A 55,681-nucleotide genomic window follows, 5' to 3' on the forward strand; every position below is an offset into this window, starting at 1 on the left:
CGCTACGCGATCAACCCGGTCAACGGGGAGCGCATCCCGGTCTGGGCGGCCGACTACGTACTGGCCGACTACGGCCACGGCGCGATCATGGCGGTGCCCGCACACGACCAGCGCGACCTGGACTTCGCCCGCAAGTTCAACCTGCCGGTCCGTGTTGTCGTGGACACGGGCGAGCCCGACCCCGCTGAGACGGGGATCGCCACCCCCGGGGAGGGCACGCTCATCAACTCCGGTCCGCTGAACGGCCTCAGCAAGAGCGAAGCGATCCCCCGCATCATCGAGATCCTCACCGAACGCGGCACCGGCAAGGCCGCCGTCAACTACCGGCTGCGCGACTGGCTGGTGTCCCGCCAGCGGTTCTGGGGCACTCCCATTCCGATCATCCACTGCCCGGAGTGCGGCGAAGTTCCGGTCCCCGACGAAGAACTGCCGGTGCGCCTGCCCGACCTGCGCGGGGCTGCCCTAGCCCCCAAGGGGGTCTCCCCGCTGGCCGCCGCCACCGACTGGGTCAACGTGTCCTGCCCCCGCTGCGGCGGGCCCGCCAAACGGGACACGGACACGATGGACACCTTCGTCGACTCCTCCTGGTACTTCTTGCGCTACTGCTCGCCCAACCTGGACACCGCGCCGTTCGACCAGGAGAAAGTCGCCAAGTGGGGACCGATCGACCAGTACGTCGGCGGTGTCGAGCACGCGATCCTGCACCTGCTCTACAGCAGGTTCTTCACCAAGGTCCTCTACGACATGGGCATGGTGCCGTTCACCGAGCCCTTCGTCCGGCTGCTCAACCAGGGCCAGGTCATCAACCAGGGCAAGGCCATGTCCAAGTCGCTGGGCAACGGTGTGGACCTGGGGCAGGAGATCGACCGCTACGGGGTTGACGCCGTCCGGCTGACCATGGTGTTTGCCGGGCCGCCGGAGGAAGACATCGACTGGGCAGACGTGTCCCCGGGGGCATCGGTGAAGTTCCTCAACCGTGCCTACCGGGTGATGGCGGAGGCCGCAGCCGCCTCTGCACCGGGGGTGGACCCGGCCACCGGCGACCTGGCGCTGCGGCGGATGACCCACCAGACCCTGGCGAAGGTTACCGAGGCCGTGGAAGCCCAGCGGTTCAACGTCGCCATCGCGCGGATCATGGAACTCGTCACCGCTGCTCGCCGGGCGATCGACTCGGGCCCTGGCGCCGCCGACCCCGCGGTGCGTGAAGCCGCTGAGGTGATTGCGATCACCTTGGGGCTGTTCGCTCCCTACGTCGCCGAGGAAGGCTGGGAGATGCTCGGCCACACCGGATCGGTGTCGGTGGGCACCTGGCGGGAGCCCGACCCTGCGCTCCTGGTCCAGGAGAGCGTGACGTGCGTGGTCCAGGTGGCCAGCAAGGTCCGCGACAAGCTGCAGGTCTCCCCGGACATTTCCGCGGAAGAGCTGGAGCGGCTGGCCCTCGCCTCGGAGAAGGTCCAGAATCACATCGCCGGACGTGAGATCCGCAGGATCGTGGTCCGTGAGCCCAAACTGGTCAACATCGTGGTCGCCTAAACGCCGACCACTGCTGAGGTACCGCAACCGGGCCGCCGCCCGCAGCCGGACCGTGGGCGGGCGCGGAAGAGGAGAACACGACGATGGACGAGGCGAGGCGGCGCACAGTGGTGCGCGGGGCCGCGGTGGTGGGCGGCGCTGCCGTGGTGAGCGCCGCGGCCATCACCGGCGGCCTGCTGTGGGCGAAGCACGGTCCCGCAGTGGAGGCCGCTCCCACGGACGCGTACCCGCAGCCGCCCGCCTGCACGTCAGTGCCGAGTGCGACCGTGGAAGGCGCGGTCCCCGCAGCAGTGCTCGAAGCGGAGACCGTTGGGCCGCTCCCGCTCTCCGCCGGCCGGTCGTGCGTGTGGTCCTCACTGGACGCTTCCGGTGAGGACCCGCGGATGCTCATCGTCTCCTTCCGCGCCCACTTCAGCGACAGCCAATCGAGCGGGGAGGAGCGCGCAGCAGCAGAACTGGACGCTTTGGCGGAGGGGGAGCTGTCGCGCGGGGACACGCTGGTGCGGCCCGCCGGGGTCGGTGAGGGAGCCGAGGCCGCGACCAGGGACCGCAACCTGACGATCCGGGTCTGGTACGGCGGGGCCGACGCCGGGGAGAAAGTAGCGGCGATCGCCGCAGAGGTGGCGGCGGCCCTGTAACGGAGCCGGGAAGCCGGACCGTCCGCTCCGCCCGGCTTGGGGAGATTACCGCGAACTTTATCGCGGTAAGCGGCTTCTTACCCGGTGAAGTGATGCTCAGGGATCGGGCTCCTCTGCCAGACCTCCCGTCCGAACCAGCGAGTAACGTTGGCTCGGTGGCAGAGGAAGAGCGTCGATCTCCGGACAGGTGAAGGGAAGTCCATGGTCCAGCCGCCTCCCCCCGGCGGGTCCGCCACCCTCCATGAGGAGCCGCGCGGCAGCGGACGCGGCTGCGCGGTGGCTGTGCTGGTCAGCGCAGTACTCGTCCTCGTGCTGCTGGGGTGCGGAGGAGTCGGCCTCCTCGTCTGGCTGCGCGGTCCCGGCGGGGACTATGCGGAGGCCCCACCGTGCGCCCTCGTCGAAGAGAGCGGAGTCCTTGACCAACTGGTCAAGGGGTACGTGACCGACCTCGACGCTCCCGTAGACACCCAGGGCGCTACGTGGTGGGACGGCACCCAATGCCGGTGGACGACCACGGAGGATTCTCCCGGGATGCCGTCGAGCGTGAGTGTGGCCTTCATCCGCAGCGGAAACCGTTTCGGCCACGGGGGAGAGGCCTCCGCCCGAGCCGATCTGAAACGGGAATCGGAGGACAACGCGACGACCGCCGTGACGGGACTCGGAGACGAGGCCGTGCGGTGGTACGACGCCACAACCCTGCACGGGTGCGTGGCGGTGCGGAAGTCCAATCTCATGATCTCCGCTTGCTACGAGGCCAGCACGGACTTCTCCGCCACCCGGGAGGTCTCTGCGGAAGAGGCAATGGACGGTGCCGTGAGCGTGGCCCAGGAGATCGTCGCGACCCTGGAGCAGGAGTGAATCCGCTTCCAGCAGTCGAGAGCCCTGCCGGGGCGGCCTCCGCCAGGGATGCCGTGAAACCCCGCACACGAACGACCTTCCACTGTTGTTGGATAAGGATCATCCCATGACCCAACCTTCTTCTCCCTCGTCGCCGCACGGGCCGCAACCCCCGTACGGATCCCAGCCCTACGGCCCCCCGCCTCCTCCCCCCGGGCAGCCGCCCCACGGGGCGCAGTTCTCTCCCCCGCCGTACGGAGCGGGAGGATATCCGCCTGCTCCGCAGAAGACAGGGAAAAACGGCTGCTTGATCGCCGGGATCGTCGTGGGCGCGGCAGCGGTCCTCGGTATCGCCGGGATCCTCGTATTCGCCGCTCTGAGCAGCAGCGACAGCACCTCAGACCAGGAGACGTCCGCCACCGGGGAGACCTCGGACTCCCAGGGGACGACCTCGTCCGAGGTGGAAGGGGACTTCACGATGCTGCCCGACTGCTCGGTGGGGGAGCACAGCGAGCTGGAACGGCTCGTCCCCGACTACCGCGGGGAGGTTGAAGACGTCGACACCGGCGGCCAGGAATGGTGGGAAGGGCAGCACTGCTCCTGGGACAACGTCAACAGCCTGGGCAACGGCAGCTACGCCTTCCTCACGATCATGCTCAACGACCCTGGGGAGCGCTACCACACCAGCGACGACCTGGAGTGGTATTCCCAGGACTACACCACGACGGAGGTCTCCGGCCTCGGTGAAGGAGCCGTGTCCTGGTACGACAGTGAGAACCAGGTCGGCTGTGTCGCCACGTACGTGGCGAACCTGTCGTTCGCGTCCTGCTACGACAAGGTGAACTTCGGGGTGTCGCTTCCCGAGGAGGAGGCGATCCAGGAAGCGGAGAAATTGGCCCGCGCCACCCTCGAAGAGATCCGCCGCGGCGACTACCAGTAACGGACCGTTCCAGACGAGAGTGACTAGTCCTGGCCGCCCCCAGTGCGTGCCCCTTGCGGCGCGCCTGGGGCGGCCAGGCCAGTGGAGACAACGAGGCGGAAAATCCTACGAGAAAACAGCGGTAACGATTACCGACAAATGGCCCAAAAGGGACAATTCAGAGATTAATTACGAGGTCGTATCAAACTGAAGCGAAGTCGTTATACCTTGCGAAGAACGGTGACGACTTTGCCCAGAATGGTCGCAGAATCGCCGTTGATGGGCTCGTAGGCGCTGTTTCGCGGCAGCAGCCAGACGTGTTCTCTGTCACGCTTGAAGACCTTGACCGTGGCCTCGTCGCCTAGAAGCGCGGCCACGATATCCCCGTTGTTAGCGTCAGGCTGCTGACGGACAACGACCAGGTCACCGTCGGCGATAGCGGCATCGATCATGGAATCGCCCACGACGGTGAGCATGAAGAGCGTGCCCTCTCCGACAAGCTGCCGCGGCAGGGAGAGCACATCCTCGACATGCTCCTCCGCCAGAATCGGGCCGCCCGCCGCGATCCGGCCGAGCAGGGGAATGTCCACGATTTCCTCGGAGCCGGAGAGCCCGCCGAGTTCCCTTCGCGTGCGTCCGGAAGTTTTATGTGGAATACGAATTTCCACCGCTCGGGGGCGGTTCTGATCGCGGTGAAGGTACCCCTTGCGTTGCAACACCTTCAACTGGTGCGCGACACTTGAGGGGCTAGACAGCCCCACCGCCTCCCCGATCTCCCGGATGGACGGCGGATATCCCCGCTCACGCACGTAGCGGTGGATGACGTTGAGGACACTCCGCTGACGTTCCGTGAGTGTCGGAGCGTCACCTGTCTGCTCGGCAGAGGACCCCACGGAGTCATCCGTGCGGACCGGGTGGAGTGCGGAGACGGAACTCTCCTCCGTGTAAGGCTGGTGCCCTCCGCGGTTCTCCTCCGGCACGTCCGGCCTCCTCGGCGGTTAGTGTCCTCCGTTGGGGACTGTCGGCTTGCTACGACATCAATGCTCGTTCCGAAGGTCGAGGGCGTCGGCGTGATAGGACCGACGCCGATGCTCTACCGGAGCGAAACACATTCCACGTTAGTCCTTGGACAAGGCAATATCAAACAAACGTTCGAGATGATGCTGAAAAATTTCCCAGAATGCGGTAGTAATCGAACGCCGGTTCTGGTGGGCGGAGGTTCGAAGGGAAGGACGATGTCCCAGGCCGCGTTGCCGCATGCCCCCACGCCATCCGCTGCCCGCGCTTCCTGTCGGTCTACGAGCGACACGGACGCTGCCCGCGGCGGTCTGGAAACCGATCTTTACGACTGGTCCAAGGAGGTACCGGAGTGGATCAATGACGTCCCTCCACCCGAGGTCCGGCGAAGTCCGGCCAGTCCCGCCCGTAAACGGGCCGTACGCCCCGTCCCCGCAGGGCCCCCGCGGCTGACCAGGAGAGGACGGATCGTCCTGTTCTGCCTGCTCGGCACGGCAGCCGCCGCCGGCTGCGCCCTGTTCGCCGTAGCGTTTCTGGCCCTCAGCGCCTCCAACGCGGACGCTTCCACCGACACGCTCCTCCACCTCCCCGAACGGTCACGCACGGTCGTGGTCAACGAGGGAGACACGCTCTGGGAGATCGCTGAACGACTCCGTCCCGCAGAAGACCCGCGCAAGACTGTGGACGAGATCGTCGAGATCAACGGCCTCACCGAACCGGTGCTCACCCCAGGACAGGAACTCGTTCTACCATCCCCCTGAGACAGACGCTTCGCTCCCGCACACCGCACAGTTGCGAACATCTCCAGCCACACACACCGTTCGCAGTCCGAAGCCGTGCGTGGCGACACGCCGGACGGACTTGTCTCAGGTTGCGTCTAAGACTCTCTAGCCGTAGGTTAACGGCCACTAGATCTAGTGCCTTCGTGGATGAAACCATCCACAAATTGTGGTTGTCCGGTGTTGACCTGGGAAGGATGACAAACAGTGCGCTGTCCCTTCTGCCACAACCAGGACACCCGGGTGATCGACAGCCGGGCCGCAGAAGAAGGTACAGCGATCCGACGCCGTCGCTCCTGCCCGGCCTGTGAGAGAAGGTTCACCACCCAGGAGACGGTGCTGCTCATGGTCACCAAGCGATCAGGAGCCACGGAGCCCTTCTCCCGCAGCAAGATCATCGCCGGAGTCCGACGGGCCTGCCAGGGCCGCCCGGTCACCGAGGACGCGCTCGCGCTCCTCGGACAGCGGGTCGAGGAGGAGATCCGCAGCCGCGGGGTTGCGGAAGTCAGCTCGCACGAGATCGGACTGACCATCCTCGGACCGCTGCGCGACCTCGATGAAGTCGCCTACCTGCGCTTCGCGAGCGTCTACCGCAGCTTCGAATCCCTCGAAGACTTCGAACGCGAGATCGCGGAGCTGAGGGCAGAGCGCACAGCAACCCAGGGCTGAACCCACCACCGGGCACCACAGCGTTCAACAAGCCATAGAGGACACTCAGGGTGCCGCCGGCTACGGCAGACGAACGGCGACCACCCTCGGATACACCTTTCCACCAAGGGGAGCGAAGCACGATGACCGAGACGGTGAGCGGCTCTGCCACGCGTAAAGGCAGAAAACCTCGCAGGGGGGTGAAGATCCAACGCGTCTTCACCACTCCTGGAGTCCACCCCTACGACACTGTGGAGTGGGAACGCCGCGACGTCGTCATGACCAACTGGCGCGATGGCTCGGTCAACTTCCGGCAGGATGGGGTCGAATTCCCCAAGAGCTGGTCGATGAACGCCACCCAGATCGTGGCCAGCAAGTACTTCCGCGGCGCCTTGGGCACCCCGCAACGCGAGTGGAGCCTCAAACAGCTCATCGACCGGGTCGTCGACACCTACACCGCAGCCGGTCGGGAGCACGGCTATTTCGCCTCCGACGAGGACGCTGAGATCTTCGATCACGAGCTCAAGTACGCCCTCGTCCACCAGATGTTCAGCTTCAACTCCCCGGTCTGGTTCAACGTCGGAACCTCGTCGAAGGCGCAGGTCTCCGCCTGCTTCATCCTGTCGGTGGACGACACCATGGAGTCGATCCTCGACTGGTACAAGGAGGAGGGGCTGATCTTCAAGGGCGGCTCCGGCGCGGGGGTGAACCTCTCTCGCATCCGCTCTAGCAAGGAGCTGCTCTCCTCTGGTGGAACCGCGTCCGGCCCGGTGTCCTTCATGCGCGGCGCCGACGCCTCTGCCGGAACCATCAAATCCGGGGGCGCCACCCGGCGGGCCGCCAAAATGGTGGTCCTCGACGTCGACCACCCAGACATCGAAGAGTTCATCGAATGCAAGGCACGCGAAGAACGCAAGATCCGGGTGCTGCGCGACGCCGGCTTCGACGTGGACCTGGGCGGCGCTGACATCATCAGCGTCCAGTACCAGAACGCCAACAACTCCGTGCGGGTCTCCGACAAGTTCATGCGTGCCGTGGAGAACGATGAGGATTTCGACCTCATCGCCCGCACCACCGGGGAAGTCATCAGCAAGGTCCGGGCCCGGGACCTGTTCCGCAAGATGGCTCAGGCCGCCTGGGAGTGCGCGGACCCGGGCATCCAGTACGACGACACCATCAACGACTGGCACACCACGCCGGAAAGCGGTCGGATCACTGCCAGCAACCCCTGCTCCGAGTACGTCCACCTGGACAACTCGTCCTGCAACCTGGCTTCGATCAACCTGATGAAGTTCCTCGACGAGGATGGCTCGTTCCGCGTCGAGGAGTTCGAACGGCTCACCGAGCTGGTCATCACGGCGATGGACATCTCCATCTGCTTCGCCGACTTCCCCACCGAGAAGATCGCCGAGACCACCCGCGCGTACCGCCAGCTCGGTATCGGCTACACCAACCTGGGCGCCCTGCTCATGGCGACCGGGCACGCCTACGACTCCGACGGGGGCCGCTCGGTGGCTGCCGCGATCACCTCGCTGATGACCGCCGCGGCCTACCGGCGCAGCGCGGAACTGGCCGGGGTCGTCGGCGCCTACGAGGGCTACGCCAAGAACGCGGAGGCCCACAAGCGCGTCATGCGCAAGCACGCGGCAGCCAACGACGCACTCCGCCCGGTCGGACAGTTGGAGAAGCCGATCCACGACGCCGCCACCCGCGCGTGGAAGGAGTGCCTGGAACTCGGGGAACGCCACGGATGGCGCAACGCCCAGGCCAGCCTGCTCGCCCCCACCGGCACCATCTCCTTCATGCTCGACTGCGACACCACCGGCATCGAGCCCGACTTCTCCCTGGTCAAGATCAAGAAGCTCGTGGGCGGCGGGTCCATGAAGATCGTCAACCAGGGCATTCCGCGGGCGCTGCGCACCCTCGGCTACAACGAAGACCAGATCCAGGCCATCGTCGACTACGTCGCTGAGCACGGCCACGTCGTCGACGCCCCTGAACTGCGCCCGGAACACTACGAGGTTTTCGACTGCGCCACCGGCAAGCGCTACATCCGACCCATGGGCCACGTGGAGATGATGGCGGCAGTCCAGCCGTTCCTCTCCGGCGCGATCTCAAAGACCGTCAACCTGCCCGAGGAAGCCACGGTCGAGGACTTCGAACGCCTCTACTTCGAAGGCTGGAAGAAGGGCCTCAAGGCGCTCGCGGTCTACCGCGACAACTGCAAGGTCGGCCAGCCGTTGTCCACCACGAAGAAGGAAGAGGAGAAGAAGGAGGAGTCCCGCCCCGTCGAGCTCCGGAGCCCGGTGCGGCGCCGGCTGCCGAAGCGGCGTCCCAGCCAGACCATCTCCTTTACGGTCGGGGGTGCTGAAGGCTACATCACCGCCGGCTCCTACCCCGACGACGGGTTGGGCGAAGTGTTCCTCAAACTCGGCAAGCAGGGCTCTACGCTCGCCGGGATCATGGACGCCTTCTCCATCGCGATCTCCATCGCGCTGCAGTACGGGGTGCCGCTGCAGACCTACGTGGAGAAGTTCACCAACATGCGCTTCGAACCGGCGGGGATGACCGACGACCCCGACATCCGGATGGCGCAGTCGGTCGTGGACTACATCTTCCGCCGCCTCGCCCTGGACTACCTGCCGTACGAGGAGCGCGCCGCACTCGGCGTCTTCACCGCGGAAGAGCGGGCTGCCCAGGCCGCCGGCGAGGACCCGGCCCAGGTCGCTGCCCAAGTGGTCACCTACGCCCAGTCCGCGCCGGTCACCGAGACGCTGACCGCGCCTCCGGAACCGGAGCCGAAGCCGCGGAGTACGGTGGAGTCCACGGAGTCCCGCAAAGAGTTCAGCGCTGACGCGCCGCTCTGCGTGAGCTGCGGCACCAAGATGCGGCCGTCCGGAAGCTGCTACGTCTGCGAAGGCTGCGGCTCGACCAGCGGCTGCAGCTAACCGACTGCAGGGCATCCCCGCAGCCACGTCCCGCGAGGGCGGCCACCCGGCCGCCCTCGCGCATTTTGGGACGGTTGCTCTCTTGTTACTCGGAAGTCCGTATCCCTGTGAAAGGATGCCGGGACCGCGGAGGAATCGGAACCAGACGAGTGTCCACCGCGTCTGGACAGTATGTCCTCAACATCAATGGAGAGGAGTCCTCGCCTATGTCCTTTGCGCAAGCCGTGCGCGGGGCAGCAAGCGCGATCGCCCAAGGAGGCGATCCGCGCCAGGTGCTCAGCGACGCTGTCGACCAGGCAGCTGAGCAGTATGGACTCGACCCCGCGGACTTCCTGGCCGCACGCGACCAGAACGCTTCCGTGGGCACCCGGATCGAACAGCAGACCACGTCTCTAGCCAACGCGGGCGAGGCACTCAACCGCAGCCGCTACGAGCGCGGCCCCGAGGGACCCGTCCACGTCATCTGCCCCATGGTGATCCCGCGCGGCCGCACCGCGCGAGCCCTGCTCCCAGTGATCCTGCTCGTGATGCTAGGACTGGTGGGCAGCCTCGTCACCCTGCCGCTGCCGCACGCCACCATGATCTTCTTCGGTCCCCACTACTGGGTGCTGACCGCCGCGATCGGCGCCTTCAGCTGGTGGCGGCAGGGCATGGTCATGGTGCCCGACGGCTGCGTCGCGCTGATCAGCAAGTTCGGGAAGCTGGAGCAGGTCGTCGGTCCTGGCCGGGTCACCCTGCTCAACCCGTGGAAGCGGGTGTCCTACATCATCAACACGACCCGGGAATACCCCTTCAACGCCCCGATCCGGGAGGCGCCCACCAGGAGCGGCGTCAAAGCCTCGGTCGACCTGTTCCTCCAGTTCCGCATTGAAGACCCCATCGAGTTCGTCTTCACCCTGGGCGCGGTCCAAGGCTTCCAGGACAAGCTCAACAACGCCATCAGTGAGACGACCCGCAGCCTCATCTACGAACAGGAGGCCGCGAAGATCTACGACCTGGTCGGGGAGAACACCACCCGCCTGCTGGAGCAGCTCAACCAGCAGTTCCTGCCCGCGGTGCGCTTGACCAGTGTCAACATCACCCACGCGGAGCCGTCCAGCCAGGAGTACCGCATGAACCTGGCCGCACCCGAGATGGTGCGGGTGGCGAAAGAGGCCTACACCTACGAGTACCAGCTCCAGCTCCGCAAAGAGCAGAACGAGGGAGACCTCAACAAGGAGCTCGCCTCCCTCAACGAGACCCTCTCCGGGATCCAGGCAGAGATCGCCCAGTACCAGGCGCAGATGGACACCGCCTTGGAGCGGGAGACCAACCGCGCCCGTGCCCTGGCCCGGCAGCGGTTCGTCGAGGCGGAGAGCACCGCGCAGGCCAATGCCGCGCTGCTGGAAGCGCAAGCCCTGGACATCCGCGCGGTCAGCGCGGCTGAGGCCCCCGAGATCCTCAACTACCGCTTCCAACAGGACCTGCTGGACAAGCTGGAAGCGGTGGCGGACAGTCTGCCGCAGCTCGTACAGGTCGGCGACGGCGACGCAGCCATCGACTTCCTCCGCGTGGCGCAGCAGCTCATCGGCGGCACGGACCCGGTGCTCTTCTCCGACGAAGAGATCGCCGCGCTCCGTACCCGGCTCGCCGAAATCCAGGAGCGTATCGCTGCCCGCGAACCCGAGATCGCCGCACTGCTCGGCGAGCAGGAAACGCCCCAGGCCACTGAGGCAACCCTCGCGGAGCAGAGCCCGGCATCGGAGGGGGAAGCAGGGGGCAGCCCGTCCCCCGGTGAGCCGCACACGGCGCACTACGACTCCGACCAGTGGGGAGGCCAGTGATGAGTCAGCCGGTCAGCCGCGGGAACTCCACCATCAAAGAGGCGCTCGCCTCCTGGGGTGACATTGCCCGCCTGCTGCGCGGCGGCGACCAGGGGGCGCTGGTCCCCGTCGTGATTCCCCGGGACAGCCGCGGGCTCAAATGGATGACCTTCGTGTGGGTGGGGATCTACCTGGTCCTGACCGCGCTGGTCGCCGCCCTGGCCGCAGGGGAGATCGTCGGGACGGTCATCGCGGTCCCCGCCCTGTTCTTCGGGATCATCTCGCTCGCCCTCGCCCTGCTGTGGTGGTGGCGCTCCTCCATCGTGGAGATCGAACAGGGCACCACGGGGGTGCTCACCAAGTTCGGGGCTATCGTCGCGGAGCTCGGACCGGGACGCCACTACCTGTGGCACCCGTGGACCCGCGTCGACTTCGTGGTGGACACCTCCACCGAAATCCCCTACAACGCCCCCGTGCTCGCCTGCCCCACCAAAGAGAACGTTCCGCTCAAGTCGATCGAGTTCTTCCTGAAGTTCCGGATCACGAACGCGACCGCCTTCGTCCGCACCATCGGCGCCAGCAACTTCGACCTGGTGCTGTCCAGCGCAGTGCAGGATGCGATCCGCCAACGCAGCCGCCTGGTGCAGACGGAGAACGCCCACGACCTGCGGGGCTCGGATGTCGCGGACATGCAGGAGCTGCTGAACCGGCAGCTCAGCCGGTACGGGGTGCAGATCATGGGCTGCAACATCCCCGACGTGCAGCTCCCCGACCAGTACCAGCAGCACTTGTCCACCCGGGAGCGGGTCGCCAAGGAGATGGTCGCCTACGAGCAGGAGTGGGAGCTGATCCGCAAGCGCCGCATCGACACGCTCCTGATGGACATCGAACGGTCCAAGAAGACCCGGGATGCCAAGATCGTCGAGGTCAACGCGGCGTTGAACCGGGCTCGCCAGGACGTGGCGCAGATGCTGGAGGAGCAGGAGACCGAGGCGCAGCGGGTGCGCTACGAGATCGAGACGCGGGGCCGGACCAACTTGGTCGCCGCCATCAACGAAGCCACTGCGCAGCGGCGGCTCGCCACCGCCTACCGCGACAACCAGGCGATGCTCCGCTACGAGCTGGCCCGGCGTCGACTGGAAGTGGGCGCCAAGCTCGCCGAACAGGCCCCCACTCCGGTAGTGGTGCGCACCGGCTCAGGGGCAGGGGACACGTCCGCGCTGTCCACGCTTCTGCTCGCCCAGCTTCTGCCGGGGATCACGGAACGCCGGACGAGCGGGCTCGGCTCCGTCATCGGTGCGCGCATCGAGGAAGGGGACGCGGTCCAGCAGGCGCAGGAGGCCATCGCCCACTACCGCCAGCAGGATCGGTAGTCCATCGGAAAACAGCCACGACAGACAGTGCGGGGGTGGGCTGGAAGCCCACCCCCGCACGTGGTTGCGGCCGAGGTCAGTGCTCGGTCCAGGAGTACCATTCGCCTCCGATGTGCTCGTAGACCCGGTTGCCGTGACCGGGCACGAACACGTCGGTCGGCAGCACTTTGGGGCTGTAGGCCAGCCCCGACTTCTTCAGCAGCCCGGCACCCTCCACAGTGAACAACGTCACACCTTCGAGCTCGGTGACCTCACTCACCGGGTAGAAACCCGTCCACTGCTCCTCCGGGAGGAGCACCGTGGAAGAGTTGGAGGTGGCTCGCAGCCGCAGCAGGTCGTCGGCTGACGCGTCCACCCGCGCCTGCAAGGGGACATCCGCGAGGGAGAGCACCACAGCGGCGAGGGCGATCAGCGGTGGAGTGAGCCAGCGCAGCCAGTAGTAGCGGATCATTGGCCGGGCCACCGTCATCGCGATGCCCAGCCGCAGCGCACCCATGGTGGCGAGCAGCGCACCCCCGCCGAGGCCCAGGATGAAGCTGGGCAGGTGGCCACCGGGCACGCTGTCCTCGTACAGCAGCACCAAGGCCACGATGACGCAGCTAGGCAGGTACAGCACCCCCGGGGGACGCGACGCCCAGGAGATGATCCGCTGGGCAAGGGTCGGCCGAGGCGCAATAGAGATGAGTTTGGCGACCGATTCCTCCCCGGTCCCTGGCTGTCCACCCTGTGGTGCGGGTCCAGTGGGCTCGGGAGTGGCGGCGGACATGAGGAGGCAGCCCCCAACAGAACAAAGGAACACGTGGAACGGAAAACAAGCGAACGGGCACGGTAACCCCACGAGGGAGCGGCCGCAGGGACGGCCGTGTGGGGCAGCCCGTATCTCTCCCAGAATAGGGGAAGCGGAGAGACCGACGTGCGCTACCGCGGAGTAGTGCGGAATCTCGCTACTCTGGCCGAATGGTGAAGGCATCAGCGACGATTCCCCCGCCGACCTACGACGTGGAACAGGAGCTCATCGCAGCGGGCGCCCGGGTCGTCGCCGGGCTTGACGAGGTAGGGCGCGGCGCCTGGGCCGGCCCTGTCCTGGTCTGCGCGGCGATCACCGACGGCTCGCCTCCCCCGGAAGGGCTCACCGACTCCAAACGGCTCACCCCGCGGCGGCGTACCGCCATGGCCGAACAGGTGCGTTCCTGGGTCCGCGGCTACGCCTTCGGCCAGGCCTCGCCCGCGGAAATCGACCGGCTCGGCATGACCGAGGCGCTTCGGTTGGCTGCCCACCGGGCGCTCGACGCCCTGCCGGTGCGCCCCGATGCGGTCATCGTGGACGGCAAGCACGACTACGTCGGTGCCCCGTGGACCGTGCGTACCCACGTCAAAGCCGACCTGACCTGCGTCAGTGTCGCGGCAGCCTCGGTCCTCGCCAAAGTGCACCGCGATGCGCTCATGGCCGAGCTGGACGCCGAGTACCCCGGCTACGGTTTCGCTACGGGAGCGGGCTACCCTTCGCCGGTCCACCGCGCAGCGCTGGCCGAACACGGGCCCACCCCCCACCACCGGCTGTCCTGGTCCTACCTGGACCGGCTGCCGCGCTGGCGCCATCTGCGCGTGGTCCGGGACAGCGCCGTGGACGGCCAGTTGAGCCTTCTGGACTGAGCCCGTCCGCAGGAGGGCCCGGCCCGCTCCGGTCCGCGACACGCGCAGCGCTCCTTACGCGACACGCGCGGTAAGCGGCAGTATGGAACGCGAGCCGGTACGAGTGTCCCTGAAACAGGGCGCACAGGGCATATCGCGAAAGGGGCAGCATGGGGCGCCAGATCGAACCCCGAGCCGCGCAGCGGCCCAGGGCGGCCTCTCTGGAACGCCTCCGTTCCACCTACCACCGGACCCCGTTACGTACCCGGCTGCTCGCCGGGCTGGGGATTGTCCTCGCCGCCGCGGTGGTCGCGGTGCTCACCCAGCTCTCCGTGTGGGCGACAGTCACCGGAACGGTTCTGCTGCTTGCACTGTTCACCGCGTTCATGCACTCCGCCGGGGCACTCGCCACCGCCGTGGTCTGCGTGGGCTGGACGGTGGTGGCCCACACCCTGATGTCGATTCCGCTGCACGGCCAGCCGGCACTGCTGCTCATCCCGCTGCTGCCGCTGCCCGTGGCGCTCGTGGCCGCGCGCATCTCCGCGTTCCCGGTGTGGCACACCACGCTGGTGACCCTGCTCGGCGGACTGATCGTCGGCTTCGGGCTGGCCTTGGCCCATATGACCATTCCGGCGGTTCCCGCAAGCCTGGGGGTCGCCGGGATGGTGCTGGGTGCCGCGGTGACCCTGCTCTGGCGGTGGGTGGCGGCCCGCCAGCTCACCAAGGAGCTGGACCGCTACCGGCAGGAGGGAAGGGCTGCCGCCGCTGCGGGGCCCGCCGTCCCCGCGGCCCAGCGCGCTCGCGCCCGCGGCGGGAAAGGCAGCGCGGGCAAAGGAGAGGTCGCCGCAGAAGAACCGATCCCGGTCACGGAGGCGCTGGCCCAGCTCGAGAGCATGATCGGTTTGGAACCGGTCAAACAGCAGGTCCGCGCGATCGCTGCCGCGATCGAAGCGGCCCGGCTGCGGGCCGACGCGGGATACAGCGTCGACCGGCCGCTGCGCCACTTTGTGTTCTCCGGGCCGCCCGGAACAGGCAAGACGAGTGTTGCGCGCACCCTCGCCACGATCTTCCACTCCTTCGGGCTGCTCCCCACGGCACGCGTGGTTGAAGCGAGCCGCGCCGACCTGGTTGGGGAGTACCTCGGCGCGACCGCGATCAAAACCAACGAACTCGTGGACCGGGCCCTGGGCGGGGTGCTGTTCATCGACGAGGCGTACTCGCTCGTCAACGAGGGGGACGGCCAGCCCGACCGGTTCGGCAACGAAGCAGTGCAGACCCTGCTGAAGCGGGCCGAGGACGACCGCGACCGCCTCGTCATCATCCTCGCCGGCTACGAGGCGGAGATGGACCGCTTCCTCGCCTCCAACCCGGGACTCGCCTCCCGGTTCGCCACCCGCATCAGTTTCCCCAGCTACACCGCGGACGAACTGCGCCGCATCGCTGAGTCCTTCTTCGCCCGCCGCGGCGACCGGCTCGACGAGGCCGCCGCCGCGGAACTAGCGGAACGGATGGAGCAGGTCGTCCAACGCGGAGTGGTCGACGAACTGGGCAACGGCCGGTTCGCCCGCTCCCTGGTGGAGAAGGCTGCCGAGGCCCGCGATGTGCGGGTCGTCACCCGGGAGTCTTCCGGGAAGCGTCCCGACCCGGAAGAACTGGTGACGGTGCGGGCCGCCGACATTGTCGCCGCTTACGAGGCCCTCACTGCGAGGCTCCCCGGTTTCACTCCGCCCCCCGACATCACCGAGGCGCTCGCGGAGCTCGACGCGATGGTCGGCCTGGAACCGGTCAAACGCCAGGTCCGCGCCATCGCCGCCCAACTGCGGATGGCCCGGCTGCGCGAGGGACAAGGCCTGCGGGTCCCAGCTCCGATGCGGCACTTCGTCTTCGTCGGCCCCCCAGGCACCGGGAAGACCACGGTGGCCCGCATCCTGGGCCGAGTGTTCGCGGCGCTGGGGCTGCTCACCCGCGCCGACGTGGTGGAGGCGAGCCGCGCCGACCTGGTGGGCGAGCATCTGGGTGCGACCGCGATCAAGACCAACCAGCTGGTGGACCGGGCCCTGGGCGGGGTACTGTTCATCGACGAAGCGTATTCGCTGGTCAACCCCGGCTACAGCGGCGGCGACGCGTTCGGCTCTGAAGCAGTGCAGACCCTGCTCAAACGCGCCGAAGACGACCGGGACCGGCTGGTCATCGTCCTCGCTGGCTACCCGGAGGACATGGACCGCTTCCTCCACAGCAACGCCGGGCTGGCTTCGCGGTTCACGGTGCGCGTGGCCTTCCCCAGCTATACGCCTCAGGAACTCATCGAAATCGCGGAGCGCACCGCCGCGCAGACCGGGGATTCCTTCGACGAAGGGGCCCGCGCGGACATGGAACGGGTCTTCAGCTACGTGTGCGAGTCGGGCTGGATCGACGAGCTCGGCAACGGCCGCTTCGCCCGGTCACTGTTTGAAAAGGCGTGCTCCTACCGCGACCTGCGGGTCGCGGAGAACCTCGGTGAGCGGGCCAGTGCCGCCGATCTGACCACGATCACCAGCGCCGACCTGCGCGCCGCCTACACAGAGCTGACCCAGCGGTGAACAGTGGGGCCGCCGCAACGGACTGCACACTTCCGGAAGATCGGGCGGCCCCTGCTATGGTCCGCTCATGAGTCGTTCCAGCGAACCTATCCGACAGGCCGTCATTCTCGCCGGGGGGCAGGCGACCCGGTTGCGGCCCTACACCGACACCCGTCCCAAGGCCATGGTCGAGGTCGCCGGTCGGCCGATCATCGACTACCAACTGGAATGGCTAGCCCGGCACGGTGTCGAGCATGTCGTGGTCTCCTGCGGCTACAAGGCGGAGGTGTTGCGGGAGCACCTCTCAGGGCGGACCGATCCTGAAGTCAGCATCCTGGTGGAAGACGAGCCGTTGGGGCGCGGTGGCGCGCTGCGTTTCGCGAGCTCCGGGCTCCGCGACACCGAGTCCCCCTACTTCGCGCTCAACGGCGACATCCTGACGTGGTTCCCCCTGGACGAGTTCACCGCCTACCACCGGGAGAAAGGCGGGCTCATCACGCTCGCCCTGGCGCAGTACCGCACGAGCTGGGGGATTGTGGACGTCACCGACAGCGGCCTGATCGAAGGGTTCACCCAAAGCCCGCTGCTGCCGTTCTGGATCAATGCCGGCGTCTACATTTTCGAGCCGGAGGCCACTGAGCTGCTGCCGGTCAAGGGTGACCACGAGTCCAGCACGTTCCCGGAGCTAGCCAAGCAGGGGCGGCTCTACGGCTACCGGATCGACGGTTTTTGGCGAGGAGTGGACACCGTCAAAGACGTCAAGGAAGCCAGCGAGCAGATTCCACGCCTCTTCGGCGGAGCCGCGCAGTAACTGCCGGGGAGCGGGCGGACTGCCCGCTCCCCGAAGGGCGGTCCGTGCCCCCGGAAGAGGCCGTGGACCGCCGGGCTAGAGTTCGTCGAGGATTTTGACGAGCGCGGCTTCATCATCGGCCCCGCTCAGCGCGACGAGCAGCGTGTCCAGGACTTCGGACCGCGAAAGCCCGCGGTCGAGCAGCCGCTGCGCCGCGGACCACAGGTTGGGCGGGTCCCCGCGCCACAGCCGGTCGGCGAGCTCTTCATGCGCGTCAAGTGCTTCCTCGTCCAACCGGTCGAGAGGCCGGTACGGCTCCTTGGGGGCCCCGCTGTGCCGTCCGCGCGGCTTCTGGGGCGGGTCGTAGGAGCCGAAGTGGTCGAGCCGCAGCAGTGCCCGCCGTCCGGACCGGGTCGTTGGGTCGAACTCGTCGTGGGCCAACTCGGTCACCAGCGGGAAGGCGAACATGCGGCGGGGCAGGGCGGAGAGGTCCCCGTCGGGCAGGAGCCGGTTGAGCACTTCGCGGCGCAGTCCGAACGTGGACGAAGGGTCCCAGTACGACCGGGAGAACGCGGCTGTCGCCTCCCATACCGCGTCGACCGTGGCGTGGACCGCCACTTCCGGGAGTCCTTGGAAGGGGCCGGCCCAGCGGACCCACGCTGCTAGGACATGCGGCATGGCTTCCTGTTCCTCCGGCAGCAGCAGCACGCGGCGCGGCAGCCATTCCAGCAGAAAAGCCTCGACTTTCTGCGGGCTGACCCGCATGGGGCGGCCGAAGTCGGCGTCGCAGCCGTAGTCGATGATGTGCTCCGCGCAGCGTCCCGCAGCGTAACTGTCGGACAGGTCGGCCGCAGCATCGGAAGCGAGGAAGCGCGCGGCGAGGGTGGCGCGTCGGTCGCGCCGCCACGACACGGCGCGGCTGGGCGGTTCGGGCGGCAGGATGCGGGCGCGCGCCCGAATGAACCCGAGAAGCTGGGTGACCGAGCGGCTGGGCCGGAAAGCGGGGGAGTCGGCGGCGGTCGCGGCCACGAGGCGGGCAGTCCGGTCGATCGCCGACGTGAGCAGGGTGTGGGCGCGCCCCAGGGAGACCGAGGTGAAGGACATCATGGGGTCTCGGGCTGCCTGGTCGGCGCCGTGGCGGAGCAACTGGTCGACCTTGGTGCTCACCCACGCATCGCGCAGCACGCCTCCCAGGTTGTGGTCGATGGTGGTGACCAGCGCGTGCTCCCCGGACGGTGCGCCTTCCTCGGTTTCGTGGCGGTAGACGCAGATGAGTTCGTCCGCGTCGCCGAAGAGGGAGCGGGACACGTAGGCCTTGATAGGTCGGACCGTGGCGGGTGAGGTGACCCAGTGCGGGCTGGCGATGCCGCGGGCAGCGAGCTCTCGGGCGCCGCGCCGGGCGATCAGCCGGTGCCGAGCGGACACCCCGATGGTGGAGACCCCGGTGAGCAGGGCCAGGGCAGCCGGGGTGGCGGCACGGCGAGCGTAGTCGAGCAGGCCCTCGCCGATGATGAGGTCCGGGTCGATGTCCCGGGTCCGCATTTCCTGCCAGGTGCTCAGCAGCTCACTGACAGTGATCTCTGCATCAAGGGGATGACGTACCGTCAGCAGCGCCCGGGCGCCGCGGAGGAGTTCCGCGAACACCTCGTCGGGCGGTGGAACGGCAGCAGAGCGGGAGGAAGAGGGCGGATTCGACACTCAACGAGGGTATGACAAGGACAGGGAAAGGGCTGGGAATGGTTTCGGCCTAGTCGCGTGGTATCAGCAGAGCGCGGGAGGTCCGATCAGGATCAATCTAGCAGGCCGGTATCGGCAGCGGATGGGGACGCGGACGGAGGTGCGGATTCGACGAGGGCACGCAGGTGCTCTCGAGCGACGCGTTCGACCAGGCTGGGCGTGGCCTCGAACCCGAGGTGCCGGGCGCAGTGCCAGGTGTCGGTGACACAGCGTTCCACCGAGCGGTGCGGCAGGGTGTGGAATTCGTTACGTAGTCGGGCTGTGACGTGCTGCATGTCCGTGTGCTGGTCGATCCTGAGCATTCACGCCCCCTCGTGACGTCGGCGGAAACGGTGGCCGATTCCATTCCACAACGTCGGAGCAGCCTGTCAAGCCCTCCTGCCTGGACCTTGCCCAAGTTTGGGGTGATTTGGGAAGTTTGTTGCGCTATATCTGTTATGCGGGGATTGACCGCTGGAAATCCGACACTCAGCTCACCGGAGCTGTGACGTTCCGTGGGGGCGGAGGGAAAAGCGGGGACTCGAGGGGGACCCGGGAAGCGTGGGGGAGAAGAACCCTAAACCTTATTTCGGTCAGCGCTGCTTCGCAAAGCTGCGGCGAAAGCCAAAGGTCTACCACGGAGAACAGCGGGGTTTCCCTAAAAAGGACGACCGAAACGGCGAGATCCTCCGGATATCATTAGGGTAACGTATATTGTTTACTCTCCGCTATTGTCGCGGGCTGCGCCCTTTGGCTAGACCGGGGGATCAAACCGTCGTGTCCTATGCTGAGGCGGTGCGGTGACAGGCGAAATTGCGGTGAGGTACGGTTTCCAGAACTGGGGTTTCCTGTTTTTCCGGCGGACCGTGCGGGGAGGGAGTGGTCGCTGTGGGCACCGTTCGCGGTCCCGCCCGACGGGACATACCCCCTATTCTCAATAGGGATGGCCGAGCACCGTACCAGCCGCTTCCCGCAGCCCTCAGATCTATTCTGATCACGGGGAAAGGGTCCCGGAGGTGTCACCGATGAGCACCGAGACGTCCGTCCCGTTTCTCCGAGTTTCCCCTATGCACCCCGTTGACTCCGCACTCCTGGACACGCTTCTCAAAGAGGCGCCCATCGGTTTCGCCTTCTTCACTCCGGACTTTTGCTTCCAGCGCGTCAACCGTACCCTGGCCACTATTTACGGGCGGTCGGCCGACGAATGCTACGGCCGCACGCCGGACGACGTCCTTCCTCCGCCGGACGCTGCAGAGCACAAGCGGGCCCTTTCCGCGGTGCTGGCTGGTGAATCAGTGGTCTACAGCGACCACCATCTCATCGGTGGCACCCCCAGAAACCCCGACGAGGAACGCCACTGGGCGCTGTCCTGGTTCCCCGCCTACGACGAGGGGAAGATCACCGGGGTGGCGCTGATCGCGGTCGACATCAGCGAACGCCATAAGGCGGAGTTGGCGCTACGGCGCAGCGAAGAGCGCTACCGCGCCCTGATGCAGGCGAGCAACCAGATTGTCTGGGCCGCCGCCCGCGACGGCCGAGTCGACGAAGACTGTCCGGAATGGCGCGCCCTCACCGGCCAGTCGGTAGAGGAGTACCTCGCCGAAGGCTGGCTGGCCGCGGTACACCCCGACGACCGCGAGCGCGTCCAGCTCGCATGGGAAGACGCCGTTGAAGACGGGACGGTCTTCGAAGAGAACTTCCGGGTCCGCCACCACAGCGGCGAGTACCGGCACTACCGCACTCGCGCAGTCCCCCTGACCCGCGACAACCAGGTCGTGGAGTGGGTCGGCACGCACGTCGACGTCACCGCCACCGATGAGGTGCGGCAGCTCCTCACCCAGCAGCTGCAGAAGGCGGCGATGCGGACGGCCCGGTTGCAGAAGGCCACAGCCGACCTCGCCGAGGCGCTCACCGTCGATCAAGTGGTCAACGTGATGACCGAGATCGGCAGTTCCGCGGTCGGGGTGTACCGCACCGCGGTGGCCCAGCTCACCCCGGAACGGCTCAAACTGCAGCTTCTCAACGACGACGGCATCCCGGACGTGCCCGGAGCGCCGCCCCGCGAGATGCGGCTCGAAGACCTCAGCATGATGACCCTGGCGGTCCGCGAAAGCCGCACCATCATCGCGGGGTCGCCGGAGGCGCTGCGGGAGGTCATGAAAGACCACGAGAACACGCTCACCTACCTGGAGCACACCGACGAGCGGGCCTGGATCGCCCTGCCCATGATGAGCGCGGGCCGCCCGATCGGCGCGCTGCGCTTCTCTTTCCGGGAGCCCCGGGAGATCTCCGAAGAGGAACGGACGTTCCTGGAAGCGCTTGCGGGGCAGTGCGCGCTGGCCTTGGAACGCGCCGCCCTGTATGAGCGGGAGCACAACACGGCCGAGGCCCTGCAGAAGAGCCTGCTCCCCGAAGAACTCCCCGAAGTACGCGGAATCCGGTTGGGGAAGCTCTACAACCCCGGAACCAAATACGTGCAGGTGGGTGGGGACTGGTACGACGCGTTCCGGCTGACCGACGGCCGGGTGGCCGGCGTGCTCGGCGACGTCATGGGCAAAGGGATCAAAGCGGCGACAGGGATGAGCCGGGTGCGTAATGCGCTGCGCGCCTTGGCGTTCAGCATGCCCGAGCCCGCGGACGTCCTCACCGGTCTCGACAACCTGTTCGCCGCGACTGAGAGCAACGATCAGATTACAACTCTGATCTACTTCGTGCTGGACCCGGAAAGCGGCCACGGTACCCTCGCCAACGCCGGGCACCTGCCCCCGCTACTGATCCCAGAAGAAGGGGAGCCTCGGCTCCTGGAAACCGAGCCGTCGACCCCGCTCGGTATTCCTTTGCCGAGAGAACAGCACAAATTTTTTGTCCCACCCGGTAACACCATGGTCCTCTACTCCGATGGACTAGTAGAGAACCGCAAGCGTGCTGCAGGAGCGGGTCTCGAAGAACTCGTCACCGCAGCTTCCCGAGCACCGGCGGAGGTGGTGGGCGATCCACAGAAAATCCTGAAGTACCTTGTGGAAAGGATGCTTGCGGGGCATGACCAGGATGATGACGTAACCTTGCTTGCCGTCCACGTCCCCGCAACGTGAGATCGGGTCGCGCGAGCAGCCAGCGGCGAACTACCCGTCCGCCCGCCTAAGGTGGGAGCAAAAGATCCACAAGTAGTCCCCGCGTCAAGCGGGGTTGATCCGAACCCGACCACCGGACCTTTCAACCGCGTACCAGCCAGGTCCGCGGTGGAAAGAATCTTACTTGGCTGATGTGTCGAAACGCTAGAGAAGGCACAGCGGCCCAGTACTACGGTGGGCCTCCCGCGAGTGGGGGAATCGGAACCGAGCCGGGAGCTGGACACCGTCCCCCCGACTCACCGGATCGTCGAGTCCAACAGTCTCGCCACACGTCCGTTCGAGAGGTGTTTGTGTCACCTGCCAGTTCGACCCGCTCTAAGCAGCAGCCGGAGGCGCTGCAAGAGCCAGTCATCCAGCAGCTGATCGAGCGTGGGCGGTCCCAGGGGTACCTTGAGCCCGAGGACGTGCGCCGTGCCTTTGAAGAGGCCGAGATCCCGATGTCGCAGGCTCAGGCTGTGCTCCGCACCCTGACCAAAGAAGGCGTCACCCTCATCGTGAACGCGGCTGAGTCCGCACCGCCTCGACGCAAGTCCACCCGGCGTAAGACAACCTCCGCCTCTCGGGCGGCGGCTCAAACCAGCACCACTCGGGCCAAACGCACGGCGGCAGCCCAAGAGAAGCCCGAGGCCGCGACTGCCGTGAAGAAGAGCACGGAAGACGCGGAGGAGACCACCACAGCGTCCAAGAAACGCACGACCAAGGCCGCCAGCACGAAATCCAAGACGACCGCCAAGCGCAGCACGGCCAAGAAGACCACGACCAAGTCGACCACGAAGAAGACCGCCAAGACCGCGACCAAGAAGAAGACGGCTGCGACAGCGGCCACCCCCGCGGTCGAAGAGGAGCTCGGCTTGGAGGCGACCGACCTCCTCGAGGACAACTTCGAGGAGACCGGCGCCGACCTGGAACTGGTGGACGACACCGACGACGAGGTCGTCGAGCTTGAGGAGACCACTCCGGCGAAGCGGAGCCGGGACCTCCCCGAGAAAGCGGACGCCGACGACGATGACTCCTTCGTCCTCTACGACGACGACGATGACGCGCCGGCAGCGCAGGTCGTCGCGGCGGGAGCAACCGCTGACCCGGTGAAGGACTACCTCAAGCAGATCGGCAAGGTTCCCCTCCTCAACGCGGAGCAGGAGGTGGAGCTCGCCAAGCGGATCGAGGCCGGTCTGTTCGCTGAGGAGAAGCTCTCCAAGAAGGGCCACGAGCTCACCCCGGAGGAACGGGAGGAGCTGGAGTGGATCGCTGAAGACGGCAAGCGCGCCAAGAAGCACCTGCTGGAGGCGAACCTGCGCCTGGTGGTGTCCTTGGCCAAGCGCTACACCGGCCGCGGCATGCTCTTCCTCGACCTGATCCAGGAAGGCAACCTCGGCCTCATCCGGGCGGTCGAGAAGTTCGACTACACCAAGGGCTACAAGTTCTCCACCTACGCAACCTGGTGGATCCGGCAGGCCATTACCCGCGCGATGGCCGACCAGGCCCGGACGATCCGTATCCCGGTGCACATGGTGGAGGTCATCAACAAGCTTGCCCGGGTCCAGCGCCAGATGCTGCAGGACCTGGGACGCGAACCGACTCCGGAGGAGCTCGCCAAGGAGCTCGACATGACCCCGGAGAAAGTTGTCGAAGTCCAGAAGTACGGGCGCGAGCCGATTTCCTTGCACACCCCGCTCGGCGAGGACGGCGACAGCGAGTTCGGCGACCTGATCGAGGACTCCGAGGCGATCCAGCCGGGCGAGGCGGTCAGCTTCACCCTGCTGCAGGAGCAGCTGCACTCGGTGCTCGACACCCTGTCCGAGCGGGAAGCAGGCGTGGTGTCGATGCGCTTCGGGCTCACCGACGGCCAGCCCAAGACTTTGGACGAGATCGGCAAGGTCTACGGCGTGACCCGGGAGCGGATCCGCCAGATCGAGTCCAAGACCATGTCCAAGCTGCGCCACCCGTCCCGTTCCCAGGTGCTGCGCGACTACTTGGACTAACTCCACGTGGGGCCTGGGCCGGTCCCTCGACAGAGGTGGCCGGCCCACTCGCATAGACGGACTCCGGCGGCCCGTTCAATGGTGTGGCGAATCCGGAGAACGGAGCCGTCGGAGGCTGCCTCATGATCCCCTGCACCGGACAGCTCCGATCATGCCGCTGCCCGAGTATGGGGAAGATAAAAATCTGAGACCTCTTCGTGATCTCTGCTGCTGGCGGGGCGCTGACCTTCACGAACACCGAGCAGTAGCCAGTCACGGCCCCCTTTTCCCCGAGGGCGGGACCGTGCGGCACTATTCTCGACTCCTATGGGAGCTTTCGGACAGGATGCGCAGTCTGTAGCGGGCGGCGCATCATCCCCCGCGAACGTGGTGGTCGGCCGCTGCTGGGACAACATGGTCCTGGATGCCGGGGTCGAAGCCGTGGAGGAAGGGCATCTCGCAGCCGGGACAGCCCTGCTCCGAGAGTCGCGCAACAACCCTGAACTGCGTGCCCTGTACGTGGACGCCCTCAGCAGCGCCGCGGTGGGCCGCAGCGCGCAGATCCACGCCCTGCTCTCCCCGGACACCGAGGAGCACGACGCCGCGGACATCCTGCTCTGGCTGGGCCGCACCCTCATCGACGAAGCCTGGCGGATCCGCGGCGACGGTGTGGCGAGCACAGTCAGCCGGGAGCGGTTCAAACTGTTCTTCGCCACCCTTGCCCAGGCCCGCGACCCGCTGCTGGCCGCAGCCGAGATCAACCCGGATGACCCCGTGCCCTGGTCCTGCCTCCAGTGGTTCGCCCTGGGCATGCAACTGGACCGGGAGGAAAAGGACTACATCTGGCAGCGGGTCATCGAACGCTGCCCCACACTCTTCCCCGCGCACTGGGCGCGCATCCAAGTCCTGGCTCCCAAGTGGGGCGGCAACATCGAAGAGATGATGGAGTTTGCCCGCGGGTCCGTGGATCTTGCCCCCGAAGGCAACCCGCTGACCGCGATGATCGCGCTGGCCCACGAGGAACGGTTCAGCCAGTGCATCAGAGACCTGGCCCACCGCAAGCGGTTCCTCTCCGCGCTGCGCGTGTTCCTCACCTACTACGACGAGGACGTGACCGCGGAACTCCAGGCTGCGGCCGCTAAATGGTGCACCCGGCCTGTTCCGCACCCGCGCGACCTGGAAGCCCACCACCTCTTCGGCTGGTCCTTCTACCAGACCTCGGCCCGCGACCACGCGCGCTGGCACCTCTACCAGGTGGGCAACCGCCTACACCGGGCCATGTGGCGCACCCCCGAAGAGTTCGTCCGGGTCTTGCGGAAACTCGGCCTCGCCTGACCGGTGGCCCGCGTTCACCCCCAGGAGAGCAGGGCTGCAACGACGCACCCGGTCAGCGTCCCCAAGAGCAGCCCGCGGCCCAGCGCCTGAGCGCTCCGCGGCCGCTTGCCGAAGGCCAGCAGCGGTCCTAAGACCAGCAGGACGACCAGGGCCAGCCACCGCAGCGGATGGTCCATGACATCACTGGTGCGGAGCACGGCCGCCGGGACAGCGAACACCATGACCCCCAGCCCGAGCAGCACGGACAGCACCGCGGTGGCACGGGAGGCGCGTCGCGGGGGACGGGGCGCCGCACCAGATGGATCCTGCCGGGTGTACGGGTTGGGCGGGGGCGGGATGTTCGGGTTGTAGGGAGTGACCGACGACACAGGAAGCACCACCTGACAGCACGGAGGGAACCGGGAAGCGATTCAGCCGGACACGATGACGTTCAGCGTCTGCGGTCCACCGCCCCGCGCGGGAGACGTCAGCTCCACCTGGTAGCCGAGGTCAGCGAGCAGGATCGCCAGCTCCCCGGGGGTCTGCGGGGTCTCCTGCGCGGTCAGCAGGGAATGCGCCACCGCACCCCGGACTGCTTTGGCTTGATGACTGACTACCGAGCGGCGGGGAACACCGTCCACGACAGTCTGCCGCAGCACGCGAACGGCGACAGTGTGTTCCGCGATTTCCGGGCCGGGCCGGAAAGCGGCCGCGTAGGCGGTCGACCGGCAGTCCACCACCAGACGGCCGCGGGCCACGGCCGTCAGCGTCTCGGTGAGGTGGGCCCGCCAGAACGCTCCCAGCGGTCCGAGCGGAGGCAGTGAGACTCCCATGGACAGTCGGTACGGCGGAACCGTGTCGGATGGCCGCAGTACTCCCCACAGCGCGGAGAAGATCAGCACTGACGTGTCGACGCGGGCGGCCGCCGGTCCCGCGAGCAGCTCCCCAAGCCGCAGCCGGTCATAGAGGACCCCGGTGTACAGGTCGGCGGCGCGCAAGGTCGCTGCCGTGCGGAGTTCCCGGTTGCGGGGGAGGGCCTCGGCCTGCCGCGAAGACAAGCCGAGCACGGTACGTGCCTCGGCAAGAGGACGCGCGGAGACTTCTTCCAGGGCGGTCAGCACCGACTCCCGGGCAGGCGTGAGCTCGGGCAGGCTCAGGGAGTCCAGGGAGAGCGGGGGACCATCTCCCGGAAATGCTTTGCCTTCAGACGGGGGAAGCAGGATGAGCATGAGGCCTTCGAAAGCTTGGAAGCACAGCAACCCGGCAAATCGTACCAAGCGATACCGAAGAGGGTCCCGAGAGTACGCACAGTGAACACTGAAGGGCAGATGGTCGCGCCGGTCCTGCGCACCCGCGGGAACCCTGGGCACCCGGCGCTGGGGCGCAGCAGCGCACGGCGCGCCTGGCCACGGCTGGCCCCGGTATGCAGAGGACCGGGAAGGGCGGCGCTTCCGCCAGGCCACAGGCTTCCCTCCCCGTCCAGCAGCGGTGCCCCGGTCTCTCTGCCGTGGCACCCGTGGGCGCGGGAACCGTGCTCACTCCGACGCGGGTGCGGCCGCGGCACGCGCCCTGCCCCTGCCCGAATACACATCGGCGGCGACCCTCGCAGAGGATCGCCGCCGGGCGTCTTCAGGTGAGGGGCTAGCGCTCTCCAGCACGGTTCTTCGGAGAGAGCAGACGGTCGGTTTCGTCGTGGATTTCCATGGCGACCTTACGAATAGACTCGCCGTGCTGGCGCATGTGGTGGGCGCAGAACAGCAGCTCCCCGCCGGAGTTGAGCACCACTCGGACATACGCCTGGGCGCCGCAGCGGTCACAGCGGTCAGAAGCTGTCAGCGGCCTGGTGGGGGCAAGAGTTCCAGTCACTTCGCCTTCCTCAATCTCTCGGCGCTAGTCACTCGGGACAACATCTAACCGGACGAAGAGCTTCCCGACCAGCCCTTCTGTACGCCGACAGCGGAATCGGCCCGGTTCGTGGCCTACCTCTCATCCTGGTGCGTCTCGGATTGTCTGAACGGAGTCTTACCCTGCGACACGTGGGGTTATCCCAGTAGCTCGGAATGCGGACTACGGCTGCTGCGGCTACCCTCAAACCGAACTCGGTGCTGCTGTACCGCAGAGCGAGACAGCGCACGGGCGGCCGCATGCCCGCCCCAGCAACACCCCGCCCGTACCACCGGGTACGGTCCATTCGCACATCCCAGACACTGCAGGAGAGTCCCCGTGACCGCCGCCCTCACTACTGACTTCCACGACCCCGAGGAATACTCGGCTCGACACCTGTCGGTCTTGGAAGGCCTCGAGGCGGTCCGTAAACGGCCGGGCATGTACATCGGCTCCACGGACAGCCGGGGCCTCACCCACTGCATGTGGGAGATCATCGACAACTCCGTTGACGAAGCTCTCGCGGGCTACTGCACCCGCATCGAGGTCGTGCTGCACGCGGACGGCTCAGTCGAAGTACGGGACAACGGGCGCGGTATTCCGGTCGACATCGAACCCAGCAGCGGACTGAGCGGCGTGGAACTGGTGATGACCAAACTGCACGCCGGAGGCAAGTTCGGTTCCGGTTCCTACACCGCCTCCGGTGGCCTGCACGGTGTGGGCGCCTCCGTGGTGAACGCGCTCTCCGCGCGGCTGGATGTCGAAGTGGACCGCGGGGGCCACACCTACGCGATGAGCTTCCGGCGTGGCATCCCCGGGGTGTTCGACATGGACGGCCCCGATGCCGGGTTCACTCCCCGTTCCGGCCTGGAGAAGATCCGGAAGATTCCCGCGAAAGTCACCGGGACCCGCGTGCGGTTCTGGGCCGACCGGCAGATCTTCCTCAAAGATGCCGAAATATCCCGGGAAGCCCTCGTGGAACGGGCCCGGCAGACCGCTTTCCTCGTCCCAGGCTTGAGCATCGCGATCCGCGACGAGCGCACCGAAGGCGAGGAGCCCTACGAGGAGGAGTTCCGCTTCGACGGCGGTATCGGGGAGTTCTGCGATTACCTGGCCCCCGACACGGCGGTGAGCCCGCTGCTGCGGATCGAAGGCAGCGGCACCTTCACCGAGACCGTGCCGGTCCTCGACGACCAGGGGCACATGGTCCCCACCGATGTGGAGCGGCGCCTCGACGTGGACATCGCGCTGCGCTGGGGCACCGGCTACGACACGGTCGTGCGTTCCTTCGTGAACGTCATCGCCACGCCTAAAGGCGGCACGCACGTCTCCGGTTTCGAACGCGCTCTCGTCCGTGTCATCAACGACCAGTTGCGTGCCACCAAACTCCTCAAAGCCAACGACGAGCCGGTCACCAAGGAGGACGTCCTCGAAGGGCTCACCGCCGTGGTGACGGTGCGCCTGCCGGAGCCGCAGTTCGAAGGGCAGACCAAGGAGGTCCTCGGCACCTCCGCGGCCAGCCGCATCGTTTCCCAGATCGTCAGCCAGCACATGCGTGCCTTCCTGACCTCCACCAAGCGGGCGGAGAAGCAGCAGGCCCGCACTGTGCTGGAGAAGATCGTTAACGCCGCCAAGGCGCGCCTGGCTGCCCGCCAGCAGCGGGAGACCCAGCGGCGCAAGAACGCCCTGGAGAATTCGGCGCTGCCCGCCAAGCTGGTGGACTGCCGCAGCGAAGGGCTGGAACGCAGCGAACTCTTCATCGTGGAGGGCGACTCGGCGCTGGGCACCGCCAAACTCGCCCGGGACTCCGAGTTCCAGGCGCTGCTGCCCATCCGAGGCAAGATCCTCAACGTGCAGAAAGCGTCCGTGGCGGACATGCTCAAGAACGCGGAATGCGCCGCGATCATCCAGGTCATCGGCGCTGGCTCCGGGCGCACCTTCGACTTGGACGCCGCCCGGTACGGCCGGGTCATCCTCATGGCCGACGCCGACGTGGACGGGGCGCACATCCGCTGCCTCCTGCTGACGCTGTTCTACCGCTACATGCGTCCCATGCTGGAAGCAGGCCGGGTGTTTGCCGCGGTGCCGCCGCTGCACCGCATTGAGCTGACCAATGTGCGCCGGAAGCGCGGGGCCCGCCCCGAGGACCGTTACATCTACACCTACTCTGACGCTGAACTGCACCAGAAACTGGCGGAGCTGGCAGCGAAAGGCATCACCTGGAAGGAGCCCGTCCAGCGGTACAAGGGCCTCGGGGAGATGGACGCCGACCAGTTGGCGGAGACCACGATGGACCCGCGCTACCGCACCCTGCGGCGCATCCGCCTTAAAGACGCCGCGGAAGCGGAGGCGATGTTCGAACTTCTCATGGGCAACGAAGTGGCACCACGCCGCGCGTTCATCGCCCAGGGGGCCCGCGAACTCGACCCCACGCGTATCGACACGTGAGCGCCGCGCGGTTGAAGGCCGTGCCAGCCGGGGCCCGGCCCGCCCCAGGCTGTCCGGAACAGGGGGTTAGTCGAGGGAGCCGCCGGACATGATCGCGTGCATTCTGCGGTGGGGGGCCGCTTCGTCAGCTCGGTTCTGCCGTTCCAAGGTGCGGGCCAGGGCAATGTGCGCCCACGCGTCGCACGGGTCCAGTTCGATGATCTTGCGGAAGACCTCTTCGGCCTTGGCGAGCTGAGCCGAGTGGAAGTAGGAGCGTCCCAAGAGTTCCAGGACCGTCCGGTTGCGGGGTTCTTCCTCCGCAAGCGGGGCCAGGACACGGGCCGCACCGATCGGATCGCCGAGGTCGAAGTGTTGTCTGCCGCGTCGGTAGGTTTCGTAATTGCTTTCTGCCATAGCACTCCTTTCCTCGGGAGGCACAACGGTGCTCCTCACAGAGGAATTCCCTGCGGCTACCGACGCGACACTCTCCTCACATCACATATCCACCGGGGTCACCCGGCCGGTGTCGACGTCGTAGATGGCACCCATGACCGGCAGGTCAGGGGGGAGCAGCGGGTGGTGCCGGATCCGCTCCACATCACGGTGGAGGGCACCGATCTGGTCGCTGTCGGTGTGGAATTCAAGACTGCGGGTGTCGACGCCGTAGCGCGCGGCAATCGTGTCGTGGACTTCCTCGTCACCGGAGACCGACGCCATCTTGCACCCGGTGTGCGGGAGCACGATGACCCGGTTCACCCCCAGCAGGTACACCGCGAGGACGAGGGTCCGCAGGGTGTCGTCGGTGACCCGGGCCCCCGCGTTCCGCAGGATCTTGGCGTCCCCAGGCTTGAGCCCCAGCATCTCCAAAGGTTCGATCCGCGAGTCCATGCAGGTCACTAAGGCCAGCCCGCGGGCGGCCACCGGCTGCAGGCCCGCCAGTGTGAAAGTACGGACATAGTCCTCGTTCGCAGCGAGGACATCGTCGAAGACACCGCTCACAGTCGCCTCCCCGGCGATAGCAATTGTTCCTCATGCCATGCCTGGCACGGATAAGGCCGTGCGATCCACGCGCACGGCCTTATCCGAGCACTGGGCAGTGGAGTCCCGGCGCACCGGGAACCATCAGCCTTGGAAGAGTGAAGCCACCACGGTCCCGGTGTCAACCTGGCCGGTGCCCACTGCGGCGATGGGGCGGGGCAGTGCCTCCCCGGAACCGTCCCGCCGCTCCACCGGGTCGGGGAGCCGCACGGGACCGCCGTCTTCACGGAACGCCCGGGCCGGGGAACGCCCCACCCAGCCGAACAGCAGTATGTCTTCCCCCTTGAGGAAGCGTTGGCACCGCACCCCCCCAGTGGCGCGCCCTTTAGCGGGAAACGCGGTGAAGGGGGTCACTTTCGCGGTTCCCGGCTGGGAGTCCGGGCCGGTGCTGCTCCCCGCGACGGTGACGACCACCGCGTCCTCGGGCGACAGCACCGCGCCGAACCACACCGCGTGCGCTCCTTCCGCGAGCCGGATGCCGGTCACCCCGCCCGCGCCCCGCCCTTGCGGGCGGACGGTTGTGGCCGAGAAGCGGAGCAGTTGGGCGTTGGAGGTGATGAACACCAGGTCTTCTTCCCCCGTGACCAGGGGGGTGGCCCCCACCAGCCGGTCGCCGGGACGCAGCGCGATGATCTCGAAGTCGTCCTTCTGCTGCGGATAGTCGCCGCCGACCCGTTTGACGATGCCGCTTCGGGTACCGACGACCAGGCCGGGTCCGTCACTGTCGAGGGAGGTCAAGGCGATCACCCGCTCGTCGGCGTCGAGTTCCACGAACTCGGTGACAGGAACCCCGGACGAGATCGCTGGATTCTCGTCGGCCTTGTCTGGGAGTTCGGGGAGCTCCAGCACGGGAACGCGGATCACCCGGCCCAGGTCGGTGACGAGCCCGACTTCGCCGCGCACCGTGGCCCGCACATTGGACGCCATGGCGTCGTTGCGGGTCCGCGGCCCCTCGAACATCGGCGGCAACTGCTGCCCCGACGTGCGTCCGATCAGGCCGCTGGTGCTCAGCAGCACGTGGCACGGGTCGTCGCCGACCTCCAGCGGCATCGCCGAGGTGCGGACTTCTCCCGTGCTTTCCCGCAGCACGGTGCGGCGCGGTGTAGCGAACTCCTTGGCCACTGCCGCCAGCTCCTTGGAGACGAGCCGGCGGAGCTTCTTGTCGGACTCCAGGATCGCGGTCAGCTCCGCGATCTCAGCAGTGAGCGTGTCGCGCTCCTGCTCCAGTTCCTGCTTGTCGTACCGGGTGAGCCGCCGCAGCGGCGTGTCGAGAATGTAGCGGGCCTGCGTGTCGGACAGGTCGAAGGTGTCCATGAGGCGCTGCCGGGCCTGGGTGGAGTCGTCGGAGTCGCGGATGACCGCGATGACCTGGTCGATGTCGGCCAGAGCCACCAGCAGGCCGGTCACCAGGTGGAGGCGCTCTTCGCGTTTGGCGCGCCGGTGCTCGCACCGGCGGCGCACCACCTCGAGCCGGTGGTCGACGTAGACCTGCAGCAGGTCACGCAGTCCGAGCGTCCGTGGCTCGCCGTCCACCAGGGCCACATTGTTGATGCCGAAGGTTTCCTCCATCGGCGTGAGCCGGTAGAGCTCTTCGAGGACAGCCTCCGGGTTGAAGCCGTTCTTCAGCTCGATGACGAGACGCAGGCCCTGGTTGCGGTCGGTGAGGTCTTTCAGGTCCGAGATGCCCTGCAGTTTCTTGGCCTGCACCAGCTCCTTAATGCGGCTGATGACCTTCTCCGGGCCGACGTTGTAGGGCAGCTCGGTGACAACCAGGCCGGTGCGGCGCGGGGTCAGCTTCTCGATGGAGACGGTGGCGCGGATCCGGAAGGTGCCGCGGCCTTTCGTGTAGGCGTCCCGGATCCCGTCCAACCCGGTGATGGTCCCCCCGGTGGGCAGGTCAGGGCCGGGGATGAACTCCATGAGTTCTTCGAGGGTGGCGTCAGGGTGGGCGAGGAGGTGCCGGGCCGCCGCGATCACTTCGCCGAGGTTGTGCGGGGCCATGTTGGTCGCCATGCCCACCGCGATCCCGGAAGCGCCGTTGACCAGCAGGTTCGGGAACGCTGCGGGGAGGACTTCCGGTTCGGTCTCCTGACCGTCGTAGTTGGGGCGGAAGTCCACCACGTTCTCGTCGATGGACTCCACCATCAGCATGGCGGCGCGGGTCAGGCGGGCTTCGGTGTACCGCATCGCCGCGGGTGCGTCGTCGCCGCCGAGGGAACCGAAGTTCCCGTGTCCGTCGACCAGCGGGACCCGCATAGCGAAGGGCTGGCTGAGCCGCACCAGCGCGTCGTAGATGGCGCTGTCGCCGTGGGGGTGCAGCTTACCCATGACTTCGCCGACGACACGCGCGCATTTGACGTGTCCGCGGTCGGGGCGCAGTCCCATTTCGCTCATCTGGTAGAGGATGCGCCGCTGGACCGGTTTGAGGCCGTCGCGGGCGTCGGGAAGTGCGCGCTGGTAGATGACCGAGTAGGCGTACTCGAGGAAACTGCCGCGCATTTCCTCGGAGACGTCGACGTCGATGATCTTCTCGGTGAGTTCTTCGGGAGGCGGGGACGTTGTACGGGCCATGTTGGCCATTGTGACCGGTGTATACGACCGCTTCGAACGGGAGAGCAGTTCTTTTGCCCCTGGTACGGCCTGGGGCCGGCAGCCTGGCACCCTCCCCTGGCGCAGGAGTACCCTGGAGGGCAGGCCGTCAGCAGGGGAGTGCGGGCAGGCAACAGCCGGGAAGCGCGCCGGTCTGCCTGGCGGGCGCCTGCGTCCCGGAGAGGGTTGCGCGGGAAGACCCGCGGTGGGGGAGTGGCCGGGCTCACCGTCGGCGGTGGCGAACCCGACCACTACCGGGAGTACTCGGGAGGAGCCGGCTGCTGCGTCACCCGGTCGCCAACTGCCCCGGCGGGACGGTGAGCGTCGTGCCGTCGGAGAAGGTCACGGTGAGCGGCTGGCCGGTGGGGTTGAACGCCACGTAGGTCCGCCTGTCTCCGTCGCGGAATACGGCGTAGTGGGGCGTGTCAGCGGTCACTGACGTGTCGACCGTGCCGAACTCGGCGAGCGTGGAGAGCCACTGGTACGTGTGGGCCTTGGAGGAACCCGATTCCGGTTCGTAGGACTGCCACTGCGCTTCGAACGCGGCCAGCGCCGCATCCGGATCGGACAGCGCCTGGTGGGCCCAGTGGATGTCGCGCCACACTTGCGGCTGACGGCCGAGCCGTGTGACCAGGGACTGGTGCATGGCTGCCGCGTGCTCAGGGTCGTGGCCCAGGTAGAGCGAGCCCGCGGTGATCGGCAGGTAGTTGATCCCGTAGAGCTCTTCGGGGGTGCCGTCCCACCAGATGCGGTGGTCACCGCCGTCGCTCCACACCATGCCGACGACGTCGTGGGAGTAGCCGGCGGGGAAAGCGTCCCCATCTGCATTCTGCCAGTACCGGCGCATCGCCGAGGCCTGCGTGGTGTGCAGGTACACGCCCAGGTCGCGCAGCTCCTCGTCGCCGATGAGGGAGCCTAGCAGGGCAGCGCTGGCCGCAAAGTGCATGGCTTCGGACGAGGACTCCTGGTTGTTGCCGGAGGCGAACCCGGCGTGCCCGGAAGCCCAGCCGTGCCCCGCATAGGGGGAGAAGGACCGCAGCCAGGGGAAGCGTTCGTCGTCGCGGTCGGGGTTGTTGGCGTCCCGCAGCACCGTTGTCACCATCGGCCCCCACCGTTCCTCGCTGATCCAGGACCGGTCGTAGCGGGCGATGGTGGCTGCGGCGGTGATGAAGTAGCCGTAGTGGAAGTCGTGGTCGTTGAGCTCGGTGTTGCTGCCGAAGCTCGCGGGGAAGCCGATCAGCGTGTCCCACTGGTCGTCGTAGTAGAACTGGGCGTTGTCCCCCGGGCCGTCCGCGGTCAGCCAGTCCTCCATCTTGTTTTTCAGGAGGTCGAGCAGGGCGTCGCGTCCCGCGGTGTAGCCGATGGAGTCGGCGATCGGGACGAGCTGGGCGAGCCGTCCCAGGGCCTTGCCGGTCCAGTAGGTGTCGCTGGCGCCCTTCCACGGGTCGGAGGCGTGGAGTTCCGCGTCGATGAGGGCGCGGAGCCGCTGGTGGTCCGCAGAGTCCACTGTGGGCAGGCTGGGCAGGATGCCGTGCGTGGTCAGCTCGGTCGTGAAACGGTCCCCTTCCACGACCCGCATCGGCCCGCGCGGGGAGGCGTAGCTGAGGTCGGTCAGCGCGGTGGTGGTCTCCTTCCACTGGTGCGGGTACAGCGCGAGGAGGGTGCCTTGGGCGGTGCCTTCCCGCGCCTCGGTGGTGACGCGGTAGGTGCTCGTCAGTGTGGCGGATGCGGGGTCGTAGTCGTAGGTCAGCGTGGTCGAGGTGACGAAGGAGTAGGCGTAGGGGGCGTACCTGTCGAAGTCGTCCGGGCTGGGCAGGAGCGCGACCGAGGCGTATCCGGAGCCACCGACGTCGGCGGTGAAGACTGTGTCCGACTCCGACCAGGTCGTCCCGCTGGGGGCGAACAGGGCGTAGTGGTGCCCGTTGACGGTGACGCCGACCGCGTTCCCAGACCGCCGCCACACGGTGGGCGGCGCAGTGAACTCCACGCGGATCGGCCCGCCGGAAACGTTCGCGTAGACGAAGGGGAGGCCCTGGCCGATGGTGGTGCGTAGTTGCCGCGTTCCGTCGGACAGGTCAGCGGTGACAGTCCAGTCGCTGTAGCCGGCGACCTTGGCCGCGGGGGCGTTGAGGCCGTGGATGCCGAGAACGAAGTCGGGGGAGTGGGTGTACTGGTATTTCAGTCCGTCCGCGACGAGCTCCGGGGTGTCGGGGTAGCCGACTTCCAGGCCGTGGGCCTGGGCTTTGAAAGACAGCGGGTGGGCGTAGAGGTTCTCGCCGTACGGGTTGCCGGGGTAGCGCTGGAAGATCAGCGAGGACCACCAGTCGTTGGTGACGACCGGCTGGGTGAAGTCTGCGGTGACTTTCGGGGCCACCGGGGCGCCCGTATGGTCGCTGGGCCCGGAGGCCCCGGGAGGGAGCACGGTGGTGTAGCTGCCGGAGCCTAGTCGGACCTGTGCCGCGGCCGGTGCCGAGGTGAAGGTGAGGAGTGCGCCGCAGAGCAGGGCGGCTGTTGCCGCCGAGGTGGTCGCCCGCCGCCATCGCCTGCGTGAGGCATGGGACATGACGCAGCCTTTCTGATCAGGGGGAGAACAACACACGCAACTGTGAGCAAAACATCACAGAGAGTGTTCTTGTGTATAAGACAAGCGAATGTCACTCTCTGTCAACATTTGATGACGCGTGTGTTATGTGTCTGTTATCCGGGATCGTGTCGGACCACCGTGCTGCCCACAGCCGACTGCCAGCCCCGCTCCCGGCTCGCACGCCCCTAGCTTTGCCCTGCCGTCGCAGCCGACACCGAAAAACCGTCGGCCAGGATCCAGGGACTCTACGGGCAGCTCCGCGACAACCCGCACTCAGCACGCCCGGCAGCGCGTCCGCCCCACCTCACGCGACTTGCACGCACCCACCGTGCAGGAGCGGCACACTCCTCTTCCGCGGCACAGCCTGCCACCACGAAAAAGACGACGACCGGCACCCTCCCGCCGCCCGTGCGGCAGCGAAGCGCTCATCCCGGGCAGCACCCACAGCGCTCGCGAACACCCCGCGGCACACCGTATGCGGACCGCGCCCCACCGCGGCCGCGCTCCAACCCCGCCCGCGCTACCGGGCGGCCCTGCACGCTCAGTCGAGCTCCGGACGGGCCCCCGGCTGGAGCAGGGCACGAGCCGCCAACCGCTGCGCGCTGATCAACGCCTCCTTGGGGTGCTTGCCCGCCAGCCACGCCGGCAGGAAACCGGCAATGAACGCATCGCCAGCACCGATCGCTCCCGGCACAGGCTCCACCGGCTCGGCGGGCACGTGCAGCGTGCCTTCCCGAGCCTTCGACGCCCACAGTGCGCCGTCAGCCCCCAGTTTGATCACGATGTTGGGGTACCAGGCGGTCAGCACTTTCGCCGCCGCGTCGGGATCGTCCCGCCCGGTCAGCACCGCCGCCTGCTCCTGGTTGGCGAACAGCAGCCGGACCCCGTTCGTCCACTCCAGGAACGCTTCGGCCCCGACCCGTTCCAACGGGGCGTGCGAACCGCAGTCCACGGAGATGGACATCCCGCTCTCCTGCGCCAGCCGCAACGCCACCCGGCCCGCGCGGCGCGACCCCTCGTTGAGTAGCGTGTACCCCGACAGGTGCAAGTGCCCGTCCGGGCCGAACAGGTCCCGGGGCAGGTCTTCTGGCTGCAATGCGGCGTTGGCGCCCGGATCGCTGAGCATCGTGCGGTCGCCCCGGTGCGTGATCATCACCACGCAGGTACCGGTAGGCCGCTCCGGGTCCATGACCATGCGCGCGTCGATGCCATACCCCATGAGCTCCATCTCACGGGTCCGCCCCGTGATGTCGGAGCCGCGGCGGCCGATCAGCGCAGTGTCGGTGCCCTCGACCGCCAGCCACGCGGCCACGTTCGCCCCGGAGCCGCCCCCGAAGGTGGCCACTGACGCGGGGGTGTCACTGCCGCGGGCAAGCGGGTAGAAGGCCCGAGCGATGGAATCGGTCATGAGGTCGCCGACTACGACTACTCGCGTCATGAGTCTTATCCTTACCGACCGGGTGGCGCACGTGCTTTTCCTACGCGCTTTGAGACGTTAACAGGTTCAGGACACGGCCCGGGTAACGAATCCGCAGGACTTCCCCCGAAGCAGCCGCTGATCCGCGCCCAGAAAACCCGCCTTCCCGGCGATAATCCCCCAAACTGGGGAGGAAGTCGTCTACTCTCACAATCGTGCAGTCATACCCCAAGCACTGGGAAGCGGATGTGGTGCTGACCGACGGCGGCACCGCGCACATCAGGCCGATCACTCCTGACGATGCCACCCTCCTCCAGGAGTTCCACTCTCGGCTCTCCCCTGAGACGATCTACTACCGGTTCTTCGCTCCCTACCCGAAGCTCTCCTCCCGCGACGTCGAGAGGTTCACCAAGGTCGACTACGAAGACCGGGTAGCCCTGATTGCCACGATCAGCGACGCCATGGTCGCGGTGGTCCGCTACGACAAGGTGGGCCAGGACGAGGCCGAGGTCGCCTTCGTCGTCGAAGACGCCCACCAGGGCCGCGGGCTCGCCTCCGTCATGCTGGAGCACATTGCTGCCGCCGCCCGGGAACGCGGCATCCGCCGCTTCATCGCCGACGTCCTGCCGGAGAACCGGCGGATGATCAACGTGTTCCGGGAAGCCGGCTACACCGCGCAGCAGACCTTCGACGAAGGCGTCATCCGCCTCACCCTCGACCTCGAACCCACCGAGGTCTCCTTGGAAGTCATGCGCGCCCGCGAACAGCGCGCCGAGTCGCGTTCCATCGCCCGCCTGCTGTTCCCCAAGTCCGTCGCGGTGATCGGTGCCAGCCGCACCGCGCACACCATCGGCCAGACCGCGCTGCGCAACCTCCTCAACGGGGACTTCCGGGGACCGGTCTTCCCCGTGCACCCCGAAGCCACAGCGGTTGCGGGGGTCAAGGCATACCCCAGTGTCCTCGACATCCCCGACCCGGTCGACCTCGCCATTGTCGCGGTCCGCGCCGACATGGTCGCGGACGTGGTCGACCAGTGCGCCCGCAAAGGCGTCCACGGACTTGTCGTGGTCAGCTCCGGGTTCGGCGAGACCGGGCCCGAAGGCAAGAAACGGCAGGACGAACTGGTCCGGGCCGCCCGCGCCGCCGGTATGCGTGTCGTGGGCCCCAACTGCCTGGGGGTAGCCAATACCGACCCGAAGGTCTCCCTCAACGCTACGCTCTCCCCCAACCTGCCCCCACGGGGCCGGATCGGCTTCTTCTCCCAGTCCGGTGCCCTGGGCCGGGCCATCCTGGAACGGGTCGCCCAGCGGGGCCTGGGCTTGTCCACCTTCGTGTCCGCGGGCAACCGCGCGGACGTCTCCGGCAACGACCTGCTGCAGTACTGGGAAGAAGACCCGGCCACCGAAGTCGTCCTGCAGTACCTGGAGTCCTTGGGTAACCCCCGCAAGTTCACCCGCCTGGCGCGCCGCCTGGCCCGCCGGAAGCCCGTAGTCGTCGTCCGCAGCGGCGGCTCCGTCCGCGGCGTGCCGCGAGGACACGCCGCAGGCACCCTCTCCCTGCCCGACTACGCGGTGACCTCCCTATTCGAACAGTCCGGCGTGGTCCGGGTCGAGGACATCACCCAGATGTTCGACGTCGCGCAACTGTTCGCCTACCAGCCGCTGCCGAAAGGCCCCCGGGTCGGCATCATCGGCAACTCCGCGGCCTTGGAGCTGCTGGTCAAGGACGCCTGTGTCCGTGCCGGACTGCACCCCCTCGAACCCGTAGACCTCGGCCCCAACGCCACCGAGCGCGACTTCGCGGAAGCGCTGGACGCGGCCCTCGCCGACGACGGAGTGCACTCCCTGGTCGTGGTCTTCATCCCGGCCCTGGCCCCCATCTCCAGCGGCGTGGCCGAAGTCATGCGAGAGCGCTCGGCGCGGGCCACGAAACCCATCGTCACCGCCTACCTGGGCCATCAGGGTGTTCCGGAAGAGCTCCGCCTGGTCGGGGAAGGCGGGGAGACCCTCCGCGGCTCTGTGCCCTCCTACCCGGCCCCGGAAGACGCGGTCCGCGCCCTGGCACACGCCACCCGCTACGCCCTGTGGCGGCAGCGCTCCCACGGACGCCACCCCGAGCTCGCCGACATCGACACGGCCCGGGCCCGTGCCGTGATCACCCGTTCCCTCGCCGAAGCGAAAAAAGCCGGCACCGCCGACCACTCGGTCTGGTTCACGAGCGAACCCGTGCTCAGCGACGAAGGAGCGCTCCCCCCGGAGACCGCCCGGGAACTGCTCGGCTGCTATGGCATCCCTGTCGAGCCGTACATTCCGGTGCACTCCGCAGACGAGGCAGCCGCCGCAGCGGAACAGCTCGGCTATCCGGTCGTAGTCAAAGCCAACTCCCCGGACCTGCGGCTCCGCGCCGGCGGACGCGGTATCCGCCTGGAGCTGCTCTCCGCCGAGGACGTGCGCACTTCCTTCACGTCGCTCCACGAACGGCTCGGCGACGAGGCGATGCTCGTCGTGCAGCGGATGGTCACCCCCGGCGTGCCCACGCTCATCCGCGCGGGAGAAAACCCCTCCTTCGGCCCGGTGATCGCTTTCGGGCTCGCCGATGTCACCGCCGAACTCCTCGACGACCGCGCCTACCGGCTCGCGCCGCTCACCGACGCCGAGGCCGCCGACCTGGTCCGCGCGGTCCGCTCCTCCCCGCTGCTGTTCGGCCTGCCCGCGGGCACCTCGTCACTCGCCGACCAGCCCGACGTGGAAGCCTTGGAAGAGGTGCTGGTCCGCGTCTCCCGCATGGTTGATGCGCTCCCCGACGTCGCCTACGTCGAACTCGACCCGGTCATCGTCAACTCCACCGGAGCCCACGTCATGGGGGCGCGAGTGTGGCTGCGGGAAGCCCCCGAGGTGCGGCCCGACTCTGGACCGCGGCGCCTGCGCGTGCCGTTTTAACCCGGGACGCGTCCCGCTCCAGTGGCTGGGGCCGCCGATCAGGCTCAGGCGTCGGCGGGGGACGCTCCGGAGGAATCGGCCCTGGCGCTGGCGGTTCCGGGACCGGCATGGGCGGCTCCGGAGGGACCGGGGCAGGCGGAGGAGGCTCCGGCTCCGGCGGCACCGGTACTGGGCGTCGAGGCGTCGGGCGCGGCCGGTCAGGCACAGCAAGAACCACACCGTCCATACCGGGCCACTGCCCCGCGCGCTCCCTGGTACACACCTGCGACATCAGCCACGACAGAGGCCGAGGTGCATGTGGTCAGTTCGAGAGGGCAGGATGGACACATGAGGAAAACGCGTGCAGTGTCCACTGACTGGCGCCTGGAGATCGAGCGCAGCGGCTACTACCCCGCGCTCGTGATCGACGCTGTGGCCAGCGCCCTCGGCAGTGAGACTGCTGAAGCTTTCGTGGTCCACCACGAGGCCACCTTCGACCCGGGGATGGAGGTGCGGCGGCACATCAGCGTGCTGCTGCTCACCCCCACGCGGCTCGTCGTCTGCCACACCGATGAGCATCCCCCGGTCGATGCCAACGGCCGACCGCACGCCTCCACCACGACCGAATCGGTGCGGCTGGACAGTATCCAGTCCGTGGCGCTCACCCGTGTCGTCCCCGACCCCGCGGCATACGTGCCCGGCACCCTGCCCAGCGAGGCCGTGCTCAGCATCAACCTTGCCGTGAACTGGGGGTCGATCGCGCGCATCGACCTGGAACCGGCCGCGTGCGCCGACGAATCCTGCGAGCTTGACCACGGATACACCGGGGGGATCACCGCGGAACCGCTGACCCTGCGGGTCAGCCAGGCCGCCGACGGCCCAGAGGCGGTCGCCAACCTGCTGGCGTTCAGCCAGGCGCTCTCGGAGGCTGTTGCTCGATGACCGCCCGTCCCGCGGCCGAGACACCGCTGACCGTGCCCAGGTACGGTACGGCTTCCCTGGCCGACCTCGGCCCTTCCCTCCTCGCCTCCTTGGGCGTGGCGGGGGAACCCAACGTGCTCGGCCTGCCTGAGGCCCGCCGCGCCTGCGTCCTCATGGTCGACGGCCTGGGCTGGCGGGCCCTGCTCGCCCACCGTGACCGCGCCCCCTTCCTGGCGTCGCTCGCCGAGGGGTGCGCACCCATCACCGCCGGATTCCCCAGCACGACCGCAACCTCCCTCACCACGGTGGGCACCGGGACTGTCCCCGGCAGCCACGGGGTCATCGGCTACCAGGTGGCGCTGCCGGGAACCGACACGGTCTTCAACCACCTGCGGTGGACAGCGAACGTCAACCCCCTGGTCTGGCAGCCGCGCCGCACCGTCTACGAGAGGGCAGAAGCGGCCGGGGTGACCACCGCCTACATTGCCGACTCGGCCTACCAGGGCGGCAACTTCACTCGGGCGTCCGCCCGGGGCAGCCGCTACGTCCCCGCCAACACCACCACCGAACTCGTCGTCCACGCCGCAGCCGCCCTCACCGCCGCCGACCGCGCCTACCTGTTCGTCTACCACTCCGAGCTCGACATGCTCGGCCACATGCACGGTGTCGGCTCCCCCTACTGGCAGCACCACCTCGCCGAGGTGGACCGGCTCGCGGAACAGCTCGCCACGGTCCTTCCCGAGGACGCGTTCCTCTACATCACCGCCGACCACGGCATGGTCGACACGGACGAGCAGAGCCGTATCGACGTGGCGAGCGACCCGGACCTCACCGAAGGAGTCCGGGTGGTCGCCGGGGAACCCCGGGCCCGCCAGGTGTACACCCGGTCGGGCGCAGCCGCCGACGTCCTCGCTGCATGGCGGGAACGGCTCGCCGGAGTCGCCACCGTGGTCAGCCGCGCAGAAGCCGTCGACGCGGGCTGGTTCGGGCCTCCGGACGAAGTCAATCCCGGCATCCTGGATCGGGTCGGCGACGTGGTGGCCGCCGCCCACGGCACTACCGCGCTGATCGCACCCCACCGGGAGCACACCGAGTCGCGGCTCGTCGGTCACCACGGGTCTTTGACCCCGCACGAAATGGAAGTGCCGCTGTTGCGCAGCGGCCCCCTGCGGAGGTTAGGGGCCTTCCGCTGAGCGCTCCGGGCACGGCCGCGGCACAATGAGAGTGTGTCGTATACCGGAAACACGCATGTCGGGGGCCCTGCCGACGTGCGGCAGCTCCCTGAACTCACCATCAGCAAGATCGCGGTCGGCCCGATGGACAACAACGCTTACCTCCTGCGCTGTGTGCGGACCGGGGAAGCGGTCCTCATCGACGCCGCTGCCGAAGCCGACCGCCTGCTCGAACTTATCGGCGACAACGGCCTGGCCAGGGTGATCACCACCCACCGCCACCGGGACCACTGGGGCGCTCTCGCCGACGTGGTCGGGGCCACCGGTGCGCGGACTGTCGCCCACCCCGCGGACGCGCCGGAACTTCCCGTATCCACCGACGAACTCGTGGAACACGGTGACACGATCCCCGTGGGATCCTGCACCCTCTCCGTGATCCACCTGCGGGGACACACTCCCGGCTCTATCGCGCTGCGTTACGACGACCCCGCTGGGCACACTCACCTGTTCACCGGGGACAGCCTCTTTCCCGGCGGGGTCGGAAAAACCTGGAGCGACGCGGATTTCCGCAGCCTGATCACTGACGTGGAGACCCGCATCTTCGACCAGATGGACGACGACACGTGGGTCTACCCGGGGCATGGCCGCGACACCACGTTGGGTGCGGAACGCCCCAGCCTGCCCGAGTGGCACCGCCGCGGCTGGTAGCGACCGCACCTCACGGCTCTTCGCGTTCCCGGACGGCGCGCTCCTCAGGAGCGAGCCCGCCCCGGTCCAGACCGACGTCCTCAGCGGTAGCTTCAGCCTCCAGGTCGGGGCGTACCCCCTCGTCTTCGGCGACGAGCCGTCCCGCCGAGGGGGACGCCTCGGCCATTCCTTCGGTTTCCAGCATCTCCTCTCGCTCCCAGACCTCGGGTTCCTCCCGGGAGAGCGCCGTATCCAACGGCTCCCCGGCTTCCTTGTCGGTGCCGGTGGTACCGAATTCGTCCATGGCGATGGGACGCTCACTGGGCAGGATCGTGTCTTCGGTGGTGTCCGCCAGCGCAGGCTGGCCGGCGTCCTCGTAGTCGGAGTCCAACGCGTGGATGGGGTCTTCCGGCCGACCGTGGCGGGTCTCCTCCGTCGACGGTGTGATCGTTTCCTCCACCACCGCGTCCTCATCGAGGTCGTCCAGTAGCACCGGGTCTGTACTGCGACGATTACGTATCTCAGCCATATTCGACCTCTACCCCCGACCCGTCGATCATTCCTGGCTGGGAGCAGTTCCCAGACCGTGGGAAGCTCACCCTGCGCCGAAGCACACGAAACCCAGGTGGGCCAGGTGTTCGGCGACGACGGTCGCGGGCGGGACACCGGAGCGGAGCGCCTGGTGCGCCCGCACCATCGCGGCAGCGGCCTGCACGTCGGGCACTCTGAGCACGCTCGCTACCACCGTGGCGCTGCCGCGGGCCAGCAAAGAGGCGGCGATTCCGAGAGGAAATCCTGAGGGGACAGCGGGCATGGGACGGCCCGTGGTACAGGACGAGAGCACGACCAGGGCGGGAAGGTGCTGCACCCGTTCCACGTCGTAGGCGAGCAGCGGGCCGTCCGCAAGCACGAGGCCTGCGCACATCGGAGCCCCGTTCCGGGCGAACCCGTGGGCGCTGAAATGGGCCAAGTCGGCGCGGGCCAGACCGCGCAGCACAGTTCGAGACCGGGCTTTGGCCCCCACGAGTATCCGTGACCGAGGGTACAACCGGGCTATCGCACGCACCTCGGCTTCCGCGTCTTCTGGCCCGGGCCCTGCCACCAGCAGGGCCCGGGGAGGCTGCCGGGAGTGCAGTGCCCGCTGCCGGCAGCGCAGCCAGACCTGGCCCGACGGCACCACGCTGATGGGACGTCCGCGAAGCGCGGGCAGGAGTCCCCAAGGCAGAACCTGGGTGTAGGCACCTGGCGCGATCACCATTTCGCGGTCTCCGATAGCCGCAGCGATCGGCTCGAAGAGGAGACGCTGCACTTCCTCGGCTCGTCTGGCCAGGAGCCGGGCCGTGGTTGGACCGGGAGAGAATACGTGCTGGGCCGCCAGATGCTCGAAATGGGTGACGGCGTCTTTGATGGTGGACCCGGCCGCCAGTTCATGCAGCCGAACCGTGCCGTCGACCACGGTGAGTGCAGCCGGAGCCTGGTCCAGGTCGGAGTAGTGCACGAGGGCCCGGGAACCGAGCCCGGTGGACAGGGCTTCCCACGGGTCTTCCCAGCCCTGCCCCGAAGACGCGTCCCGGGGACGGCAGCAGGGATGCCACTGGTCCACCGCCATCTCTACTTCAAGCTCGTGCAGCTTGTAGCGGGCCGTGGAGACTCCCCGCCACGCCTCGGCGAACGTAGCGCGGTATCGGTCGAGGAGGGCTGCCCAGCGCTGGTTGCGGCACGTGTGCGGACCGAGGTCGATCGTCCTGGCCTGCTCCAGCCGGCGGAGCGCCGCCTTGGCCGCCCCGGACTGCAGTGCAGCCGTGGCGTGGTGCAGGGCCTGTGCCGTCCGGAGGGGAGTGGCGTGAGCGGCCACCTCCAAGTGCGGGGTGGCCGGGGGAGGGGGCACGGCGCGCGGCGCGGGCAGACTGCCGCCCCGCGTCTCGGTGATCTGCTCGGCGGCCCGGAGCCATGCCGACTCGGCACCGAAGAGCCGTTCCAGGAGGTCGACGGTGGCCGCGACCTTCACGTGCGCGCGGGATGCCACGGCGATTTTCAGGGACAGCAGCTCGGCGAGCGCCCGGTCGGCTCCGCAGCCGCGGATTTTTCCGAGGGAGAGGTTGAGCTGCCACGCCTCCCGGACCATGCCGGCGTCGGCGAGGGCGTGCGCGCGCTCCAACACGAGCGCGGGGTACCGGGTGGGGGTCTGCAGCAGGGGGGCAGCCTGCGCGAAGCGTGCCATGGCCAGGCCGGTGTCGCCCTGGCGGGCCGCCAGACAGCCCAGGTTCTGGGTGATCATGGCGCTCAACCGGGGCAGGGAGTACTGCTCGGCTAGCGCAAGCCCGTGGAGCAGAGTCTCTTCTGCTTCCGTCAGCCGTCCAGCACGGATGAGGGCCAGACCGCGGCTGCACAGCAGGCCGGGGAGGAGGCGCGGGTCGGAGGCAGTGCGGAGCGCAGGCTCGGCCGCCGTGAAGGCGGCGAGGGCGTCATCGAAGCGGCCGCTGTGGTAGGCAGCCACCCCTTGGGCGAGAAACCAGAGGGCCGAGCTGGTGGAGGCAGTGGCAACGGGGATGCGTGGGCTGGGGCCAGGGTAGCGAGACAGCGCTCCGGTCCAGGAGGCGCGCGCCAGCAAGGCCTCCTCAGCCAGGTTGGCCTGGACGGCGACGCGGACCGCTTCGGTCAGCCGTTTCCGTGCCTCGGTGAAGGAGCCCAGTTCGTAGACGGCAAGGCCGCTGATCCGTAAGGCCAGGGACCGGATCCGAGGGTCGGTGGAACTGCCGAGCAGCCGTTGCGCGCGGCGCAGTGCTGCAGCGGGGTCGCGGGCTACAAGGGAGACGGGAAGCCGGCTCATGAGCCGGTGCGGGTCCGCCATACCAGATCGCCTTCCGTGGGGGACTCGGTCGGAAGAACAGCAAAAAAGACGAATGACGGCATTGAAAGAAAGATGATTCGAAGTGTGCTTACCGCGTCGAAAAACGACACATTAAGTCATAGCATCCCGCGGCAAAAAAGACGAGTGGAATGGCGCAACATCCCTTTTTGTGAGATTGGGGATTATTTTCAGTAAATGGAGGATTAGCGATTGGTGGGGTGGTGCGGGTGATTTGTGGGATGTGGGGGAATTGGTGGATTACAGGATCGTCCACGGCGTCATGAGGTATGGCCCGGCAGAGTCGGCGGGGGAATAAACGAGGCTGACGGGGCCGCGGGGAAGGGAACGCACGATGAAGGCGCCGCTCGGGTCAGTGGCGTGGGACGAGACTTCCCCGGCGTGCCGGAGCTCGACGACGAAGGAAAGGGCGGGGATGAATTGACCTGCCAGGTCACAGACCGCGCCGTACGCCGTGACCTGCAGGTGCAGCTCGATCCCTTCAGCGGAGAACGTGAGGAGCCGCGGCCCGGACTCCGGCACGCACCGCAACCCCGGTGCCGGGTCTGTTGCGGAGTCCGCCACTAACGTGGTGAAGCGCGCTTCGGGACGGCGCAACCGGTAGGCCGCCCGGGCCGCGGCAAGCACATGGTCGGGCGGCCGCTCCTCATCGGGAGTGCCGGTCAACAGTCCTCCTCTCCTTGTCTGAGCAACCGGAACAGCCGGCGCCGCGCCCGGCGTCGGGCCCGGTGCAACTCCGGTACGGTCACCCCTGCCAGTCGGGCTGCCTCGGTCGGGGGCAGGCCAGGACGGTAGACGTCCACGTGAGCCACCTCGCGTTCTGGGGAGTCCAGTTGGTTCAGGGCGGAACGCACCCGAGCCACGTCCTCAGCCACCAGGCTGAGCGACTCGGGTGTCCGGTGATCGGGACTGTCGAGATCTTCAGCGGGAAAAATCTGCACTTTGCCGTGAATGCGCAGGTGGCGGCGGCATTCATTGTGGGTTACCGTCGCCAGCCACGCCCCAATCCGTTCTGGTGTGCGCAGCCGGGTGAGGTACTCGGCCAGATTGCACAGCACGGTTTGCGTGATGTCTTGCGCGTCGTGGAAGAGAAGAGGATAGGAACGCGTGATCTTCCAGACCAATCCTGAGTACCGGTCGAGGAGGGCGTTCCACGCAGCTTCGTCGTTGTCTGCGGCACGCCGGACCAGTTCCTTGACACAGGCGGCCTTATAGGTCTGGCCACTCAAGGGCACCCCCAGTAAAATCACACACCCGGCTACGCCTGGAGTAACACGGTAACCATCAGGCCCGCGGTACGGGGACCTTTTGGCATTTTTGGTCTTCTCAACCTGGTGCTGCTGAGGTGCATGGGACACAATGAAGAGAGGAGAGGACCTAGAAACGGACATCTCCTCTGGAAGTACGAGGGCGTCGGGGAAGCGCACTCGTCCGTATCAGGAGGTTCGGTGTCCGCACGTGGCGTCCTATATGTCCACTCTGCGCCCGCGGCGCTGTGTCCCCACGTCGAGTGGGCGGTCGCGGGTGTAGTCGGCGTGCCCGTGAAACTGGATTGGGAACCGCAGCCAGCGGCTCCCAACACGTATCGAGCAGAACTGAACTGGCAGGGAGCACCGGGGCTGTCCGCAGCGATCGCCTCGGCGCTGCGCGGCTGGCAGCGGCTGCGCTACGAGATCACCGAAGATGCCACTCCCGGCTGTGACGGGGTGCGTTACAGCTACACGCCCACGCTCGGTTTCTTCAGCGCGGTGACCAGTGCCTCCGGTGAGGTACTGGTGTCAGAGGCGCGCCTGCGCGACGCTATGGAGCGGGCCGCCGCCCAAGGACTTGATCTCGCTGAGGAAATCGACAAACTCCTTGGCCGTGCGTGGGACGAGGAGCTCGAACCGTTCCGCTACGCGGGCGAAGGAGCCCCGGTCCGGTGGCTGCACGCTACCGGATGATCGGCGCGCAGAATCAGGCCTTTGTGTGCGGGCCGGAATGGTCCCCAGGGGTGTCCTTATCCGATCGTGCGGATCCGCTCAGGGCGTTGGCCGCGGTGATGACGAACACGATCCCCAGTGGCCACCCTGGCCAGAAATACAGCAGTTCCCCGGCCATGATGCTGGTCACCAGCCAGATTCCGCCCAAGATGACGGCGAGGCTGGCAAACCCGCGCCACGGTTCGAGAAAGTCGCGCCACCTGCGGGCAGGGGCGTGCGCGCGGCCCACCGCAGCCAGGTCGACGGGGGCGCGTGCAGAACCGGGAGCGGGAGGAAGGTCCGCGGTCAACGGGGCGAGCTCCCCCAGGGTCGTCGCGCTCATGGCAGCGGCGAGCCGCTTGTCGTATTCAGCCAGGTCCAATCGGCCTTCCACCAGTGCCTGAGCCAGTTGCTCCGCGGTGGCGTCCCGGTCCGCATCCGATGCGCGGATCCGCTCTTCTGGAAGGTGTTCGCCAGCCATATCCGCCCTCATTTCTGTGGAAAGAACCGGGGAGTTGCGAAGCGCGGCTCCTGGGCGCCCGAGCAGGGGTCGCGACGACCGAGTCCTGCGGGGCGGACTCCCCAAGCGCAGCCGAGCCTCCCCTACATCAGACGGTGGTCAGCGGCGGCGGGATCCGTCGTTATGGGGCCAAATTGCCGCGGCAAGCAGGATAGCCGCCCAGATGCCGAGCGGAATCAGCGGCCAGAACGGCAGCAGACTGCCGGCAAGGAGACTCGTGACCCCCCAGATACTGCTCATGATGATCGCGCCGCCCAGCCACCACCGCCACTCGTCGATCCACTCTTTCCACGCCGAGGAGGGGATGCGTTCCCGGGACCGGGCGGGAACCGCCTCGGTGCGCTTCGGCTCCGGAAGGTCCGCAACGAGCGGCAGCAAGTCCCCGATGACGACAGCGTTCATCGCCCGGGTGAGCCGGTGGTGGTATTCGTCCAGATCGAGACGGCCCTCAGTCAACGCGATCGCGAGACGTTCCGCGACGGCGTCCCGGTCGGCGTCCGAGGCGCGCATCCGCTTGGGAGGAACACGGTCTTCGTCCTGCATCCCCTTTTCCCCTTCGCGTGACCGACGGGGTTTCCATCACGATACGTCGGGATGGCCCCAGAGAACAGCAGCCGACACCCGCGTTGCCGCAGGGAAGGGAGGGACCGTGGAGGGGAGGAGACCCGAAGAAATAACGCGGGAAGGCGCGCCCATGAATGGTGGGATCACCCCAGTGAGAGCTGCTGGAGGAGTGCGGCAAGCCCGGCAGCCCCGGTGTAGTGGTGCACACGGATCCCCAATGCCGCGGCGGCACGGATATTCGCCTCCCGGTCGTCAATGAAGAGGGTCTCGTGCGGGTCGGCGCCAAGCTCGCGCAGCACATGTTCATACACCCGGGAATCGGGTTTGCATAATCCGATCTCACAACTGAAAAACAGCGCGTCAAAGCCGCACAGCAGCGGGGAGAAACGCAGCGGAGCGGCGAGGTCGTGCGGGGCGTTGGACAGTAACGCCACCCGGAGCGGACTGGCGGTGAGCCGAGCGGCCAGTGCAGCGGCCTCAGGTTCGGGCACCAGCCAGCCGCCCATGTCGGTGGCCCACAGCTCCTGCCGGACCGCGGGATCCCACGAGATGTTGAGCCGGGCGCCAACCCGGTCCCAGTACTCCCGAGAGTCGAGTCCGGCATCGTAGGCGCGCCGCTCATGCCAGTAGGCGTCCCAGAACTGTTCGGCGGGCACGCCGCTCAGCGCTACCAACCGGAAACGGGACTCAGGCGGCGGCACCGAGAGGACTTCGCCGTAGTCGAAGACCACCGTGGTGATGGGGGAGGGGGAGTCCTGGAGTGGGCGAGAGGTCACCGCGTCTCCTCCACGATTCGCTGGGGGACGGCAGACCCTTCGACCCTATCCGTTCCCGGACATCGGAAGCGGGCCGCTCCGAGGAGCGGCCCGAGCCCTTTCCCGGTTAGGGCACCTCGTAGGTGGGCACGATCATGCCTCGCGCCAAGGTGTGGAAGAACAGGTTGAAGCCGAGCACCGCTGGAGTGGTGGAATCGTCGAGACCGAGGCTTTCTACGTCCACGGCGTGCACGACGAAGAAGTAGCGGTGGGGGCCGTGCCCCGAGGGCGGGGCCGCGCCCACGTATCCCTTGGTTCCGGCGTCGTTGCGGAGCATGACCGCGCCCGGGGGCAGGCCCTTGCCGCCTTCAGCGCCCGCCCCGGCGGCAAGCTCGGTGACCCCGGCGGGGATGTCGCATACGGCCCAGTGCCAGAATCCGCTGGCCGTGGGCGCGTCGGGGTCGAAGCACGTTACCGCGAAGCTCCGCGTCCCCTCCGGGAACCCGCTCCACGCCAAGTGGGGGGAGACGTCCTCGCCGCCGGCCCCCATCACCCCGCTGACCTGAGGTTGAGGCAGAGGCTGGCCGTCGGAGATGTCCTTGCTGGTGACGGTGAAGGTGGGAACCTGCGGCAGGAAGTCGTACGGAGACGGCGGTCGAGCCATGAAGAACCTCCCGAACAGTCGTTCTGCGGGCGTCTGCCCCTCTACCCAGGCCAGTATGGTCGGACCGCACGCGGTCGTCCGGGTTTCCCGCGCGTCTTGCCGTGCAGTCCGCGGAAAACCGGGGCTGGGAGAGCGCTGCCGTCCCCCGAGGAGCGTTGATCACAGCAGCAGGCACTGCCGTGACCAGGGACAACGCTCCCGCCTCGCAGGGGAAGTGAAATAGATCACTTTTAGGGGTGTGGTTTCGGTCAAAGGAGGCCAGCTACCGGGGCAGCCGTGTGCGTGGGAACCGGGGCCCTTGCCGAGACCGGGACCAGGGCTGCCCGGAGGACGGACGGGGTTGCCGGGGAGTGCTCAGAAGAACCGGAAAAGGGCTGGTCGCCCCGGACAACCCAGGAGAAAGCCGGGAAAACATAATCGGCCCGCTTTCCGTCAAAAGCAGGCCGATCATCCAGAGTCACTGGTGGGCGATACTGGGATCGAACCAGTGACCTCTACCGTGTCAAGGTAGCGCTCTTCCACTGAGCTAATCGCCCCGGTACCCGGGAATCAGAGGTGGAGACGGGATTTGAACCCGTGTGGACGGCTTTGCAGGCCGCTGCCTCGCCTCTCGGCCACTCCACCGGATGAAAAGACGGTGGGGAAACCCGCACCGTCAAATCCGAGCGGACGACGGGATTCGAACCCGCGACCCTCACCTTGGCAAGGTGATGCTCTACCAACTGAGCCACGTCCGCATGCCGTTTGATGCCGGGCCTCTGCTCAGCCCTGACATCCACGTGCACTAAGAACTGTAGCGGAATCTCGCGGGACAGCAAATCGAATACGTCTCGGATGTCTCCGCCAGGCCCTTCGGTTACCGGACCCAGCGGCCATCAGCGGGGAAGGGATATAAGGGAGACGTGCAACGTCACAGTGACCTCCCGACAGCCCGGAAGACCCCGCGGTCCGGCCTGCCCTGGCCAGACGCCCGGGAAGCCGCTCGACGTCTGGGCCGGCGCTGCGGTCCCGGCCAACTCCGCTGGGAGACGCTGACGGAGGCGTTGGGCGGAGTACTCGCGGACGAACTCCAGGCTCGGATCGCTGCTCCCCCCTACGACGCGGCCGCGATGGACGGCTACGCGGTCTGCGGCCCTGGACCGTGGACCCTGCACGGCCGGGTACTGGCTGGCCAGGAGCACGACTTGGTGCTCTCCCCCGGGCAGGCGGTGGAGGTCGCGACCGGGGCCCGCGTGCCGGAGGGAACCACCGCGGTACTTCCCTACGAGCACGCCCGGCGCAACGCGGATGTGCTCGCCGGCGATATCGCGCCTGGACGCCACGTGCGGCGCCGCGGTGAGGAAACCCCCGAAGGGGCGGTTGTGCTTCCCGCTGGCACCGTCATCACCCCTGCCGTGCTCGGCTTGGCGGCGAGCCTGGCCCACGACCGGCTCCCTGTCTACCGGCCTCGCGTGCGTGCCGTGGTCAGCGGCGACGAGCTCGTAGACGAGGGGGTGCCCAGCCCTGGGGCGGTGCGCGACGCTATCGGACCGATGTTGCCCGGACTCGTGGCCGCGGGCGGAGGTGTGCTCACCACGCTCCACCGCATCCCCGACGGACTCGACGCGCTGACGGCCCAGTTGGCCGCGGAGGGAGACGAGTCGGTCCTCGTCGTGTGCGGCGCTTCCTCGGTGGGGCCCGCGGACTATTTGCGGGGCGCGCTCGTGGAGCTGGGCGCCGAGGTCCTCGTGGACGGCGTGCACTGCCGCCCCGGGCATCCGCAGTTGCTCGCCCAGCTCGCTGGAGGACGTCACTCGCGCCGGGTGGTGGTGGGACTGCCCGGCAATCCGGGGGCGGCCCTCGCCGCCTCCCTGACCTTGCTGCTCCCCCTGCTTTGCGCCATGACGGGCCGCGCGGAGACAGCGCCGGGGCGGATCACCCGGTGCCGCCTCGACGGCGAGGTCACCGTCCATGAGCACGACACGCGCCTGGTCGCGGTAGAGGTCCTCGCGGACCGTGCCCGCCCGGTAGGGCACGACCGGCCAGCATCGCTGCGCGGTGCCGCTGCGGCTGACGCTGTGGCAGTGGTCCCGCCCCGCTGGGCCGGGGACGACGTCGAACTGCTCTGGCTGCCGGTCTGAACGTCTCCTGGACTGCTACGCCTGGGCGTTGCGGAGCCCGGTGACGATCCGCACCGCTTCGGCGATGAGGTCCTCAGGGGAAGCGGACACGTCGAGGACGGCACCTGCCTCATCGGGGGCAAGCGGCTCCAATGTGGCGAACTGGGAGTCCAGGAGTTGGGGCGGCATGAAGTGGCTACGCCGCTCCCGGATCCGCTTCCCGATCAGTTCAGCCGAGCCGTGCAAGTGGAGGAAGAACACGCCGGGAGCGCTGCGCCGCAGAAGGTCCCGGTAGGAGCGGCGGAGCGCCGAACACGTCACGACCGAGGAAGTCCCTTCCCGCTCCCGTTCGCTGATCCACGCTGCCAGCGCCTGGAGCCAGGGGAGCCGGTCCTCGTCGGTCAGCGGAATGCCGCGCGCCATCTTGGCGATGTTGGCTTCGGGATGGAAGTCGTCGGCGTCGGCGAACGGGAGTCCCAACTCCTGGGCGACCCCTCGGGCCACCGTGGTCTTGCCGCTCCCCGAGACGCCCATGAAGACATAGTGCATGCCTGCTCCCTTGCTCGACGGCGGCGCGGACACCCACCCGCACCGGCGCGGTTCCGCAGGTTTGCATAGGGGCCGCTGGTGTGCAAGACGCGCAGTTCGGGAGCAAGGGGGCGAGAGGCGCAAGCGGGTGAGGGGCCGGTGTGCTGCCGCGGTGTGCCGGTCCATGCCTGGGCCGTTACGGTCCAGGCCCCGCGCCTCCAGTAGGGCGGGCACGAAAAAAGCTCCCTTGCGGAGAGTAAGGGAGCTTTCTGAGCTGTGCTGGTGGGCGATACTGGGATTGAACCAGTGACCTCTACCGTGTCAAGGTAGCGCTCTCCCACTGAGCTAATCGCCCGAGATCAGGATGCGATCTCTACCGCGAGCGGACGACGGGATTCGAACCCGCGACCCTCACCTTGGCAAGGTGATGCTCTACCAACTGAGCCACGTCCGCGTGGTGCATAAAGCGCCACAGGTGATGTGATGCTTCGAGCGGACGACGGGATTCGAACCCGCGACCCTCACCTTGGCAAGGTGATGCTCTACCAACTGAGCCACGTCCGCGCGGCAGAGACGGTTCCCTGAGGGGGTGTCTCTTGCTGCGTTAAGAACTTTAGCGGATTCCAGCGGTCCTACAAACTCGAACCGAGGAAATCAGCGGGGAGTAGCCGTTCGGCCGGTGCCGGGAGGCCGCCGACCGAACGGGCGGTTCAGCGTTCGGTTGGTGCAGGCGTCAGCGGGATGTCCGGTCGAGGCGGAGCGGAGAGGTACTGGCCGACCCGCTGGATCACCATGTTCATTTCGTAAGCGACCATGCCGACGTCGCATTCAGCATCGGCGAGAACAGCCATGCACGCCCCCTCGCCTGCTGCGGCGACGAAGAGGAACGCCTTGTCCATCTCGATGATGCTCTGCCGCACGTTCCCGGAGTGGAAACGGCGGCTCGCTCCTCCGGCCAGGCTGTGCAACCCAGAGGCGATGGCGGCTAGCTGCTCGGCGTCAGCGCGGTCGAGTTGGCTCGACGAGGCCATCAGCAGACCGTCGGTGGACAGCACAATTGCGTGGTGCGTGCCCTCCGCGCGGGTGAGGAGGTCGTCGAGCAACCAGCTCAGTTCGCCAGAGGCGGTGCTCCGTGAGGTCATGGCTCTCTTGATCTGTGTTGTCGTGGGAATGGAACGGATCGCAGCCGGAGGAGTCCGGCGGTCACTGGCTGCAAGCGGCCAATGGTCTTACGAGCGTTGCCCAGATGATAGCCATTTGTGATGTGTTTGGGGATTCCCTGCGACCAGCACGGTCCAAAAGGGGAAAGGAGGGCCGAAACACCCGCATTGCCTCGCTACGGTACTCCCGTACACGCGCTCCCGGGCCACGTCGGCCGGAGTCGGTCACGCCTCTTGACGAGAGCGCGGGATGCGGTCCGGGCCGAGCGAGCCATGAGACACGAGGGATGGGAGAACGGGCATGAAAATCTGGATCTCCGGAGCCGGGTACGGCTCCGGCCGCGTAGTGGACGCACGTGAAGCACGGCTGCCAGCCCTCGACCATGGCATCACGGTCGGCGACGGGGTCTTTGAGACGGTTAAGGCCGTGGGCGGCCAAGCATTCGCGCTCACCCGGCACCTGCAGCGCCTCGCCCGGTCCGCGCGCGGCCTGGGACTGGGGGAACTCGACCTCGATCACCTCCGCGACGGGGTGCACCAGGCCTTGGCCGCCAACCCGGACACCGATCCCGGACGGGTCCGCATCACTGTGACGGCGGGACTGGGACCGCTGGGCTCGGAGCGGACCGGAGGGGAACTGACCGCCATGGTGGCGGTGGGGCCGTTCGCGCAGCCCGCACCCACGACCGACGTGGTGGTCGTGCCGTGGACTCGCAACGAGAACGGCGCGCTGAGCGGCCTGAAGACGACGTCGTATGCCGAGAACGTGCGCGCACTCGCCTATGCGCGCCAGCGCGGGGCCGGGGAGGCGATCTTCGCCAACACTGTGGGCAACCTGTGCGAAGGCACGGGAAGCAACATCTTCGTCGTCCTCGACGGGCGGCTGGTCACTCCTCCGCTGTCGGCGGGGCCCTTGGCGGGGATCACCCGGGAACTGGTCCTCGAATGGGTGGGCGGTGCGGAAGAAGACATCCCCATGGCGGCGCTCTCCCGGGTCAGCGAGGCGTTTCTGACCTCCACCGGGCGCGACGTGCAGCCGATCCGCGCGATCGACGACCGGGTGCTCCCGGCGGCCCCGGGGCCGGTGACCGCGGAAGCCATGAAGGTGTTCGCGGAGCGGAGCGCAGCCGAGATCGACCCCTGAGAAGGAAACGGGCACAGAGAATCCGGGAGTCCCGGTACTCTCTGTGCCCTACCGCATAGTGGCGGTGTGGTTTAGTGAGTGGGTGGCAGGGGTAATCCCCTGTCGGGAACTTTTCGGATATCCCCGGTCATTGGGCGCGCGAGGGGTCGAGGCGCCCAGACCGGGGCACGCCACCTGCGGGTCT

The 55,681-nt window shown here is 67.6% G+C and carries 45 protein-coding genes and 6 tRNA genes (1 of these 51 running past the window's edge); 23 read left to right on the forward strand and 28 right to left on the reverse strand.

Features of this window, described 5'->3' with window-relative positions:
- From leuS to TF1_RS07560, 4 genes are all read left to right on the forward strand, one after another.
- Positions 1–1,533: the 3' portion of a leucine--tRNA ligase gene (gene leuS / locus TF1_RS07545; RefSeq protein WP_011292579.1), read on the forward strand. The gene continues 960 nt to the left of window position 1, outside the view; 1,533 of the gene's 2,493 nt are visible here — the last part of the coding sequence; its start codon lies off the left edge, out of view; it ends in the stop codon at positions 1,531–1,533.
- 83 nt (positions 1,534–1,616) lie between these two features.
- Positions 1,617–2,171 carry a hypothetical protein gene (locus TF1_RS07550; RefSeq protein WP_011292578.1) on the forward strand — a complete coding sequence of 185 codons (555 nt, stop codon included), beginning with the start codon at positions 1,617–1,619 and terminating at the stop codon, positions 2,169–2,171.
- Positions 2,172–2,372: 201 nt separating this feature from the next.
- Positions 2,373–3,029: a hypothetical protein gene (locus tag TF1_RS07555; protein WP_011292577.1), complete on the forward strand. Its 657-nt coding sequence runs from the start codon at positions 2,373–2,375 to the stop codon at positions 3,027–3,029.
- Between the two features lie 106 nt (positions 3,030–3,135).
- Entirely contained in the window at positions 3,136–3,948 is an 813-nt protein-coding gene (locus tag TF1_RS07560) for a hypothetical protein (protein ID WP_061783776.1), read from the forward strand.
- Positions 3,949–4,148: 200 nt separating this feature from the next.
- Here the strand turns inward: TF1_RS07560 and lexA are convergent, their stop codons facing one another.
- Positions 4,149–4,907, reverse strand: a complete 759-nt coding sequence (lexA, locus tag TF1_RS07565) for a transcriptional repressor LexA (RefSeq protein WP_061783777.1) — start codon at positions 4,905–4,907, stop codon at positions 4,149–4,151.
- A gap of 255 nt (positions 4,908–5,162) precedes the next feature.
- Between lexA and TF1_RS07570 the strand changes: the two genes are divergently transcribed.
- From TF1_RS07570 to TF1_RS07590, 5 genes are all read left to right on the forward strand, one after another.
- Positions 5,163–5,705: a LysM peptidoglycan-binding domain-containing protein gene (locus TF1_RS07570; RefSeq protein WP_011292574.1), complete on the forward strand. Its 543-nt coding sequence runs from the start codon at positions 5,163–5,165 to the stop codon at positions 5,703–5,705.
- 225 nt (positions 5,706–5,930) lie between these two features.
- Positions 5,931–6,392: a transcriptional regulator NrdR gene (gene nrdR, locus TF1_RS07575; protein WP_011292573.1), complete on the forward strand. Its 462-nt coding sequence runs from the start codon at positions 5,931–5,933 to the stop codon at positions 6,390–6,392.
- Positions 6,393–6,514: 122 nt separating this feature from the next.
- Positions 6,515–9,319, forward strand: coding sequence for a vitamin B12-dependent ribonucleotide reductase (locus TF1_RS07580; protein WP_011292572.1), 2,805 nt, complete (start codon positions 6,515–6,517; stop codon positions 9,317–9,319).
- Between the two features lie 206 nt (positions 9,320–9,525).
- Positions 9,526–11,142: an SPFH domain-containing protein gene (locus TF1_RS07585; RefSeq protein WP_011292571.1), complete on the forward strand. Its 1,617-nt coding sequence runs from the start codon at positions 9,526–9,528 to the stop codon at positions 11,140–11,142.
- Positions 11,142–12,494: an SPFH domain-containing protein gene (locus TF1_RS07590; protein ID WP_016188992.1), complete on the forward strand. Its 1,353-nt coding sequence runs from the start codon at positions 11,142–11,144 to the stop codon at positions 12,492–12,494. Before TF1_RS07585 ends, TF1_RS07590 begins: the two co-directional genes overlap by 1 nt.
- 76 nt (positions 12,495–12,570) lie before the next feature.
- Here TF1_RS07590 and TF1_RS07595 read toward each other — a convergent pair whose 3' ends face one another.
- Positions 12,571–13,260 (reverse strand): hypothetical protein, encoded by a 690-nt coding sequence (locus TF1_RS07595; protein WP_038043960.1) that lies wholly within the window; start codon positions 13,258–13,260, stop codon positions 12,571–12,573.
- Positions 13,261–13,451: 191 nt separating this feature from the next.
- Here TF1_RS07595 and TF1_RS07600 point away from each other — a divergent pair, with 191 nt between their 5' ends.
- The 3 genes from TF1_RS07600 (at position 13,452) to TF1_RS07610 (ending at position 17,495) form a co-directional block, all read left to right on the forward strand.
- Positions 13,452–14,147 carry a ribonuclease HII gene (locus TF1_RS07600; protein ID WP_011292568.1) on the forward strand — a complete coding sequence of 232 codons (696 nt, stop codon included), beginning with the start codon at positions 13,452–13,454 and terminating at the stop codon, positions 14,145–14,147.
- A gap of 149 nt (positions 14,148–14,296) precedes the next feature.
- The gene (locus TF1_RS07605; protein WP_011292567.1) at positions 14,297–16,705 is read left to right on the forward strand and encodes an AAA family ATPase; all 2,409 of its coding nucleotides are present in this window, start codon (positions 14,297–14,299) and stop codon (positions 16,703–16,705) included.
- Positions 16,706–16,772: 67 nt separating this feature from the next.
- Entirely contained in the window at positions 16,773–17,495 is a 723-nt protein-coding gene (locus TF1_RS07610; protein ID WP_011292566.1) for a nucleotidyltransferase family protein, read from the forward strand.
- A 75-nt stretch (positions 17,496–17,570) separates the two neighbouring features.
- Here TF1_RS07610 and TF1_RS07615 read toward each other — a convergent pair whose 3' ends face one another.
- On the reverse strand, positions 17,571–19,172 hold the full coding sequence (locus tag TF1_RS07615; RefSeq protein ID WP_011292565.1) for a hypothetical protein: 1,602 nt from the start codon (positions 19,170–19,172) through the stop codon (positions 17,571–17,573).
- A 92-nt stretch (positions 19,173–19,264) separates the two neighbouring features.
- Entirely contained in the window at positions 19,265–19,513 is a 249-nt protein-coding gene (locus TF1_RS07620) for a hypothetical protein (RefSeq protein ID WP_011292564.1), read from the reverse strand.
- Positions 19,514–20,215: 702 nt separating this feature from the next.
- Here TF1_RS07620 and TF1_RS07625 point away from each other — a divergent pair.
- From TF1_RS07625 to TF1_RS07635, 3 genes are all read left to right on the forward strand, one after another.
- Complete coding sequence (locus tag TF1_RS07625) at positions 20,216–22,282, forward strand: SpoIIE family protein phosphatase (RefSeq protein ID WP_011292563.1); 2,067 nt, start codon at positions 20,216–20,218, stop codon at positions 22,280–22,282.
- A 329-nt stretch (positions 22,283–22,611) separates the two neighbouring features.
- On the forward strand, positions 22,612–24,303 hold the full coding sequence (locus TF1_RS07630; protein WP_016188988.1) for an RNA polymerase sigma factor: 1,692 nt from the start codon (positions 22,612–22,614) through the stop codon (positions 24,301–24,303).
- A gap of 306 nt (positions 24,304–24,609) precedes the next feature.
- On the forward strand, positions 24,610–25,617 hold the full coding sequence (locus TF1_RS07635) for a tetratricopeptide repeat protein (RefSeq protein WP_011292561.1): 1,008 nt from the start codon (positions 24,610–24,612) through the stop codon (positions 25,615–25,617).
- 14 nt (positions 25,618–25,631) lie between these two features.
- Here TF1_RS07635 and TF1_RS07640 read toward each other — a convergent pair whose 3' ends face one another.
- From TF1_RS07640 to TF1_RS07650, 3 genes are all read right to left on the reverse strand, one after another.
- Entirely contained in the window at positions 25,632–25,985 is a 354-nt protein-coding gene (locus TF1_RS07640; RefSeq protein WP_011292560.1) for a hypothetical protein, read from the reverse strand.
- Positions 25,986–26,027: 42 nt separating this feature from the next.
- Positions 26,028–26,825: a peroxide stress protein YaaA gene (gene yaaA, locus TF1_RS07645; protein ID WP_016188986.1), complete on the reverse strand. Its 798-nt coding sequence runs from the start codon at positions 26,823–26,825 to the stop codon at positions 26,028–26,030.
- Positions 26,826–27,237: 412 nt separating this feature from the next.
- Positions 27,238–27,462, reverse strand: coding sequence for a DUF7455 domain-containing protein (locus TF1_RS07650; protein WP_011292558.1), 225 nt, complete (start codon positions 27,460–27,462; stop codon positions 27,238–27,240).
- A 357-nt stretch (positions 27,463–27,819) separates the two neighbouring features.
- Between TF1_RS07650 and TF1_RS07655 the strand changes: the two genes are divergently transcribed.
- Positions 27,820–29,928, forward strand: a complete 2,109-nt coding sequence (locus TF1_RS07655; RefSeq protein WP_011292557.1) for a DNA gyrase/topoisomerase IV subunit B — start codon at positions 27,820–27,822, stop codon at positions 29,926–29,928.
- Positions 29,929–29,994: 66 nt separating this feature from the next.
- Here TF1_RS07655 and TF1_RS07660 read toward each other — a convergent pair whose 3' ends face one another.
- The 5 genes from TF1_RS07660 to TF1_RS07680 form a co-directional block, all read right to left on the reverse strand.
- Entirely contained in the window at positions 29,995–30,321 is a 327-nt protein-coding gene (locus tag TF1_RS07660; protein ID WP_011292556.1) for a tetratricopeptide repeat protein, read from the reverse strand.
- Between the two features lie 81 nt (positions 30,322–30,402).
- Positions 30,403–30,906 carry a beta-class carbonic anhydrase gene (locus TF1_RS07665; protein WP_016188984.1) on the reverse strand — a complete coding sequence of 168 codons (504 nt, stop codon included), beginning with the start codon at positions 30,904–30,906 and terminating at the stop codon, positions 30,403–30,405.
- Positions 30,907–31,029: 123 nt separating this feature from the next.
- The gene (locus tag TF1_RS07670) at positions 31,030–33,516 is read right to left on the reverse strand and encodes a DNA gyrase/topoisomerase IV subunit A (protein WP_038043964.1); all 2,487 of its coding nucleotides are present in this window, start codon (positions 33,514–33,516) and stop codon (positions 31,030–31,032) included.
- A 304-nt stretch (positions 33,517–33,820) separates the two neighbouring features.
- Positions 33,821–36,097 carry a glycosyl hydrolase gene (locus TF1_RS07675; protein ID WP_061783778.1) on the reverse strand — a complete coding sequence of 759 codons (2,277 nt, stop codon included), beginning with the start codon at positions 36,095–36,097 and terminating at the stop codon, positions 33,821–33,823.
- A gap of 562 nt (positions 36,098–36,659) precedes the next feature.
- Complete coding sequence (locus TF1_RS07680; RefSeq protein ID WP_011292552.1) at positions 36,660–37,556, reverse strand: sugar kinase; 897 nt, start codon at positions 37,554–37,556, stop codon at positions 36,660–36,662.
- A gap of 194 nt (positions 37,557–37,750) precedes the next feature.
- Between TF1_RS07680 and TF1_RS07685 the strand changes: the two genes are divergently transcribed.
- The 4 genes from TF1_RS07685 to TF1_RS07700 all read left to right on the forward strand — a co-directional run bounded on the left by TF1_RS07685 (position 37,751) and on the right by TF1_RS07700 (position 43,254).
- Positions 37,751–40,474 (forward strand): bifunctional acetate--CoA ligase family protein/GNAT family N-acetyltransferase, encoded by a 2,724-nt coding sequence (locus TF1_RS07685; protein ID WP_016188982.1) that lies wholly within the window; start codon positions 37,751–37,753, stop codon positions 40,472–40,474.
- Positions 40,475–40,819: 345 nt separating this feature from the next.
- Positions 40,820–41,395 carry a DUF5998 family protein gene (locus TF1_RS07690; protein ID WP_016188981.1) on the forward strand — a complete coding sequence of 192 codons (576 nt, stop codon included), beginning with the start codon at positions 40,820–40,822 and terminating at the stop codon, positions 41,393–41,395.
- Positions 41,392–42,567 carry an alkaline phosphatase family protein gene (locus tag TF1_RS07695; protein ID WP_061783779.1) on the forward strand — a complete coding sequence of 392 codons (1,176 nt, stop codon included), beginning with the start codon at positions 41,392–41,394 and terminating at the stop codon, positions 42,565–42,567. Before TF1_RS07690 ends, TF1_RS07695 begins: the two co-directional genes overlap by 4 nt.
- 33 nt (positions 42,568–42,600) lie before the next feature.
- The gene (locus TF1_RS07700) at positions 42,601–43,254 is read left to right on the forward strand and encodes an MBL fold metallo-hydrolase (RefSeq protein WP_016188980.1); all 654 of its coding nucleotides are present in this window, start codon (positions 42,601–42,603) and stop codon (positions 43,252–43,254) included.
- A 10-nt stretch (positions 43,255–43,264) separates the two neighbouring features.
- On the opposite strand, the gene TF1_RS07705 is transcribed toward TF1_RS07700, so the two are convergent.
- From TF1_RS07705 to TF1_RS07720, 4 genes are all read right to left on the reverse strand, one after another.
- Positions 43,265–43,762, reverse strand: a complete 498-nt coding sequence (locus tag TF1_RS07705; RefSeq protein ID WP_011292547.1) for a DUF5709 domain-containing protein — start codon at positions 43,760–43,762, stop codon at positions 43,265–43,267.
- A 66-nt stretch (positions 43,763–43,828) separates the two neighbouring features.
- Entirely contained in the window at positions 43,829–46,084 is a 2,256-nt protein-coding gene (locus TF1_RS07710) for a CHAT domain-containing protein (RefSeq protein WP_061783780.1), read from the reverse strand.
- Between the two features lie 258 nt (positions 46,085–46,342).
- A complete protein-coding gene (locus TF1_RS07715) occupies positions 46,343–46,768 on the reverse strand; it encodes a hypothetical protein (protein WP_011292545.1) in 426 nt (141 codons plus the stop codon).
- On the reverse strand, positions 46,765–47,337 hold the full coding sequence (locus tag TF1_RS07720; RefSeq protein ID WP_016188977.1) for an RNA polymerase sigma factor: 573 nt from the start codon (positions 47,335–47,337) through the stop codon (positions 46,765–46,767). Before TF1_RS07720 ends, TF1_RS07715 begins: the two co-directional genes overlap by 4 nt.
- Before the next feature lie 213 nt (positions 47,338–47,550).
- Between TF1_RS07720 and TF1_RS07725 the strand changes: the two genes are divergently transcribed.
- Positions 47,551–48,045 (forward strand): DUF3145 domain-containing protein, encoded by a 495-nt coding sequence (locus TF1_RS07725; protein ID WP_038043957.1) that lies wholly within the window; start codon positions 47,551–47,553, stop codon positions 48,043–48,045.
- 13 nt (positions 48,046–48,058) lie between these two features.
- On the opposite strand, the gene TF1_RS07730 is transcribed toward TF1_RS07725, so the two are convergent.
- From TF1_RS07730 to TF1_RS07760, 7 genes are all read right to left on the reverse strand, one after another.
- Entirely contained in the window at positions 48,059–48,544 is a 486-nt protein-coding gene (locus TF1_RS07730; protein WP_011292542.1) for a DUF1707 SHOCT-like domain-containing protein, read from the reverse strand.
- Positions 48,545–48,682: 138 nt separating this feature from the next.
- Positions 48,683–49,126: a DUF1707 SHOCT-like domain-containing protein gene (locus tag TF1_RS07735; RefSeq protein ID WP_011292541.1), complete on the reverse strand. Its 444-nt coding sequence runs from the start codon at positions 49,124–49,126 to the stop codon at positions 48,683–48,685.
- Between the two features lie 164 nt (positions 49,127–49,290).
- Positions 49,291–49,923: an HAD family hydrolase gene (locus tag TF1_RS07740; RefSeq protein ID WP_061783781.1), complete on the reverse strand. Its 633-nt coding sequence runs from the start codon at positions 49,921–49,923 to the stop codon at positions 49,291–49,293.
- Between the two features lie 106 nt (positions 49,924–50,029).
- Entirely contained in the window at positions 50,030–50,566 is a 537-nt protein-coding gene (locus TF1_RS07745) for a YbhB/YbcL family Raf kinase inhibitor-like protein (RefSeq protein WP_011292539.1), read from the reverse strand.
- 461 nt (positions 50,567–51,027) lie between these two features.
- Positions 51,028–51,102: transfer RNA gene (locus TF1_RS07750), tRNA-Val, on the reverse strand.
- A gap of 17 nt (positions 51,103–51,119) precedes the next feature.
- Positions 51,120–51,190: transfer RNA gene (locus tag TF1_RS07755), tRNA-Cys, on the reverse strand.
- Positions 51,191–51,230: 40 nt separating this feature from the next.
- Positions 51,231–51,303, reverse strand: a tRNA-Gly gene (locus tag TF1_RS07760).
- A 165-nt stretch (positions 51,304–51,468) separates the two neighbouring features.
- Here TF1_RS07760 and TF1_RS07765 point away from each other — a divergent pair.
- Positions 51,469–52,686, forward strand: coding sequence for a molybdopterin molybdotransferase MoeA (locus TF1_RS07765; protein ID WP_061783782.1), 1,218 nt, complete (start codon positions 51,469–51,471; stop codon positions 52,684–52,686).
- A 15-nt stretch (positions 52,687–52,701) separates the two neighbouring features.
- Here TF1_RS07765 and TF1_RS07770 read toward each other — a convergent pair whose 3' ends face one another.
- From TF1_RS07770 to TF1_RS07790, 5 genes are all read right to left on the reverse strand, one after another.
- A complete protein-coding gene (locus TF1_RS07770; protein WP_061783783.1) occupies positions 52,702–53,214 on the reverse strand; it encodes a gluconokinase in 513 nt (170 codons plus the stop codon).
- Between the two features lie 259 nt (positions 53,215–53,473).
- A tRNA-Val gene (locus tag TF1_RS07775) sits at positions 53,474–53,548 on the reverse strand.
- Between the two features lie 26 nt (positions 53,549–53,574).
- Positions 53,575–53,647: transfer RNA gene (locus TF1_RS07780), tRNA-Gly, on the reverse strand.
- Between the two features lie 37 nt (positions 53,648–53,684).
- Positions 53,685–53,757 (reverse strand) — tRNA-Gly (locus tag TF1_RS07785).
- A 146-nt stretch (positions 53,758–53,903) separates the two neighbouring features.
- Positions 53,904–54,335: a roadblock/LC7 domain-containing protein gene (locus tag TF1_RS07790; RefSeq protein WP_011292536.1), complete on the reverse strand. Its 432-nt coding sequence runs from the start codon at positions 54,333–54,335 to the stop codon at positions 53,904–53,906.
- Positions 54,336–54,654: 319 nt separating this feature from the next.
- Between TF1_RS07790 and TF1_RS07795 the strand changes: the two genes are divergently transcribed.
- Positions 54,655–55,497 (forward strand): aminotransferase class IV, encoded by an 843-nt coding sequence (locus tag TF1_RS07795; protein WP_011292535.1) that lies wholly within the window; start codon positions 54,655–54,657, stop codon positions 55,495–55,497.
- Positions 55,498–55,681 lie beyond the last annotated feature (184 nt).

It is taken from the genome of Thermobifida fusca NBRC 14071 = JCM 3263 (assembly GCF_001592045.1).
GTDB classification, from domain to species: Bacteria; Actinomycetota; Actinomycetes; order Streptosporangiales; family Streptosporangiaceae; genus Thermobifida; species Thermobifida fusca.

Coding starts and splice junctions, on each gene's coding strand:
- TF1_RS07745 (WP_011292539.1), bottom strand. CDS start 50,566: ATGGCTCGACCGCCGTCTCCGTACGACTTCCTGCCGCAGGTTCCCACC.
- TF1_RS07550 (WP_011292578.1), top strand. CDS start 1,617: ATGGACGAGGCGAGGCGGCGCACAGTGGTGCGCGGGGCCGCGGTGGTG.
- TF1_RS07670 (WP_038043964.1), bottom strand. CDS start 33,516: ATGGCCCGTACAACGTCCCCGCCTCCCGAAGAACTCACCGAGAAGATC.
- TF1_RS07770 (WP_061783783.1), bottom strand. CDS start 53,214: ATGCACTATGTCTTCATGGGCGTCTCGGGGAGCGGCAAGACCACGGTG.
- yaaA (WP_016188986.1), bottom strand. CDS start 26,825: ATGCTCATCCTGCTTCCCCCGTCTGAAGGCAAAGCATTTCCGGGAGAT.
- TF1_RS07625 (WP_011292563.1), top strand. CDS start 20,216: ATGAGCACCGAGACGTCCGTCCCGTTTCTCCGAGTTTCCCCTATGCAC.
- TF1_RS07635 (WP_011292561.1), top strand. CDS start 24,610: ATGGGAGCTTTCGGACAGGATGCGCAGTCTGTAGCGGGCGGCGCATCA.
- TF1_RS07600 (WP_011292568.1), top strand. CDS start 13,452: ATGGTGAAGGCATCAGCGACGATTCCCCCGCCGACCTACGACGTGGAA.
- TF1_RS07610 (WP_011292566.1), top strand. CDS start 16,773: ATGAGTCGTTCCAGCGAACCTATCCGACAGGCCGTCATTCTCGCCGGG.
- TF1_RS07605 (WP_011292567.1), top strand. CDS start 14,297: ATGGGGCGCCAGATCGAACCCCGAGCCGCGCAGCGGCCCAGGGCGGCC.
- TF1_RS07595 (WP_038043960.1), bottom strand. CDS start 13,260: ATGTCCGCCGCCACTCCCGAGCCCACTGGACCCGCACCACAGGGTGGA.
- TF1_RS07580 (WP_011292572.1), top strand. CDS start 6,515: ATGACCGAGACGGTGAGCGGCTCTGCCACGCGTAAAGGCAGAAAACCT.
- TF1_RS07680 (WP_011292552.1), bottom strand. CDS start 37,556: ATGACGCGAGTAGTCGTAGTCGGCGACCTCATGACCGATTCCATCGCT.
- TF1_RS07695 (WP_061783779.1), top strand. CDS start 41,392: ATGACCGCCCGTCCCGCGGCCGAGACACCGCTGACCGTGCCCAGGTAC.
- TF1_RS07730 (WP_011292542.1), bottom strand. CDS start 48,544: ATGGCTGGCGAACACCTTCCAGAAGAGCGGATCCGCGCATCGGATGCG.
- TF1_RS07790 (WP_011292536.1), bottom strand. CDS start 54,335: ATGACCTCACGGAGCACCGCCTCTGGCGAACTGAGCTGGTTGCTCGAC.
- TF1_RS07585 (WP_011292571.1), top strand. CDS start 9,526: ATGTCCTTTGCGCAAGCCGTGCGCGGGGCAGCAAGCGCGATCGCCCAA.
- TF1_RS07735 (WP_011292541.1), bottom strand. CDS start 49,126: ATGCAGGACGAAGACCGTGTTCCTCCCAAGCGGATGCGCGCCTCGGAC.
- TF1_RS07560 (WP_061783776.1), top strand. CDS start 3,136: ATGACCCAACCTTCTTCTCCCTCGTCGCCGCACGGGCCGCAACCCCCG.
- TF1_RS07620 (WP_011292564.1), bottom strand. CDS start 19,513: ATGCTCAGGATCGACCAGCACACGGACATGCAGCACGTCACAGCCCGA.
- TF1_RS07710 (WP_061783780.1), bottom strand. CDS start 46,084: ATGGCGGACCCGCACCGGCTCATGAGCCGGCTTCCCGTCTCCCTTGTA.
- TF1_RS07570 (WP_011292574.1), top strand. CDS start 5,163: ATGTCCCAGGCCGCGTTGCCGCATGCCCCCACGCCATCCGCTGCCCGC.
- TF1_RS07795 (WP_011292535.1), top strand. CDS start 54,655: ATGAAAATCTGGATCTCCGGAGCCGGGTACGGCTCCGGCCGCGTAGTG.
- TF1_RS07660 (WP_011292556.1), bottom strand. CDS start 30,321: ATGGCAGAAAGCAATTACGAAACCTACCGACGCGGCAGACAACACTTC.
- TF1_RS07675 (WP_061783778.1), bottom strand. CDS start 36,097: ATGTCCCATGCCTCACGCAGGCGATGGCGGCGGGCGACCACCTCGGCG.
- TF1_RS07705 (WP_011292547.1), bottom strand. CDS start 43,762: ATGGCTGAGATACGTAATCGTCGCAGTACAGACCCGGTGCTACTGGAC.
- TF1_RS07555 (WP_011292577.1), top strand. CDS start 2,373: ATGGTCCAGCCGCCTCCCCCCGGCGGGTCCGCCACCCTCCATGAGGAG.
- TF1_RS07590 (WP_016188992.1), top strand. CDS start 11,142: ATGAGTCAGCCGGTCAGCCGCGGGAACTCCACCATCAAAGAGGCGCTC.